Here is a 44,512-nt window from a genome sequence, read left to right on the forward strand (position 1 = left end):
CCTTCTGAGGCTCGACGTTGACCTTCTGAGGCTCAACTTTGACCTTCTGAGGCTCGACGTTGACCTTCTGAAGCTCGACGTTGACCTTCTGAGGCTCAACTTTAAAATTTACACCTCAAATCCAATGCCCCTAAGATATACCACCTAAATGAGAAACAGCTTAAAGCCTCTTAAATTTTTCTCGACGATACCAGCTACAAATTCGCTCAGGTGAAACGCCGAGCAAATAAGCAATAATTACTATTTGATTAAGCAGCGTAGTTTTCAATACTCCCTTTTGCAACCATCTACGCGCTGAGGTGACAACTGGTGTAGGAATAATTACAACACGTCCGATGCGTTTTAAACGACGCATGAGTTCAAAGTCTTCCATGATAGGCAATTCGGGAAAGCCGCCTATTTGCTGAAATATTTCCTTTGTTAAAAAAATTGCTTGGTCGCCATAAGGCATTTGGTAAAAATGCGATCGCACATTTACTCCCCACTCTACCCATCGTAAACTTAAAAGTGAGGCATCAATCCGCAACTTAAAAGCACCAGCTACAGTCCCCGATTGTTGTAGCGCTGTGCAAATCATCTCATCAAACCCTGTTGGCAAACGGGTATCTGCATGGAGAAATAGCAGAATCTCACCGCTAGCTGCTACAGCACCCGCGTTCATTTGCACAGCACGACCGGGAGATGATGAGATAACTTTGACATTTAAAGACTGAGCGATCGCTACAGTATCATCACTAGAGCCACCGTCTACAACAATGACTTCTATATTTAGATTGGCTTGAGTAGTAGCAATGGCTTTTTTAATATTCCCCGCTTCATTAATAGCCGGAATAATAATCGAAATTTTAGCTCCGTCAATACTCTCACTCATGATTGCTGAGTTTTCTTTTCCGGTTGGTCAGGAAATGAACACTCTACCGTTACCTTCAGATTGCTTTCAGCCGTGCCTTTCGTTACGTAAGGTATACCTGCTTCACCGCCAACTTTGATGCCAAATTCAAGAGTGACTTTATCAATATTGGCAACAGGGATTTTCTTAAAAGCATTAAGTGAATAAACAGTGTAAGCCCGAATTGTACCTTCAATTGCTTGGAAATTTTGGACTATCTGTTTTTGTGCAGCATCAGCATCCCATCCCTTATCAATTAGCGCTTCTTCTTCTCCCTCTGGAGAAACTTCGGTAATGACTGGTGGAGCATCTACATTATTTGTAGCCTCAATGTAAATAATCGTGCCATCTTCTAACTGAATAGGTGTGAGTTGAGTCATGGGGATAAATCTCGCCTAAAAGAATTGCGTCTAGGGTAGCCCAGCGGTGCTTATCTACAAAATTTTACGGAAAATGCGGTAAATTTCTTGTAGAAGCTGGAAATAATTCGGCACAACTATCATAGGGCTTTGCAGGATGAGTCGAGACGCTTTGGTGGTGGGAATTAATACGTATGACCGCTTAAAGAGTCTCAACGCACCAGCTACCGATGCTGAAGCGATCGCTCAAATTTTACAACAATATGGCGAATTTCAGGTAACGCGGCTCCCAGCAGTCAAAGACAAGGAAAATGAGACGATTCGCATTGGTAAGCAAACTAAAGTTAGTTTAACTCAGTTAGAAAGAGCGATCGTCCAATTGTTTAAGCCAGATGGGAAGCCACCAGACACAGCACTGCTGTATTTTTCCGGTCATGGATTGCGGAAAAATCTAGGGATTCAGGAAGGCTTTTTAGCGACAAGTGAAGTCAACCCTGATGAGAGTAAGTGGGGATTATCTTTGCAATGGCTGCGGCGACTGCTGCAAGAAAGTGAAGTAAGACAACAAATTGTAATTTTGGATTGCTGCCATAGCGGAGAAGTGCTAAATTTTGCAGAGGCAGATCCAGGCGATCGCGGTAAAGGCAGAGACAGGTGTCTTATTGCGGCTTCTCGTGATTTTGAAGTCGCTTTTGAAGAGATTAACAGCCAACACAGCGTTCTCACTGCTGCACTGCTGAAAGGTTTAGAACCAAAACAAGACCGTTGGGTGAGTAACTACACTTTAGTAGACTTGCTCAATCAAGAACATCACCCGTTTCCCCAGCGTCCCATATTTGCTAACTCTGGTGAAGCAATTAATCTCACCCGTAAATGGAATTCCTCTCCTGTTAACTCCACAGTACAGATATAAGCTATTTGTCCTTACAAAGGGTTGTCTTATTTTGATTGCACAGAAGCAGATGCCAACTTAAGATATGCCAACCTCAGCAGTGCCGACCTCAGCGGTGCCAACCTCAGCTATGCCAAAAACCTAACTCCTGAGCAAGTTAAATCTGCTGAAAATTGGGATAAGGCTAAATATGACAAAGATTTTCGAGCCAAGCTTGGTTTACCACCAGAACCAGCTAAATGAATACTTTGGGTTGCGTTTTTACTTCTACCCAATCCCGCAATGCAACTTTCCGCAAACTTTTTTTACATCATTAATTCGACTAAAAGTAGTTGTTTTGCGGTTTTGTTTGCGTCTCTGGGCAAAACAAAAAGATTTATTTGTCAGAGCGAGCAAAGCGATCAGGGACTGCTTCGCTGGCAATGAGTTTTCATAATCAAGCGATCGCACTAAACAAAGACGAACCCTGCATCTAGTCTGAAAAAATGGTGTTCAAGAGCGATCGCACTTTTCGGAGATTGCTTTGCAGGCAATGAGTTTTTATAATTAAGCGATCGCAGCAAATAAAAACCAACCCTGCATCTAGTCTGAAAAAATGGTGTTCAAGAGCGATCGCTCTTTTCAAAGATTGCTTTGCTCACAGTAAGTTTTTATAATTAAGCGATCGCAGAACCCTGAAGTCACTTCCGGGAATTCTGCATCTAGTCTGAAAAAATGGTGTTAACTGATAACTGTCAACCACCAAGTATTATGTATAATTACAATCCCTTAGATTGCCTACCTTCATCGGCGGAATTACCAGATTCTGATGATACCCCTGTGGATAACGAACTACAAATATTAATTCCTAATTTATTGTTAGCCATCTTAGCCTCGATTTGGCAAACCCGTGATGACTGGTTTTTCGGTATCAACATGGGAATTTACTATACACCATTACAACCAGCTATAGTCCCCGATGGGTTTTTGAGTTTAGGTGTTGAACGTTTTGTTGGAGAAAACGGACGTTCTAGTTACGTTTTCTGGGAAGAAGAAGGAATTACGCCCATTTTAGCTTTAGAAGTGGTTTCTCAAACCTACAATGGCGAATATGAACAAAAGAAAATAGATTATGCCCAATTAGGCATTTTATATTACGTCATTTATGCACCAACGCGGCTACGTCGTAAGCGTCAACGTTTAGAAGTTTATCGCTTAGTTGAAGGTAAATACACTCTACAACTCGGCGATCAAATTTGGATGCCAGAAATTGGTTTAGGGATTGGACGAGAACAGGGTACTTATCAAGGAAGAATACGAGAATGGCTGTTTTGGTATGACCAAGATGGTAACAGATACCAAACTCCAGAAGAGATAAACGCACAACAGCAACAACAGCTAGAACAAACTCAGCAGCAGCTTCAAGAACTTTTAGCCAGATTACAACAACAAGGAATTGACCCAAATTTACTATGAACTACCCCTAGCTCAAACTTTCGCACAGCCAGAGGTAGTTCATTATCTTAACTGCGGTTATCTATCTGAGCGCGTTGCAAACTTCCAGAGAAGTCAACATAAACACTTTTCCATTCTGTGAAAACATCCAAAGCAGTAGTTCCAGCTTCGCGGTGTCCGTTACCGGTTTGTTTCACACCACCAAAGGGCAAGTGTACCTCTGCGCCAATAGTGGGGCCGTTAATATAGGTGATACCTGCTTCGATGTCGCGCATGGCAGTAAAAGCCCGATTGATATCGCGGGTGTAAACTGAAGAAGAAAGACCATAATTGCTATTGTTGAGAATTGCGATCGCATCCTCAAAAGAACTAACCTCAATCAATACCACCACTGGCCCAAATATCTCTTCACGAGCAACGCGCATATCAGGAGTTACATCATCCAAAATAGTTGGTTGAAAGAAGTAACCCTTTTTCAGTGAGCCTTCAGTGGCAATTTCTCCACCAATTAAAACCTTCGCCCCTTCCTCACGAGCGATATCCAAATACTTCCTAACCTGCTGAAGTTGCTTTTCATTGACAATCGGGCCAATATCTGTATCAAAGTCACTGCCAGCACCCAAGCGTAATTTACTGGTACGCTCATAAAGCATCGCGGTAAATTTTTCCTTGATATCACGATGCAAAATCAGCCGACTAGTAGCCGTACAGCGTTGCCCAGTTGTTCCAAATGCTCCCCATACTGCACCATCAAGAGCAAGTTCTAAATCCGCATCTTCCATCACCACTTGAGCATTTTTACCACCCATTTCCAAACAGACACGCTTGTGAGTGCGGCCACAAGTAGCACCAACAAAAGCACCCGTTTCTGAAGAACCAGTAAAGGATACTAAATCAACATTGGGATGCTCAACTAAAGCTTTCCCCGCCTCCTCTCCCACACCATGCACCAAGTTAATTACTCCTGGTGGTAAACCTGCTTGTTGAAAAATCTCAATCAATTTAGTTGCACAGGCGGAAGTATCTTCGGCAGGTTTGAGGATGACTGTATTGCCACACACCAAGGCTGGCATAGCTTTCCAGCAAGGAATTGCCACCGGGAAATTCCAGGGAGTAATTAAGGCACAGACTCCGATGGGCATCCGCACAGTCATAGCGAATTTGTTGGACATTTCCGAGGGTGTGGTTTGCCCAAATAATCGCCTTCCTTCGCCAGCACTGTAAAAGGCGCAGTCAATACCTTCTTGGACATCTCCCCTAGCTTCTGTCAAGGGTTTACCCATTTCCCGGCTGATTAATTGAGCAAGTTGTTCTTTATGCTGGAGTAATATTTCTCCAACGCGAAAGATATATTCTGCCCTCGCTGGGGCTGGGACTTTGCGCCAACTGTGGTAGGCTTTACGGGCGGCGGCTACCGCTGTATCTACATCCTTAACTTGGGAACGGGGAAATGTGGCCACGACTTCGGTTTTGTCGGCAGGATTGCGGCGTTCCAGAGTTGCTTCACCGATAGCACTCAACCATTGACCGTCTATATAATTGCGGCAAAATAGCGGAGTTGTCATTTTGAAAATCTCCGATGATCCACTGAAACTTGTGTATTAAGTTTGCTTGCTTTCTAGGTTATCCTCAAGTTTAAGAAATTGGCGCAATAACCAAATATCGATATAAAAGTTAAGGCACTAACGCCAATACTCCTACAGGAGAACCAGAACCACCACGTAATCTTAGAGGTGCGATCGCTAGAGTAGTACCTTTCGGTGGCAGTTGATCCAAATTTGTTAGATTCTCCAACACAATGCGCGGTTTTTCCAATACCAAGCGGTTAATCGCAAAACTGTTATCTTGTCCTGGATCTACACCATGAGTATCGATTCCTACACCAATTATTTGCCGTTTATCAAGTAAAAATTGAGTGGCATCGCTGCCAAATCCTGGAAAGTGGGGAATCCCTTGAGCATCATGATTGAGGAATGCACTTTTATCAAACCACTTTTTCTGCCAACCAGTATTCAATATAACTACGCAGCCACTAGAAACTTCACCGTATTCTTCTTCCCAAGCCAAAACATCAGCAATAGTCAGGGCATAATCAGGATTAACTGCTGTGGCTTGGCAAATATTTATAACTACCGCAGGTACAACCAAAGACTGGGCTGGGTATTGGTCAATTCCCACAGCATAACTATGAAAACTGTTAGGGGCGTTGATATGGGTAGCGCTATGTTCCCCCAAGGAGAAACGCCGCAGGTAATAACCATCATTATTTAGTTCAGCCACAGTCTCAAATTCTACTGTGGGATCTCCAGACCATTGGGGAATATCTACGTCAATTACATGACTTAGGTGGATAACACGTGTGTAGGTGATACTATTTTGACTTTGGGGTTGTATCATCCCAGCCTTCTATATTATTTTTACTCAGGGATTTTTTTTATCAGGTACGTAGGTGCAGATAGTTGTATACATCATCTGGGTTGGACTACTCCTACGCAAACATAGTACTACCATTACAACGTTTTTCCAACCTAATTCCCTATACGAAAAGAGATAATCCCCCCAATTTCTGTAAATTTTAGGCTATTGAGGGGGTTCAAATGTTGCAGCAAAAAGTGAGTTAATCTTAAGTTAACAACTATTAGATTAAGTTTAAATTAAGCTTTGATTAAAACTGGTGGAATATATACACTCTCTATCAACCCTTGCTTGTAATCCAGAATACTTCCATCAGCATCAAGACGAAAGTATGAATCAGGAAGTACTTGCAAAATCGCTGCAAATTCTGATGTTTTTTGGCGTAACTGTGATTCAACTGCTTGGCGTTTGGTAATTTCAGCTTGCAGTTGATCTTCTGTAATTTTACGTATACGGCGAGAAAAATTTGTAGATAGCGAGCAGCTTTCTGTTATAGAAGGTTGACTTATCCCTATCGGTACTTCTGTTAGATCGACACAATAACCGATGTAACCGAGAAAGCTACCATCTGCTGCAAATCGTGGCGCGGCTGTATCTAAAATCCAGCGATATTCGCCATCAGATCCACGCAGGCGATATTGTCTCTGGAAGGAATTGTGCGTCGCAAATGCTCTCAGGTATATATCTTCGCATCGCTGTCTATCTTCTGGATGGACGCTGCCAGTCCAAATATTGCCTATTTCCTCTTCTCGCGCAGATGCAGACACGGCTGTTTTTAGATGTGTTCCAGTGAATTTCAGCCAATTAGAATTGAAGTAACAGTAAAGTGCATTGCATCCAGACATCCAAATCATTAGAGGAGCAATATCCGCCTGCTGGCAAAATACTTTTTCATGCTGTTGTATTTCTTCTTCTTCAACTATGATTTCTTTAACGTAGCTCTGCACCTTTTTAGAAAACACTTTTGCCTGCCTGCTCTGCCTAAATTATGGAGGTAATATGCTGAAAATATTAATTTTTAATACATGGATATAATCTTGTTTATGCCAACCTTCTAACTATCTTAATACTTTATTTATTTTTATATGCCCAGCAATTCCTCTTTTACTGTAAATAAATTGAAAAAACGCTGAAGTTATCATTAAGATTAACTTCAGCATTTTTTATGAAATTTAAATTATCTATATATTAGGGAGCTTGTTTGACTTTGTTTTTTTGAAGTCATTTATAAATTCATCTTAGCTATGTAATTGCATTGCTCAAAAACCTGATTTAGCTTTACGAAAACTATATGAGTTTCTGCAACACATTTACATCTTTATAAAAAATTCACAATAATCAAGAATTTTATCCAAAATAAATATTGATTTTTTATCAAGAAGAATTCAGCATGAATTAAAATCTGGCTGATGGATCTATCTTGCTTAAAATCAGTGGGTATAAAAGAGTTTGAGAACCACATCTGTATTAAGCAGTTATTATCTGATTTTTGGTATAAAAATCAACTTTATTTATTTTTAATTTTGGATAATGATGAATGTATTCTTTTTTATTGTTCCCAACAAAACTCAATTTTTCAAAATAGTCTTGACTAGTCAAAATGCCTTATATAGCAATCCTATATGAGTGATGAGAAATCTAAGTGATAACGAACCATCTCTCTACGAAATAGTACAATGTAGCTTGATTACTCGTAGAGTTACGCACAGTATCTTGTAGAGAAGTACGCCAAGAAAAAGAGAACAAATCTCACCAATGATTTAGGATTGCTATAGCAAAATCGCAAATTAAATGAGAGAAATGCTAAATGTGATATCAACTGGTTGCAACAATTGCTGGTAATCGCATTTTATATGTTATAAAGCTCACAGAAATTAATGTTAGGCGGAAACTACTTTATGGAACCAGATAAACTGGGCCGTTTTAAGGAGTACGGCGAATTCATCCTCCGAAAGATAGATTCTGTGCCCCAGTACCCTTCTAAACAAGAAGATTGGGTTCCAGCTAGTCTTGATGACTGTCTGCTACGTTTGCGATCGGCTGCCCAGAAAACTGTGGACCTGGCAACTTCGCCTGTCAAAATCGGTGTGATGGGAGAATTTAGTAGTGGAAAAACCTTACTTTTAGGCAGTCTAATTGGATATGCAGATGCTTTGCCGGTGAGTGAAAACCCCACAACAGGTAATGTTACCGCCATACATATTATTCCGCAAGATGATTTTGCAACGACGCAATTAAGTAACTTTACAGTAGAATATCTTTCTCATGAAGGCGTACATGAGTGTCTACGCTTCATGCTAGGGGAAGCCAATAAACGAACAACAGCAGCAGGGCTTCCTCCGATACCAGTATCGAAACTCAACTCTGGCAACGATATTATTAGCTGGTGTGAAGAAGCGTGGAATAGCAGTAACAATTTAGAGCTACGTTATTTACTCCGGGAGTTGGTATTATTCCTGCGGGCTTATCAAGCTTATGGGGAGGTTATGTGTGGTGGGCACTACCAAATTGATGCTACTACCGCCCGCGAGGGGCTACAGCTCGTTGAACAGCCAATGGCAATCCAAACTCTGAAATTTGAGGATCTACCCCCAGCACATATCCGATTACCGAGTCCACCCCAGAGGCTACCAACAAAGTTATTGCAAAATAGCTTCCCACTAATCCGCCGCGTAGATATCGATGTGAAAATCTCACGGGAAATTTGGGATTTTGCAGATGCAGCTAAATTTATTCTCATTGACTTTCCGGGATTGGGGGCTGCTAATTCGGGGGCTAGGGATACCTTTTTGTCACTGCGAGAATTGGCAGAAGTACAGACAATTTTGGTATTGCTCAATGGTAAATCTCCTGGGAGCGATCGCGCCAATAAAATCTTCACGATGATGCAGCAGCAGCGACCGGGCCAAGACCTGAAAGATTTAATTCTTGTCGGTGTGGGTCGCTTCGATCAACTACCCTTAGATAGCGAGGGTGGCGAAAGAGAACTTGACCATCTGATTGAAGATAGCCATTTAGAAGAGGAAACGGTTCTCCAAAAACTCAAAGTTCTGCAAACTACCATTGACGGTGCAGCAGCATTTACAACCCAAAAAGACCGCATCGTTTTACTGTCGCCACTGTTGGGACTGGCTGAATTAGCAAAACGTTCTACTACAGTCAAAGCAGGCTCACCAGAATTTTTAGCTAACCTAGACTATCCTGATTACCTAGATCGGTCTAAACGGCTACAACAGAAATGGGAGCTATTAAGTGAACGGCTGATAGAATCTAACACCCGTAGCTATTTAGGCAGACAGTTGGGTTACTTTAGTCAAGATGGCGGACTTAGTAAGCTGCGGGAATTGATTCAAACCCACGTAGCTACTCATGGTCTGAAGCAACTTCATGAAGATACTAAAAGAGCTGCTGATGTGGTAAGTCAGCAACAAGATCACTTGAAAGACATCATAGATGAAATTCACGAGCAAGGTATCCCCACAGGCGATAATCCCGCTTTTATCGAATTGCGCTTTGTGGTCGAAAGCTTAGATAAAATCTACAGAAATTTCCAAAAAGATATCGGCAAAGAACCACTCAAAGACCGGCGCGGTGTTGTCGTCAGCGATGTAGTAAAAGACGAACTCACCTTTAGAATCCTCAATTGGAACCAGTGGACTTTACTCTTTAACAAAGCTAATAATGGAGCGATCGCTCTGGCAGAATCTAAAGGTGCAGCCGGGAAATTATTCGATCGGGGAAACCGCGTAAATACTTCCCTTCCGACTAAGAGCGATGATTTTTATCCAGTATTTGAGAAAACCGTTAAAGAAGTAGAAGATTTTGCCCGCGATCGCATCCATCAAGCCGTGGTAGATTTGTTGAACCAATTATCAAATTATATAGCCCCAGAACGCGAACAATTGCAGGCATTTTTCCACCCAGAAATGGAACAAGAAATCGAAGAAAAATTTGGTTTTGAAGATGCCGATCTCTTTTACAAATTATTACTAGGATGCGACCCTAACGAATGGAAAGAAGCAATTATCGCTGAAATCAGTAGTAAAGACAAAACCGTTGCACCCGAAATTATCTTTCCCTTAGCACGTCAAGACGATAAACACAACGTCGGTCAAATATTTGATTGGGCACCAGAGAAAAGCCAAGGTTTACCTAGATCCAGCAATCACCAACTTTTAGTACTGCGACTGCGAGATGAAATTACTGCTAGCGCCAGCCTCCATCTTGTGCAGTATGTTAGTGAAGTTAATCAACAAATTAATTCTGAACTAGAAGGTATTTTGGATCAAATTATTCCTAGTCTGCAAAACCTTTCAAAAAAAGAAACTTTGCTAAGATATTTGGCAGATGGGGAATTGCCATCTGAGATCCAAATTCCTACTTGGTTGCAGATTATTTCTGAAATGGCGGCTGTTTCTCCCTCAGACGATTTGGATTTGACATGACGCGATCGCGTCGAGATATTGCAGTTTATAAATTCGCAAACTTAAGCCGTGAAAAGGTAGAAGCAATGTTAGGAGTTAAGTTAGAAGAAACTAGGGTTTATCAAGAAGCTAAACAAGAGGGACGAGAAGAACTAAAACTTGAACTTGTATCTCGGTTCTTAGCTCGTGGTATGTCGATGGAAGAGGTTGCCCAGTTACTTGATTTAACTATTGAACAAGTAAGACTTGCAACTGAGCAAGAGTCTTCAACATCAACTTAGTAACTACCGTAATTTTCATAGCAATACCTAGTTTGAGCTACACCTACGTCCTTTCATATAAAAGCGTAGGCGTAGATATCGTGTCAAATAAAAAAGCCAGTGCTAAAAAGAATCAGTGGTACAAGACCAAAAATTAAAAGTTTTTACCGCAATGATTCTCTAAATTTGTAATTTTATGATAGAACATTACAGTTTTTAGCCAGCTATAAAATAAACAACAGAAAGTGATACTATAATGAACCCTTTTCAACTCAACAAATATAGCGAGCAAGAAGCAAGCGAGAAACAACAAAAAAGATTTCCAGGATGGTTTGCTTTAGATTTTGGCACGTCGAATTCGACAGTGACACTTTTCGATCCAATTGAAGTACCGATCGCAGAAATTTTACCCAAAGAACAAGAGATGCGGTTGCGCGATCGCTTATCGCAATGGCTCAGTTCTCCCGCCTCAGTGGCTTTACCAGATGTCAGCGCTGATGATTGGGCAAAGTTTATCACAGAAATTAGCAAAAATTTAGAGATAGAACCCAGCCGATTGAGTGAAGTATTTGAAAGTGATAATAAAGAGCGATTTTTGGAAGCAATTCGCCAAATTGAACTTTCTTTAGGAAACAGCGAGAGATTCCGCCGGGCTGTCAGCAAAAAACTTTACCAAATTTATCATGAGGTGTTCCGCGTCCCTACCTTAGAGTCGCAAAATCTGATCCCAGTTGTGCTGGATATCGATCGCCGCGATACGGAAATTCCCAGCGAGTCGGAAATTTCGCACTTAGGGGATTTAAAACTGCGGATGGGTAGGGAAGCTAGAGATAACCGAAAAAAAGCGATCGCTCAAGGTACAAGCGGTTCTTTAAAGGAAATTATCAGCAGGTTTCACCATTCACCCAAACGCTATTTTGGTCAGGAGCGATCGTTTTCAGTTATTTTGGATGGCGAAGAAGAAACAATTACTGCTAACCAACTAATTCAATCTGCTTGGGCGCATTTAATCGAGTTAACTGAAGACTACCGCCAACACGCACGACGCAGATTTTCGGAAGGAGATTTTTTAACAGCAGTTGTCACCTACCCAACAGTCGCCCCACCAGTTGTTCGCAAGGAAGTTAGGGAATTAGTTGAGCAGTTGGGGATCGACGATGTACAAACTGCTTATGACGAAGCCGTTTCTGTGGCAATATTCTTTTTGTGGCGAGAATTTGGCGGTAATCTCAACATTGGGATCGAGTCATTTAAAACCCGTTGTCGCCAAGTAGGAAACAAATGGTCACAAAATGTTCTCGTCTTGGATATCGGCGGCGGAACTACAGACTTAGCTTTAATTGAATTGACTTTAGAAGATAAAACCCCAGCTTTTGCTGATTATGAAGACCGAGGTTTAGGAGGACGTTACTATAAACTTACTCCCAAACTATTAGGTTCATCTGGTCATTTACAGCTAGGTGGTGAGTTAATTACACTGCGAATTTTCAGATTATTAAAAGTTGCGATCACAGACTTTTTATTGGCAGCAGTAACAACAGGTGATATAGAAAACGAAAAGTTAGAAGACTTAATTAACTCCGAGTTAAACGAGCGCTTCTTAGAACAAGGCAAATTCAAAATTGGCAGTCTTTTAAAATGTCTGGATAGAGAAAATCCAGAAGGCGATATTGCTTACAAAGATGCTCTTGACACTGCCGAGAAAGTATTGCCCACCCGTTGGCAACAAGCACCCCAACGTCTGCAATCTTTTTATCTTCTCTGGGATTATGCAGAAGCAGCTAAACTTAAACTTGGGCAAAAGCCACCAGCAGAGAATTCTCTATTAACCTTCACACTTTCTGAGCAGCAAATTTCCGAATTGCTCACCCAAAGCGCCGTTAAATTGCAAGTCAAAGATCCAAATAACATCTGTATCACCTTAGATAACCAGCAATTTGAACGAGCCGCCGCATCTGGAATTAAAGAAGCGATCGGGATTGCCAAAGGATTAATGGAAAGTCGTTTGCGTCCCGACGATCTCACCAAAGATTCTTGGAATTCCCAAAAAGTTGATTGGTTAATTTTGTCTGGTAAAACTTGTAATTTAGACATAGTGCAGCGCCAGATTTACCAAGAATTTAGTAAGTCTCCATATTTTGTCTGGAATCCAGAACGGATTACTTTTGTGTTGGAATTTACCAAACTAGCCACCTCCGCCGGGGCTTGTTATGCCGAAAAGCTACGAAGATTGAGATTCGATCCAGAAGAGTCTAAAAGCTTGTTGCGTAAGGGAGCCAACCAGCTAGAAATTGATGTCAAAAACCTGTTTTATTATTTGCCCTGCAACTTCAAACGCAAAACCCAAAGCAACGATTTACTAACTATATTCAAAGCTGGACAAGAACTCTATCAACTCGCGCCTTGGGAAACTGTCGCCAAAGTTCGTACTCATTGGCAAGGCATACAATTAACTAACATTATCTACCGTCAAGATTACGAAGAGGGAGATTTACGACTATGGGGAAGCTTTGACGGCAAAAACCTCATGAATAAACTGGGGATGCAAGAAGCAGAGTTTCTGAAAAAAATCAAAGTTCAGTTTGAGATTGACCAAACTCTCGAATTTAACGTCTTGCTTTGTCAAGGAAATCCCCATTATTTAATTGACATTCCTGGTATTGATCTAGAATCAGTAGTTTCAGAAACTTCAGCGCTATTTGCTGATGGTAAATTAAACTGGAATATTGCTGTTGAACGCTTCAATAAAGACTTGAATGATGGTGATATTGCTGTCAATGTGATTGAGTCAGCAACCGTAGATCAACCAGATGCCTACCATCTTGTATTTGAAGTAGGAAATGATGGTAGTAAAACGTTTCACAAATTTCATTATTTGCGCGATGGGGTGACGCAACCAGGAATTGGGTTAATTAGTAATCCCTTACCTCCATTCCCACAAACTGGGCAACACACCTTCTATGTTTATCAAACAGATGCCCAAACCAACAGCAAAAAATGGATAAGAATTGGCGCACTCAGCAAACCAGATGTAAACACAGATTACCCTTGCCAATATCGTGTAACTCTCGACGATCAAGGTATTCTAAGGATGCACGCCGGTGAAGTGCCTTACTGGACATCACAAAATCAAGAATGCCTGAAAGACGAAGGATGTGTGTATCGTGCTGAATTAGAATTGCAACCTAATGAAGTTGATAAAGAACGCGATCCCTTTTGCGGCATACATTAAACCTCTGCGCTAACCTTCTCTACGAGACGCTTCTCTTTCAGAGACGCTAAAGCGAACGCGAATGCGTTCCTCTGCGTTGAAAAAATTAATGTTTTTAAACGCAAAGGGGCGCGGAGTAAACGCAAAGGGGCGCAGAGGTTTGCCAAGTTTTATTCGCTATGAAAATATTTGGAGGTGATATTTATGCAGCACTTGCATCAGCTATTAGAAATAAAAAACTCCGAGTTAGCCCGGTTACTGCGGTTTAGTCTGTATGGACTAGAGACTACTCTGAATCAGGCTCGCGCAGAATTTCCACTAGATCCAGGAGCCAAGGTATGCGATCAGGTGCTGCAAGAACTTCATAACCTGTTGGAACCTGCACCCCCACAGCAAAATACTGGTTGGGAAGATCCGCCAGATGAGTTAAAACTAAATCACCTTCGAGAAGCTTTTAATTCTGACTCAGAACTTAATTATTATCTGGGTAATTCCCAACTACAAAGCCAAACAGATTCAGATTTATGGAATGAGATTCAACGCAAACTGCTACGAGTCCCAGAGGATTTAGCTGCATCTTGGCAACAGCGTACCTTGGATATGGCTGAAAAAGTTGGTGCGATCGCAGATAATTCTAATCTCTTTCAGCTTCCCTTTATCCGCGACGAAATTATCTACCCCGGACTTAGTGGTACTGTTCAAACACAGGGATTGAGCTTGTATCAGCAAGCACTTTCAAATCCTCAAAATCCTCAAGGGAATGCATTCGATTTACCAGCAGCATTCCTATTTTTATATATGAATTTTATCGAAATAGACCCAGATTTACATCACGCTTTAAAGAGCGTTTTTAGCTTCGATGTCGTTTCCTTACACTCTAAACCAGAACAGCGCGATCAATATATTGATGCTTTAAGCGATCGCTTCCAACGCACCCAAAAAGCAGAGAAAAACACTGATCCCTTATCAATACTCCGTGCCTGGATTGATATGGACGAAGCTATACATTCCCTAGTATTCGTACCACCCGCCGAACGCTATTCTTGGTGGGGAAAGCTACAACATGAATCACGGCGCATCCTGAAGAAAGTCGCTGATGAAGCTATTAATGCAGGTAATGAAGTGCGAATTCGCCAATTATCGGGACTTTATGCAGATATCTGTGCTTTATCCAAGGGTGACTTACAGCTAGACTGTGGCGGTATTCCTAGCGAAGTCTTAACTTGTCTTCGAGTATATGCGCGAATTAATCAAGAAGAATCTCCAGGGCGTGTAATATTTCGCTCATCACGCTAGCTGCTGGCAAATTTTCTAATTCTTGAGATTATGAGGCAAGGCAGACAATTTTACTAATCCCCGCCTTGCCTCATAATCTAATGAAGCTAAAAACGTTTAAATCTAAAGGATGCCCCAGAAGTGTAAAATTCCTTGACCAGAAAACACTTCAAGTGCAACAGCAGATAAAAAGCCAATCATTGCAAAACGACCGTTCCAGTTTTCGCTCTGAGGAGTGAAGCCCCAGCGCAAAGCATTAGGATCTTCTGAAACCGAAGGCGTAGTCTTCTTAACGTCTGCCATAAATAATACTCCGAGCTTTTATGTTGTAACAGTTATAACTGCCTGTAAAGTAATGTAACAGACTTTTACGAAATTGCAACATAAACTCAATATAAAATTTATCTGAATATATTACGGGCACGTAATTTTATAGTAGTAGGTTTGCGATCGCCTACGAGGGAAAGCTATGCTCCAACAGCCAATTACTTCAGAAAATTGTACTTGGCGGAATTTACTATTTGACTCCTGATGAGATAATATTCGAGAACAATACGTATATTATACAAGAGTCAAAAAATACTTCAAAAGCATCCTTGCCAAAACTCTCTGATATTCAAGATGGTTTATTCAAGCTAATTTTATTTTCTAATTTAGATTCTTTAATATTGAACGATGAGCCAGTGTTATTTGTTACCAAATTAAAGCTTACTGGCAACAACATTGTTGGTTCTATTGTTTTTCCAGATGCATCTCTAGAAGACCTAGAATACTTTTTAGAAGTTAATATTAAAATTTTTAATACAAATCAAAAAGCAATTATAAAAAAATTGGCTTTAGAAGCTCAAAACAATCATAAACTTAAAATAGAAGTATCCAGTAATTTTTAAACATTATAATGTTGGTTATGATCAAAAGCCCTCTCCGTTATCCTGGTGGTAAGTCAAAAGCAATAAATCAGATAGCTGAATACTTACCAGAGAGCTTTTCAGAATTTCGAGAGCCTTTTGTAGGTGGTGGTTCTGTATTTATTTATTTAAGGCAAAAGTTTCCTGATATCAAGATTTGGATTAACGATTTAAACCGCGAACTCTTTTTATTCTGGAAATTTGCCCAATCTGATATAGCTCAGTTAGTTAAAGAAATTCGACATATTAAAATCAAATATACAGATGGCAAATTACTCTTTAGAGATTTAACTAGTGTAGATGTCAATAATTTATCTAATTTAGAAAGAGCAGTTCGCTTTTTCGTACTCAATAGAATTACTTTTTCAGGAACTGTAGAATCAGGCGGTTTTTCTGAACAAGCTTTCCATAAAAGATTTACTGATTCTTCAATAGAACGGCTAGAAAAGTTAGAAAATATCTTATCAAAAAACGTCAAAATTACTAATTTAGATTATAGCCATCTATTAAAATCAGAAGGAGAAGATGTATTTATATTTTTAGATCCACCGTATTTTAGTGCTACAAAATCAAAACTATATGGTAAAGACGGTGACTTGCACACTTCTTTTGAACATCAAAGATTTGCTGAACTTTTGCAAAAATGTCATCATCGTTGGTTAATTACCTACGACAACTCACAGCAAATTCGAGAAAATTTTCAATGGGCTAATATTTCCGAATGGGAATTACAGTATGGGATGAATAACTATAAGCAGAGTGGTGCGGCTAAAGGAAAAGAGTTATTCATTACTAATTACGAAGTTAAACTTTATTTGGAAAATAAAGCACCAAATCAAAACCTTGCTAATCCAGCTTTGCAATTAAGCCTTGAGATTTAAATCTAACTTTGATAGCTTCCAATTTTCCGGTAGTATAACTCCCATAGCTCTCAATATAGCTACAACACACAAACCTTAGCTATGACAACTTCCCCAATCCCTGCTCAAGAATTCTCTGCTAGCTGGTATATTCTGCTGCAACAATTAATAGATGGACAATCATTGTCTCGCACTCAATCTGCTGAATTGATGCAAGGTTGGCTCAGCGAAGCGGTTCCCCCAGAGTTATCAGGGGCTATATTAACAGCACTGAACTTTAGAGGCATTTCTGCCGACGAGTTGACTGGTATGGCTGAAGTATTACAATCTCAATGTTCGCCACTCAGCATTCAGAAATCAACACTTAGCACTGTAATAGATACCTGTGGCACTGGTGGAGATGGGTCATCAACCTTTAATATTTCTACAGCGGTTGCTTTTGTTGCCGCTGCATCTGGCGTACCCGTTGCTAAACACGGCAATCGTTCAGCATCAAGTCTCACAGGAAGTGCAGATGTATTGGAAGCCTTGGGTGTAAACTTGAGTGCCTCTAGTGAAAAAGTACAAGCAGCACTACAAGAAGTCGGGATCACTTTTTTGTTTGCTCCTGGTTGGCATCCAGCGCTCAAGGCGGTTGCGTCATTACGGCGGACTTTGAAAGTGCGAACAATTTTTAATTTGCTCGGGCCGTTAGTAAATCCCTTGCGTCCAACTGGGCAGGTAGTGGGCTTATTTACTCCTAAGCTTTTGGCAACTGTTGCCGAAGCTTTACAGAATTTGGGCAAGGAAAAGGCGATTGTGCTGCACGGGCGAGAAAAACTTGATGAGGCTGGGTTAGGAGATGAAACTGACTTGGCGGTTTTATCAGACGGAGAAGTACAGTTAACTACTATTAATCCCCTAGATTTAGATTTAACGCCTGCTTCCATAGGTATGCTTCGGGGTGGAGATGTTCAAGAGAATGCGGAGATTCTCAAGGCTGTACTCCAAGGTAAGGGAACTCAGGCGCAACAGGATGCTGTAGCGTTGAATGCGTCGTTGGCGCTGCAAGTAGCGGGTACGATCGCATTCCTCGATCACGCCGAGGGGATTAAAATCGCTAAGGATATCCTACAAAGTGGGGCTGCTTGGACGAAGTTGGAGCAGTTAGTTGAGTTTCTGGGGAATTGATTTGCGATCGCAATTGCGGGCGAAACTCTACGACATTACGCTTAATGGTGACATCGTAGTTGCCAAAAAAGTCATGTCCTAAAAGTCCAGTTTCTAGTTCCGCACCTGCGATCGCTACTGGTATTTTATTCACTATTACCCCGCCAACTGCCATCGAATTCACATAGCCCACAGGAAATTCTACCGCTCTGGAACTCGCGGTGTTTGCCTTAGCTTTTCCCACTGTGACGATTCCCAAAGCATTAGCCATCTCTTGGGTGATGACAGTGCCACTTGCTCCCGTATCGACAATCATCTCAAATTGTTGCTGGCCATTGAAAGTGACTTCCACAATTGGCGTGCCACCAATTCGCCTTTTTATCGGCGCTGTAAATACTGCTTCATCGGGAATCACCACTGCTGATGACGGCAAACCTGGCTTTGGTGATAACGGTTTTGTTTTTTCTATAGGAGGTAAAGTGAACTTTGGTGTGGTTTCTCTCTGGGGAACAACAACTACTATTTTCTGAGGTTCTCTAACTCCAACAGGACGAGGATTAGCTTGCTGTTGGGCATATTTAACTTGGCGGCGATATTCCGTGATTTTGGTTTGAGCGATCGCAAATTCTGGGCTTTTTCGCCGTATTTGTTGCATTAGCGCGATCGCATCCTGATACTGACTCGCCACCAATTTCCAATCACCTGGAGATTGAGCCGATTGGCTGATACTCCAAGCGCCAACAGCTTTGTCTCGTCCCATCTCAAAAAGACTTGGTTCACTTTCAAACGGATCTAGCGGCTGCGCTTCTGGGCTAGCTGCTGGTCTTACTGGTTCAACGCTAGGCTGGACTGGTGCTAGATCCCCAATTGGCGTAGGTTGTTCATCGCCACCAGTAGCGGTGTTCTGTTTGTCTTCACTACAGGCAACGCACAAAACCGCTAGAGTGCTTGATACAAAAATTAGGGTTGCACGGGATAAAAAAGACTGAAGCATAATTAATTTTAACTGCCCAAGCTTTGCCAAATCCACTCCCGCTACTTTAATTCCCTTTTAATTTTAATTAACTATCTTAAAAACTCCCAATTGCTCAACTCATGGGATAATTAACAATCGCAGTATTAAGGAATAGGGAGCAGGGAACAGGGAGAAGAGTTTTCCCCTCTGCCCCCCGCCCCTCTGCCTCTTTTCAATGCCCCATGCCCAATCCCCAATCCTATCACCTATGCCCCTGACTGACTCCATACCAGCTTTACTTGTCCTAGCAGATGGAACCACTTATCGCGGTTGGTCTTTCGGTGCGACAGGAACCGCGATCGGAGAAGTGGTGTTCAACACTGGCATGACCGGCTATCAAGAAGTCCTGACCGATCCTAGTTACCGCGGTCAGATTGTGATTTTTACCTATCCTGAATTGGGGAATACTGGCGTTAATCTTGAAGATGAAGAATCAGATGGGCCCCAAGTGCGGGGTGCGATCGCCCGCAATATTTGTCACCGTCCAAGTAACTGGCGATCGACACAATCTTTACCTGACTACCTCAAACAAAACCAAGTACCAGGGATTTACGGCATCGACACCCGCGCCCTCACCCGCAAAATTCGGATGTTCGGAGCGATGAACGGTGGTATTTCCACAGCCATTCTCGATGAAGCGGAATTGTTAGAGCAGGTACAGGCAGCCCCCAACATGGCAGGATTGAATCTGGTTCGTGAAGTCACCACCTCAACGGCTTATGAATGGTCCGATCCCACAATTCCAGCTTGGGAATTTAACTCTGAGGCTGGGGAAAATCTTGGGGAAGCCTTTACCGTTGTTGCCCTTGACTTTGGCATTAAACGTAATATTTTACGTCGCTTAGTCAGTTATGGTTGCCGGGTAATTGTTGTACCTGCTGATACACCACCAGAGGAAATCCTCAACTACAATCCAGATGGTGTGTTTCTTTCTAATGGGCCTGGTGACCCAGCTGCCGTCACTGAAGGGATTGCAACTGCCAAAGCACTCCTGTTAAGTGAAAAACCCATCTTTGGTATTTGTATGGGACACCAAATTTTAGGTCATGCGCTAGGAGCAGAAACCTATAAACTCAAATTTGGTCATCGTGGTTTGAATCAGCCTGCCGGTTTACAACAACGGGTAGAAATTACTAGCCAAAACCATAGTTTTGCTATTGACCCAGATTCTTTACCTACAGCAGTTGTGGAAATTAGCCACCTAAACTTAAATGATCGCACCATTGCCGGGGTACGGCACAAATCTCTACCTGTGTTCTCCGTACAGTATCACCCAGAAGCTAGTCCTGGCCCACACGATGCGGATTACTTGTTTGAGCAATTTGTTCAAGCTATGCGAACAGCACGTCAAGCCGTGGCAGAGGTGAGGTAAAAATGGAGAATGGGGAAGAAGCAGGGGAGCAGGGAGCAGGGAGCAGAGAGCAGGGAGAAAATTCCTCCCCTCTGCACCCTTCCCCCTGCCCTTCTGCCTCTTGTGCCCAATCCCCTATTCCAGCAGATTGTAGACAACTTGCTCAAAAACCATCTATACTTGAGCGTTCACTTTAACTCATGAGGAGGGAATTATTGCTGAGCCACTGAATCTAACCGTTAGCCTGAGGGGCACTCGTGAAGTCCGGGATAACTGTCAGCTATTCCGCCTCACAGGTTTGTTAGATGCTTTTTCTGAGCCGACATTTCGCAAGACACTTGGCAGCAAGATAGACGAGGGTCCTAAGCACATTATTTTGGATCTCTCACAAATTGATTTTGTTGATAGCTCTGGCTTGGGTGCTCTGGTGCAGCTAGCCAAGCAGGCTCAAACTTCCGATGGCACTTTGCAAATTGTTACAAATGCCCGCGTAACTCAAACGGTCAAGCTTGTTCGCCTAGAGAAGTTTCTCTCCCTGCAAAAATCAGTTGAAGACGCTCTAGAAAACGTCAAGTAGTCTTGATTGCTCGATCTGAGAGTTAAATTTTGCTATCCAGATTCAATATCGGATAGCTTAATTTTTAAAAATTCTGGCAGAAAACCTCTCTCCTTGTGGGAGAGGGATCAAGCCAGTTGAGCTATTATGTTTAAAGTTGAGTAATAACTTAAAGATATAGACACCCAATTTTTGGGTATGTAATCGTTGGCTAGAATATTGGATAAATAATCAAGTCTGAGATATTTGTAAGAAATACAAAGCCAGCAGATTTGTTTATAGATAGACTTGACTCGATGCTGTATAGTTAAAAGTTGTCGTTTACTCAGTAAGTATGGCAATGCTACCAAGTACAAGGGTGAATTTGATGTCAAAATATTACCCTATCTTAGGCGCAGACCACAAGAAGTAGACGAAATTTGGTTTATAGATGTTGACATCAGGGTGATTTAAAATGCCAACTCTCAATCAAAAAGATGAAATTAGGAAGTAACTTTGATAGTATTGATTATGCTAAGTATACTATCATGACATACTTCAGAAAAATCAGTCTTTGCGAAGAATGCCTGCCCAATGTAGCCCGTCAAGGAATGATTTATTTGTGAAGTCACAGGAGGAAGAGCTATTAGATGGACAAGATGAAACTCCCAAACAGAGCTTGTCTTGGACTGAAGCACTCTTGGCAACCACAGGGCCATTCCAACAGATTTCCCTCTCACAAGTGCAACAAATTTCTCCTAGTGCTTTAGCATATTTAGGGGATGCAATTTATGAGTTGTATGTTAGAATGTTCTATCTGCTGCCATTGCAGCGGTCAGGAATTTACCATCGTCTGGTAGTGGAGCAGGTAAGAGCAGAAACACAAGCGCTACATTTGCGATCGCTAATTCCTCATCTCAGGGATACCGAATTAGAAATTGTCCGACGGGGTAGAAACGCCGCAACAGGACGCCCTAAGCGACTTAATCCCGAAATTTATCAACAGGCAACTAGTCTAGAAACTTTAATAGGCTACTTATATATCACCGATTACCAACGTCTAACCGAACTGTTGCAAATACTTCATCTATAAAAAGAGTGAAAACTCAATTTCGCAGTAGCCACAACACTAGATTAGGTTCAAAAAATTGAGGTAATCGGAACAATCAACCATACGCTATATCGATAACTCAAATGCAGGATAAACCCAAAAAAGTCAAGACTTCTAACGAACCCAATCGGAGACAACCCGTAAAAATTAAAGGTAAGCGTGTTGTAACTAATCCGACTCGCAATCCCAGAAAAGTAGATAGCAACCCCATCTCTGTTGCAAATCCGACTCGCAATCCCAGAAAAATAGATAGCAACCCCATCTCTGTTGCAAATCCGACTCGCAATCCCAGGAAAGTAGATAGCAACCCCATCTCTGTTGAGAATCCAACTCGCAATCCCAGAAAAGTAGATGGCAACACTATCTCTGTTGTTAATCCGAATCGCAATCCCAGGAAAATAGATAGCAACCCCAGTTATAGCAACTCTCGACAACGAAATAGCAGTTTCTCCCAACCGTCTGTATCTACACAACCGACAGAAGAAGATAACGATCTCATCTACGGTCGTCATCCAGTATTGAGTGCATTGCAAAATCAGCGCAATCTCAACCGTCTCTGGATTACTACCCGTCTGCGATACGATCCCAGCTTTCACCATTTCCTCTTGCAAGCAAAGGAAAATGGCACAGTTATTGATGAGGTTGAACCCAAGCGTTTAGACTATCTCACCAACGGCGCTAATCACCAAGGTGTGGCAGCACAAATTGCTCCCTACGCTTACATCGAATTGCCCGATCTAATTGAGCAGTGCAAATCTGTAACCGATGCTGTCATTGTCGTGGCTGACGGAATTACCGATCCCCACAACTTGGGAGCAATTATTCGCACTGCCGAAGCAATAGGCGCTCAAGGATTGGTGATTCCTCAAAGAAGGGCATCTGGGATCACTTCCACCGTTATGAAAGTGGCAGCAGGTGCTTTAGAAAATTTTGCTGTAGCTAGAGTTGTCAACCTTAGCCGTTCCTTAGAAGAATTAAAAGAAGCTGGCTTTTGGATTTACGGTACTGCTGCAAGTGGCAGCGAACCTTTGCATACAGTCAATTTCACTGGCCCAATCGTTTTGGTAATCGGCTCAGAAGGTGAAGGTCTGGGTATGTTAACTCAACGCTCTTGTGATTTTTTAGTATCGATTCCTCTACAGGGTAAGACTCCCAGCCTGAATGCTTCTGTAGCAGCGGGTATGGCGCTTTATGAGATTTATCGTCAGCGATCGCTAAATACTCTGCACTTAGATAAATTGCAAAAATTCTCTTTGAAAAAATAACAGTAACAGAGTATAAAGAAATGTAAAAGATAATAAAGCAGCATATCGTTTAACACCCTGTAGACGTTTAGAAATCGGCTAAAACCATGAAAACCATTTGGCATAACCTCAAGGAAGTGTTAATTAACACATTCGACTACATCGGCTTGGCTTGGTGGGTAGAGATTGTGACGCAGAATCCCCGTTGCACGTATTACTTCGGGCCATTTCTAAGTTCTTCTGATGCAACATTAGCAAGCAAAGGATACATAGAAGATTTGGAGATCGAAGGAGCGCAGGGAATTATTGTGAATGTCAAGCGCTGCAAACCTAGTAACTTAACAATTGCTGACGACTTGGGGGAAAGATTTGACCGCAAAGTACAGCCTGCCTTTGGCGGTCAAATTTAAGTTAGGCCAGAGAAGAAAAAGGAAGGCTCTGATGCAAAGACGTAAAGACACAGAAAATCCTTTTACGGGGGGTTATTGCGTCTTTTTCACTCATCGCGTCACCACATCTTCCCTCTCCTTTTCTTCTTCGTCAATAGTCTAAATATTTAATATTTATAAAAAAATATTAAATATTTAGACTATTGACTACCAATTACCTGCGGATGTTCTTCCAGCCAATGGTCAATATCATTTAGCACCTGCTGGGGAACTTCCCACGGAAAAAGATGGGCGGTGTTGGGATAGCACTGCCACTGAGAATTGTTGAGGTGTTGAGCAGTTTGTAAGCTGGAATCAGATGTGATGTGGCGGTCTTGTTCACCAGCAAGTACTAAACTGGGACATTGTATTTGTTGCAAATCTAAAACTCGATTGTATCCTGATTGAATTGCACTATAGAGAGCGCGAGTAGCAGCAGGAGAAGTTTGTAAATAAGCTGGTACTGCTTCCTTGGCGATGTAATTGTAAGCAATAGATGTATGTTGTTGGATTAAATAGCGGAAAAGTGATCGCTTACCAAAAGTTTCAATATTCCATTGCCAACTCGGTTTTATATAGTTCAATAGGGCAGCAACGCCAGTATATAAATTATCCTGCCAAGCGATGGTCGGATGACTGCCACGGGGTTTTGCAGCTGTGGCCACCAAAATTAGCCCAGTAACGCGCTCTGGCAAACGTAATGCCATCTCCATTGCCAAAATGCCTCCAAGTGACCACCCCAATACTAGGCACTTTTCAATCTGAAAACGGTCTAGCAAAGCTTCTAAATCAGTCAAATGGTCATTCATGTCAAAATTGCTGTTGTAGCGACTTTTGCCGTATCCGCGTAAATCAGGGGCAAAAGTTTTGTAGCGTTTTGATAAATGATTGGTAAAGACAGAAAGACTACGACCAGTACCAGGATGACCATGTAAGCCCAAAATGGGAAATCCTTGACCTTGGATGTAGACATTGAGACGTGCAGCAGTTATGGTGTGGCGATCGCTCATTACTAGCCGTTCTCCTCTCTACAGAACAAATGTTCTAAAATAAGTTGATTTTTAGTTCTCAACCATCTAATTTCCAATCTGATTTCTCTGAGTTTAGTGACAATCGCTTCAAAGTTACATAGCTGCAACAAGGAATTTACGGTTGAGCGTAGTTGGGCAATCGCGTATGTATCCGCTTCTATAGTGCCCATATTCGCTTTAGCCATTTGTGCTGTCCGTTCTAGGATTGCTTCAATCCGGTTTAGCCTTTTTGTCATAGTAGTTTCATTTTATTCTTCTAATTGTGTCATACGGCTGACGGCGAAGTGTTCTAATGTTCAGTTATAGTCAAGCTTCTGTAGATAATCCACTGAAGTTAGCACTTGGCAATTCGCTACTATAAGATTTACAAACATTAGAGACTCAATATGGGCGATCGCTTTTAAGCAGTTGTCATATTGCTCTCAATATAAGGATCTTGCTAGCGACCCGTTCTTTGGCTTCAACCGTCCAGGCGCAAAAGTCTTGCAAGGTCTAATCAACTCTTTCTGGTTACAGGGGCTGCAATCAGGACACAAGAATGCACTCGACTGTATAAAAGTGTTCTGTGAATTCTGAAAATAGGATGTGATAAATCGCACAATATAGGTGCTGTTATATACCATTCTTGACAGACTAAGGTCATAAACAATGTGTCAATCAGTAATAGCTGGCAAGAATACACCTTGTTGTGCATTGATAATGTAGGTAGATGTAGAGCCGATTTCTTTGTTAAAGATGACTTTTCTCAGCACTGACACAATTCACACCTTGACAGTACAGCTTGAAATAGACTCTGCAAGAATTGCTATTTGCTGGGTAAATTGGGATATAGATGCGGAAAATTTTTCTGTGTAAACTTGACCAGCAAATGGTAATGAAAAACTATTATCAAGATTTTTTAATTCGTGATTGGGTGAAAAGCGATCGCACAAGAGCCGCTGAAGTCATCAGTTATGTATTATCAGAATACGGTCTGGCTTGGGAACCCAAGGGTGCTGACCAAGATGTGCTGCGAGTAGAGGAATGTTATTTAGCTACTGGGGGAGAGTTTTGGGTAATTGAACACCAAAGCCAGTTAGTAGGTACTGGAGCATACTACCCCATACACCGAGGTGAAAAAGCTGTAGAAATCCGCAAAATGTATCTTTTGCCCAGCATCAGGGGTTTAGGATTAGGGAAATATTTGTTACAACAGCTAGAAGCAGCGATCGCAAAGCGTGGTTTTCAACAAATTTGGATTGAAACCGCCAGTGTTTTGGTGGAAGCAGTCAAGCTGTATGAAAGCAATGGCTACACTCCAGCAACGGGAGTAGAAACCACAAGGTGCGATCGCGTGTATGTTAAGTCATTGGTCAATGGTTATTAGTCATTGGTCAAAGACTAATGAGTGATGACTAATGACAAAGGACAATTCTAAATGCACACTTGGATTAAAAATCTCACAGGCTTACTCAATCTTTTTCTCCAATCCCATTGTCCCCTATGTCAACGCGCAACTTCCCAAGAATTCTGTCAGAATTGCACCAGACAACTGCAAAAATGTCAACGTAAAGACCCGATTTCTCTATGGCAACAGCCTATACCAGTGTTTGGCTGGGGGGAATATGGTGGCCCGGTGAAACGAGCGATCGCAGCAATGAAATACGAAAATCAACCCCAAATAGCTCGTCCTTTGGGTCAATGGTTAGGAGAAGCATGGTTGTTAAATTCACCGATGCGAGATAGGCAGCCTGTAGTAGTTCCTATCCCACTTCACGCTAGCAAACAAAAGCAACGTAAATACAATCAAGCCGCACTGATAGCACAAAGCTTCTGCGAAATAACTGGATTGAAATTGAAACGAAACGGTTTAGCAAGAGTGCGAGAAACTGAAGCGCAGTTTGGTTTGTCGGTATCTAAACGAGAAAAAAACTTGAACCAAGCTTTTGCTATTGGGCAAGAATTTCGCCATCGTCCTCCAAATGCCCCAGTGCTGTTAGTGGACGATATTTATACTACTGGTGCTACTGCCAGGTCTGCTGTGCAAACACTTCGTCAGTATGGAATTGTGGTCTTAGGATTAGTTGCTGTAGCCACTGCCGTCAAAGACGGATAAATTAAGAAGTAATGGGCAAGCTTTGACAGATAAGTGCATAAATTGACAGAATTACCCTATTTTTGTAGAAAAATTGCTTGAAATGTATGAATAAAGTTTTTGCGGCAGGTTTAAAACAACTCATCATCATTCCTGCCACATTGCTGGCAATAGGCATTAGTACCAGTGTAGCTTTTGCTCAAAATAAATTGTATAGTCCAATACCTTTATCTAACAGCACTGAACTTTCTGATAGCCTGTCAGACAAAGACATTCCCACAGGTCAAGGTGGGTTTGCCCGTGATTACACAGTGAAGTTGCAGAAGGGCGATAATTTAGCAGTTGACCTGTCATCGGAAAACTTTGACAGTATCATCACACTGCTGGCACCTGATGGTTCGACTCTGGCAGAAAATGATGATGGCCCTGATGGTAGTAGCAATTCCTTACTATTTACTCGCATCGTAGAGACAGGGAATTATGTTATTCGTGTCCGGTCTTTTGGGGAAACTGGGGTTGGGGCTTTTAAACTCAAAGTGACAAAGTTGCAACCGATTAAATGAAGTAGTCATTTGTCATTTGTCATTTGTCATTGGGGATAGGAAGAGGCAAAGATGCAGACGGGAAAGACTTACTGCTCCCCTGCTCCCCATTTCTTAAAAAATGGTCAATACGCAGAGAAATAAGGCTTCAGTCCACTCAACGACTGCGCCGTAAGTATCTCCTGTGTGTCCACCTAGTTTGTGGTTGAACCATGCACCAGTTAAAGTGGCGATCGCACTTCCAACAACTATCATTGTCAGTGCGAGAAATAGCTGCTGTTTATCTATTAGCCAAAGTAAACCACTCAAACTAAACAACAACAACAATCCCGGTAATAAATCTTTGTAAGAACGAATGGCTTGTTTGTGAAATGCGCCTTTACCAGTTACTTTCAGATAAGGATATCGCGCGATCGCTAGTTGTTGTCCCCAACGTCCCCAGCCACAAGCAGCCATCAGCAATAAACAACGGTTTTCTGGCATATCCGTCAAAGCTGTTATTTTGAGTATCACCAAGGCGATCGCAGCCATTGCTCCAAAGGCACCTGTGGCACTATCAGCCATCACCTCCAGTCGCCGATCTGGGTCCCCTACTGCCAAACCATCGGCAGTATCCATTGCCCCATCTAAGTGTAATCCTCCAGTTATACCAATCCAAACACTTACTACCAAAGCACTACGAGTTAACACGGGCATCCCCAGATAATCCATCCCCGTATCTAGAAACCCTAAAATTCCCCCGATTATCATTCCTACAAGCGAAGCAAGATGTGCTACCCCCCGAAAGTCCAATCCATTTAAATACGGCAGTGGAATACTACTGTAAAATATGATACTAGCTGCCAGCTTTAACAGCAGCTTTTTCCACCACTGTTGCTGTTTCCTCATCTGAATTACATTAATTTTTGGTAAATTGCTGGACAATAGTCATAATTTCGGTACAACCGCCATCAGTAGACTTTAAAACTTTAAATAAGATTTACTTCTATTAAACATTCTCGTTGAAAATTTTGTTATGCTGGTCTAAGTGGTAAATAAATAATTTTGAGTAGTTTTTTATACAAAAAACGAGTAAATTAGGAAGCCAAAATTCCATCAGGGAGCAAAATTTGTGTTTTATATTCGTTAACTAAAAACTTACTCCAAATTATTAGACGATTGCCCCACAAAATTGATATTTTTTTAAATGTAGGGAGTAAACAAGCTATTCAATTATGACAGTTTAGCTATGTTATTGCTCTCCTTAGCTCAATCGCTATTTTCCTATGAGTCACCATCTACCCGACACCAGGATACCAGCTCCGTGCATTATTAACACGGGCATCATTGTGAATAAGCTCGACATCCGGCGATTGCTGGCAGATTTAGGTCGAGTCCACTACATCTACACCCAAGAAGATAAGGTACTGAGCGAGGGTGAAGGGGATGTGATGGAAGTTTTTGCCAATCCGCAAAGGTCTACCTTAGTGGCTAACCGCGCGCTATATCTGAATGTTTGTAGTTTTGATTACTTGGAACTAAAACAGTCGTCGCAACAAGAAACCTACTTCGATTTGATGCAAGAAGGAGTGTGTCTGCGGTTAATTCCCCGTTCGACACCTTTACAAGAGCGACGAGAGCGAAGTTTCAATGTCAGCGCCATAGAAGCGATGATGGAACAAGTACTCTCAGCTAGGTGGGATGCAGAAATTGACGATGACTGTTCTGATTCTTTCTAAATAACAATTATTTAGAGTATATACTCGTAAAGTTGGTAACTAAGTTAGTAATGAATGCTTAAGTGTTCACTAAAACTCAATTACCAGTTTTTATGTTTGTCCATAATTTAGCCAAATAATATTAATTTTGCCCTAATACCATTTGGTTTTATGGCTACTAGTACCGCAAGGCAAAAGTCAAAAAGCTTTCATTTTGGGCTTTCTGGCTGTTTTGAATGATAGGTTTATTTTTGCCGCGTGGTACTAGTTATGGATTTCTGAAACTCTTTACCTATTAGTGTTTCACAATCCAAAATCTAAAATCTAAAATCCAAAATGGCATGAGTGCGAATTTTTCTTTTCAATGTCTTGCTTGCTGTAGCCAAACCAAAGCTAGAGCAGGAGTGTTTTTCACCCCTCACGGTCTTGTAGAAACTCCTAGATTTATGCCAGTAGGAACACTGGCTAATGTCAAAACTATTACCCCAGCGCAGCTACGAGAGACTGGGGCGCAAATGATATTATCCAATACTTATCATCTTCACCTACAACCAGGCGAAGCGATCGTGGCTGGGGGTGGTGGGTTGCATAAATTTATGGGTTGGAACGGCCCAATGCTGACAGATTCGGGTGGGTTTCAGGTCTTTAGCTTAAGCGAGATGCGAAAAATTACTGAAGAAGGCGTAACTTTTCGCTCGCCCCATGATGGACGAATTATTAACTTAACACCAGAGCTATCCATTGAGATTCAAAATACTTTGGGGGCCGATGTGATTATGGCCTTTGATGAGTGTCCGCCCTACCCAGCTACTCGCCAAGAGGTAGAAACTGCAACTGAGCGCACTTACCGGTGGTTAGAACGCTGTATAACAGCTCATCAACGCAGCGATCAGGCGTTGTTTGGGATTGTGCAAGGGGGCGTGTATTTGGATTTGCGTTGCCGTGCAGCGGAAGCTTTGGCTAAGTTGGATTTGCCCGGATATGCCATTGGTGGCGTGAGTGTGGGAGAACCGCCAGAATTAATGGCTGAGATTGTAAAAGTGACAGCACCGCTTTTACCCCCCGAAAAGCCGCGTTACTTAATGGGTGTGGGTACTTACCGGGAAATGGCGATCGCGATCGCATCTGGTATAGATTTATTTGATTGCGTCATTCCCACCCGTTGGGCAAGACATGGTACAGCGATAGTCCAAGGCGGACGCTGGAATTTAAAAAATGCTAAGTTTCGTGAAGATTTTACGCCATTAGATGAAACTTGCCCGTGCTACACTTGTCAAAATTTTAGCCGTGCTTACATATCTCATTTGGTGCGATCGCAGGAAATTTTAGCTTATACCTTGTTGAGCATTCACAACATTACCGAACTAATTCGCTTTACGCAAAAAATTAGAGAAGCAATATTGAGCGATCGCTTTGTTGCAGAATTTGGTCACTGGCTCAACTCATCTGAATCAGCATCAGATGAGGGTGAAATTACAAATGACTATTGACCAATGATTGAGACTCAAATCATGTTAAGATATCTCTCAATTATGAAAGCTGTGTTGGATAGGTGGATTTAAACAAACATGGAAGCAGCACTTTTATTAGCAAAACTGCCAGAAGCTTACCAAATTTTCGATCCTTTGGTAGACGTTCTCCCAGTCATCCCGGTATTCTTCTTGTTGCTTGCTTTCGTTTGGCAAGCAGCCGTGGGATTTAGATAAGTTAATCTATTGTTCAATTTATAGGACAGGTAGAGCACCTGTCCTATTTTTTTGTAGCATCGTATTTGATAAAGTTAATATTTATTAATATTTTGCAATGAATTATTATAATAAATAAGATGTTAATACAAGCTATGTCAATATGAAGCCTTGAAAGCCAAGCTTACAGTCAAGGAGCAATCAGTTATGGGTAATATCAAATTCGTTAAAGAAAATAAAGAGGTAGTGGCGGCAGATGGTGCTAATCTTCGACTCAAGGCGATACAAAATGGTATTGACATATATACGTTGATTGGCAAAATGACCAATTGCGGTGGTAATGGTCAGTGTGGTACTTGTGTTGTGGAGATAGTCGAAGGACTAGAAAATCTTTCCCCCCGCACAGATGTAGAAAACCGGAAATTCAAAAAAAAGCCGGACAATTACCGTCTTGCCTGTCAAACTTTAGTGAATGGCTCAGTCAGCGTAGTCACGAAGCCTTAAGTTCTCAAATCTACCATTGCTTCAATTTGTATCCAGTCAGTAGTCAAAATACTTACCAAAATTAAGTTTCCTCTCTACGAGATGCTATGCGGACATTTTAAATTTTGAATTTTGAATTTTGAATTGGTATAACTGTGTCATAGATGATGCTATCCTAATGTTGTTGACTGGAAATTAAAGAGAGGCTTTCTTGCCATGCAAGTTAATGACCTGGGGTTCATAGCGAGCATTTTGTTCGTACTAGTCCCCGCCGTGTTTTTACTAATTCTTTACATCCAAACTGCTAGCCGCGAAGGTGGAAAAGATAGTTAAGAGTTTGTGCATAAATAAATAACCCCTGCACCAATAGTGTAGGGGTTTTTATTTATCAACCAGCAACTTAGCGCTGAATAGTAAAGACAACACAAGTCTTACTTTACTATTCGATGACAACAATTATTATACTCAGCACTGTTTACTTTAAGCGATTGTCCGCGCCAATAATACCGGACAAGTGGCATTGACTCGAACATAGTCAGACAAGGAAGATCCGATGAGCCGATCTATATCAACAAAACTCTTAGCGATCGATGGACGACGATCTGGAGAACCGAGTAATAATAAGTCTATATTCAACTCTTCTGCCAATCGACAAATTTCTTCACCAGGTTTGCCACTGCTGATATAAGAACGAGATTGAATCCCTAGTTTTTCAGCTTCTGCAACAGCAGCTGCTAGAACTGGATTTTTGTCTGAGTTAACCTTGGTTATTTCCGATTTTTTACCGCCTAAATCTGTACTAATATTTGCCAATATTAACTCACCACCCGGAATATCCCGGAGTAAAAACAGTGCCAATTTCAAGCAATTTTTTGCTGAGTCAGAGTTATCTATTGCCACCATAACTCGCTTAATTCTTTTAACATAAATGTCATCTTTTACCAGTAGCATGGGGCGAGAAGATAGCTGAAAAACATACTGACTGACTGAGTTCGATAAAATCGATTGCAGTCGCTTCAGTCCGCGTGAACCCATAATAATCAAGTCAGCGTCGATTTCATCAGCTACTTGGCAAACCACATCTTTGGGATCGCCTTCACGCAAAATTGAAGAAACTTGGCTAGGATCTAAGTTCAAAGTTTGAATAGCATTCGCCAGAATTTTACCCCCATTTTCCCATTTAGTTGTCATGGTAGTAGCAGCATTTTGTGCTTGAACAACATGCAAAATCGTAACTTTTGCAGATTGAATTGAAGGGATTTCTTTCAGGGTTTTGAGCATTTCTTCTGCGTGTCCCAATCCCGATACAGCCAGCAAAATTCTTCTTATCATCTTACGTAATTTTTGTGAAGTTTACTTTTGTTTTCGCTGTTGGTACTTGGCTTTGGTCGGATTTTCACCACCTTGTTTGACAGCCTAGTTAGTAAGTTGGCACAAATAAACTTTATTTTTTAGTATTTAACACTCAAACAAATGGCAAAGGATAAAAAACTAAACAAATGTTTAAGTTTGTTTGCACTTAGTCACTTAAACTTTCAACTAGACTTCAACTATTCAGCATACTCTCAATTTAGTCTGATGAACTTAATAAATTATGATGTTAGTTATTATTTTTAATCTATGTTTACTTTTGTTAATTAGAAGTTAGTTAAGTATTGCAAATAAATGCCAAAATAACTCTAAAGGAAAATTGATTCAGTATAACCTTTAATAGGCGATCGCTTCTCGACTTGGATAGTCTACATTATTCCTGATTTTCCCATATTCTCTGCTTTTTTAAGTGTTTTGCAGTTTTGGTAAATCAGATAGGATTGCTATATCCGAACACTTGCAAAATGCGGGATAACAACATCCAAATTCGGATATTCTAATAGTCGAAATCATATTTAAGACTATATTGAAACCCTCCAGATTATATTTGGAGGGTTTGTTTGATGACTTGTGAGATTTGCTTAATTTAGATGTGCCCCTGGTTGTCCGTTTTGGACTACAAAGGAAGCTAGGGTTTTTACTGAGGCATTCAAGTCAACGATGCTTGATACAACGCGGTAGTCACTTTGCCAGCGTTTTGGAGTCAGGTTGCAGCGGACGTATCCTCGGTAAGCACCGTCAAAGAACTTAGTATGGGGATTATTAATTAGGGCTGCTTGAGATGGAGCGATGAATGAGGTGGGAAAGTTAGAGGTAATTGAAGTTCCTACGAACTCAGTACCTACCGTCGGTGAGTTTGGATTATTAAAGTCAAGCTTTAGGTCGTGTACCCAACTAGAATGGATGTCTCCAGTAATTACCACTGGATTAGAGGGTTGGCGCTGATTTAGAAAACTCAAAAGTCGATTACGTGCAGCCACGTAACCGTCCCACTGATCCACATTGAAGACACCGACACCTGGACTACTATTGAAATTGTACTCGGCTAACATGGTCTGTTGAGCAATCACATTCCAGCGCGATCGCGATTGGTCTAACCCTTTTCGTAGCCACTGTTCTTGCTCTGAGCCTGTCATCGTAGCATTTGTATCAAAAGCTTGGGGACAGCTAGGCTTAAGTCCATCATCACAAGGTTGGTTAGTGCGATACTGCCTCGTGTCTAGCACATTGAACTCAGCTAAATTACCGAAAGTCAACCGCCGATAAAGCAGCGCGTCTGGGCCCTTGGGCAATGAAGACTGACGTAGAGGCATGTGTTCGTAGTAAGCTTGGTAAGCATTGGCTCGCCGTTTTCTAAAAGCCTCTTGGGTTTGGTTATCTTCCGGGATTAAGTTGGCGTAGTTGTTGTCAACTTCATGATCGTCCCAAGTGACAATCCAGGGAAAAGCCGCATGAGCAGCTTGAAGATTTGGGTCAGTTTTGTATAGGGCGTGGCGATCGCGGTAGTCTTTAAGAGTGATAATTTCTGGACTATTATGCTGGCGCGGCCCACCAGATTGTGGCCCGTATTCGTAGATGTAATCACCCAGATGAATCACAAGGTCGAGATTTTCCTCAGCTAAATGCCGATAAGCCGTATAGTAGCCATTTTGCCAGTCTTGACAGGAGACAAAAGCAAAGTTCAGTTGTTGGGTATAGCTATAAAATGCTGGTGCTGTACGAGTCCGTCCAATGGGGCTAACTTCCTTACCTGCTTGAAATTGATACCAATACCAACGGTCAGGGTTTAGCCCACGGACATCAACGTGGACTGAGTGTGCTAACTCTGGTGTCGCTAGTACTGTTCCTCGCCGCACAACCTGTTTCATGTTTTCATCAAGGGCAACTTGCCACCGCACTGGAACATTTACCAGTGGCATTCCACCTCCAGAGAGTGGATTGGGAGCCAGTCGTGTCCAGATAACAACACCATCCGGCAAAGGATCGCCAGAGGCAACACCAAGACTGAACGGATAGCTAGAAAACCTTGAGTTAGCCAATACCGGATGCCATTGGCTAGCGATTGTTAACCCTGTTAAGAATCCTGCACCCAACAAAAAATTCCGCCGTTTGCACCGATTTGCTAGCAGGCGTGTACCATCCATAAGTTCCATATTCACCCCTTCCCAGATGTAAATACAGTTGGCATTCAGGAGGATCAATTGCCAAAAGCACAAATAATGGCTTGATTTGACTTGTTTCCTAATTTCTGCTCAACCAAACACAAGGAACCTAGCAACCCAGGATCAAGTAGAAATTAAGATTTTGTTAAGTTTAAAATTGAATTAGGGGATTATTGAAACTAGGAGAAATTTGTGGAAGATTTAGACCCAACACCAAAATAGTAAAGAATTTATGACAGTTAACAATACAGTTTTGGGAGGGATTGAAAGAGTTAAGCAATTGCTGGCGTATGGAAAGGTTGAACAAAAAATTGATGCCCTTCTAGATGCTTTTGAGTATGGGGAAGCTGGCTTAGACTTGATTATTGAAGCTTTAAAAAACTCAGAATTTTATCTATTCAAATTCGCAAGTTTTAGTAACTCAAGAAAAAGACTTTGACCAAAAATATAAAATATTGTATTGGCAAACACAACAAGTAATTTACACCTTAAGTCTTTCAGGCTATATGCCTGTAATTACTGTCAGTTGCGATCAATACTTTTTACTTAGTTGTAGTCGAGAAAATGGAACCATTAAAGTGTGGAACATTCGGACAGGACATGAACTTTGTAGTCTCACAAGTCATTCATCGTCAATTACTCGTCTTGCAATTAGCTCAGATGGACAGAGACTATTTATTTGGAGTGGAGACAGCACCGTTGAGGTGTGGGGAATTTAATTTTTCACGGTGATTTAAGATAGTTTTACTTTAAAATTCAGAATTCTACTGGATAAATTACGAATTATTTAAAACCTACCATTTCCCTGAACAATGTGCTTAACGGTGGTCAATGTTTCCAGGCTGATAAATCCCCGGCGATGACCTTTTTGATTAGACATACCGAGAAATACTGAATCTCCCCGCGAAGGGTTGCGGGAAAAACGCGGGGAAGTGTTGATGTAGGTAGAGGCACTGTTAACTCCTAAAGCAAACTGCCGACTTTCCTGGTAGGATTCAGTCACGATGGAGTCAGCATGACCACTGCTGTATTCATTAATCCAGGCGATCGCAGCCTCTAAGCTATCCACCAGTTTAAAAGCTACTGTCCTCGTTAAATAAGGGTTTCCCCATTCGCTTTCTTTTACCAGCTGCAACTGAGGAAAGGCTTGGACTAGTTCTGCATCTCCTTTAATTTCAAAGCCTTTTTCCATCAAGCTGTTCCACAAGACAGCTAAAGATGATGGCAAGGCTTGACGATGAATTAGTACTTTTTCAATGGCGTTGACTTGATCGGGTTCACTTTGATGGCTATTAAGAATCATCAAGCGCACCATTTCTAAGCTACTATTCAGCGACCAGTAGAGGTAACAGTTACCCATCGCCGACTTTAATACTGGGCAAGTTGACTGTCGGACTACCTGCTGCACTAAGCTAGAACGTCCGTAGGGAATCACTAAATTCACGTACTGGTCTTGGGTGACTAGATCCCGAACTGAAGCCCCATGTTCTGCTGTGATCAGTTCTAGACAGCCCGGAGCTAGTCCAACTTCTGCGATCGCATTTTGCAGTGCTTCAGCGATGGCGGCGTTGGAATGGCTAGCTTCGGTACTGCCTTTGAGAATTATACAATTGCCAGTTTTGATACAAAAACCCGCTGCGATCGCCCCTAAATCGGGAAACGCCTCATAAATAAATCCAATCACTCCCAAGGGCATTAACTGCGTATAACTCTGGGAATCTTCCAGTTGATAATCAGCGGTTCTAACGCGCCGCAGCGGATCTGATAATTCTCCCAACCGTTTTAAAATGTCTACTGTCATCTCTAGCCTGGTGGGAGTCAGCTTCAGCCAGTCCAATATCAACTCAGGCACTGCCATTTCCCGACTGGCTTCTAAATCCAAGGTATTGGCTTCTAGAATGTCGTCAAATGAGCGCTCAATCGCCTTTGCCATTGCCAATACTGCACGACTTCGGTCTACTCCCTTTGTGAGCGCCAACTTTAGGGAAGCTTGATAGGCTCGTTGGGCACTAGTAATCGGTTCGGGGTGGTCATCCAATTCAACAGTCATTGAGTTAACGTCTGTAGGTAAGCCAGACCATTAGTGCTGGTAAGATAGCCAATAGCACCGCCACCATTGCCCAAGCAATAATGCTGGAACCATTTGCCAATCGCAGTGCTAATGGCAGCCATATAATCACTAGCACGAAAATAATGCCCAGCGCTATAGGCAGATAGCTTTCTCCCAAGCGGGGATGGACAACATGCCAACTATTTCCCATCCAACGCCAAGCCCGTTTGTAGGGATAGGTGGTGGAAAGCTGTTCTAGGACATGACCATTATCTTCTACAACAAAGATTTGCTGACAGCGATCGCAACCAAATGCTTCTGTTAGCGTAATCGGAATTAGCTGACCCCGTCGACGACAGGGACAGGGGTATTCGGTATTGAAATCGATTTTTTCGGGTTTTTGAGATTGCACAAGCGTTCTAATAACTTGAGCGTGTTTTACACGAACTACGAGAATATAATGCCTTGGTAAACACCTTAAAGGCTTCTGTCTTTATATACATAAAAAGGTGATGCAAACATTGCCCTGATTATTAACAGTAGATGCAGCTAACTTTAAATATTCTACTAATTGCCAAATCAGTACGGAGTTATCTATTTGTAATTTTTCCCCGTAGCTGGCGATCTTGTTTAAAAATTTCCTTCTCTTCATCTGTCGCTTTCAAGGTAATGTGGTTGCGTTTTTGGGGATTTATTATGCTGACACACCTGGTACAATTTTAAGCATAGGTGGCAACCACTCCTAAAGCAAATCCTTTGGGAAGGCTACGCGCTCGTAAACAACATACATCTACAAACCCGCTAATTTCTCTTTGGGTCACTGTCACTATATATTACTATCAGTTCTCAAGGTTAGATCGGCATTATGTCCAATATCTATTCCTTGGAGTTCACAAGTGTTTACAGAGCAGGAATTACTAAAATATCTATTGTAGTGTGTAACTCTTTGTCCATATATTATAGACTGTGGCTAGTTTTTACTCACCTGTCCACATCTGGGCAGTTTACAAGAGCGCAGAGCTAATATACGAACACTTCAACGCACCCTAAAAACACTAAACCTCTTGGAATTGTTAAATTCAAGAGGTTTTAGTTGGAAGCGGGTAACGCGATTCGAACGCGCGACATTCACCTTGGCAAGGTGACGCTCTACCACTGAGCTATACCCGCAATCATCACCCAAATATAAATATCGCAGATTTATCTGTAATTGTCAACCCCTTAATATAGTCATTAGTCATTCGTCATTGGTCATTAGTGAATAACAAAGGACAAAGGACAAATGACTAATGACAGACTAGCCGAGTTCTTCTGACTCCAAAGTTAAATTGCCAACGCTGGCACTTGGAAAAGCGGCTGGCAAAGACTGGCTATTACGAGAATATGGCTCTGCCAGGTTAGAACGCAGTTGCCGCATCAGGCTTGCCATTTCTAGGGCATTCAGGGCGTAATCCCACCCATGATTACCTTTTATGCCTGCCCGTTCTAAGGCTTGCTGCATAGTATCTACTGTCAAAATGCCAAAAATTACTGGCACCCCAGTTTGAAAGCTAGCGGCGGCAATGCCTTTAGAAACTTCTGAGGATACGTAATCAAAATGGGGTGTTTGTCCTCGAATGACTGCGCCAAGACAAATTACAGCATCATAACGATGGGAAAGTGCTAATTGGCGAGCTACTAAAGGTACCTCAAAACTTCCCGGAACCCAAACATAGTCCACCTGATTACCTTGGGGATTAGGGTCTACACCGTGGCGTTTTAAACAATCTTGACATCCCTCTAGCAGCTTTCCGGTAACAAGGTCATTGAATCGACCAATCACCACTGCAAACCGCAAAGGCTCCGTTTGGGTAAAAGTTCCCTCGAAAACTGCCATGACTGCCTCTTTATCAACTATACTTCTGGCCAATATACATTTCTTATTTAAATGTAGAGGAGCAGGAAAGCGTGGTCAAAATTAAGTTAGTAGGAAAAAGAAAAAATCCCTTGTTTCCCTTAACCTTTGACCTTGGCTTTTCTGCCCCTCTAGTTCTTATATTATGTGCCTGCGCCAGAGCGAAGCCGTCGCCTACACGACAAAAAAGTTTAACAAACCAACTAAAAACACCAAACCAATCCAGACCCCAGAACCAACCCAGAGCAGTTTTTTAGATTCACCCCAATTTTGGGGAGTAGCGTAAGCAACCGGAACGCCAACAACTAGGACAAAAGACAACAAGACTAGACCTATCAAGGCAAATTGGAATATTATGGTCATTTTTGATTCTCCCAATACAGCGAAATACTAAGGATAGAATATCCTAAAGGGCGACACTGACACTTTCTTATTATTTTTAAGCTAGCAGAAATTGCAACATTTTAGTCATTTGTCCTTTCGTCTAAGTACTAATGACTAATGACTCTTAACTATGGATTTAATTCTTTGCCACACAACAGCTGATTTTGACGCATTAGGAGCAGCAGTAGGGTTAACGCGCTTACTACCGGGAAGTAAGATTGTGCTGACTGGCGGTTCTCATCCTCCTGTGCGGGATTTTTTAGCATTGCATCGAGATGAATATCCGCTGATTGAACGCCGTTCGGTGAATCCAGAAAAAATTCGCTCTCTGACTGTGGTGGATACGCAACTGCGCGATCGCTTGGGTAAAGCTGCTGAGTGGTTAGATTTACCCAATCTGAAAGAAATTATAGTTTATGACCATCACTTAGGACAAGAATCAGATATTCCGGCGACGCGATCGCATATTTCTTCAGTAGGAGCCGCCACAACTTTAATTGTGGAGCAATTGCAACAACAAGAAATTTCCTTGACTTCTGCTGAAGCGACTGTGATGGCTTTGGGTATCCACGTTGACACTGGCTCCTTGACCTTTGACCAGTCTACCCCAAGGGATGCCTTAGCTTTGGCTTGGTTGATGCAACAAGGTGCAAGTTTATCGGTAATTTCTACCTACCGTGACCCTGGCTTGTCTTTGCAATTGCAACAGTTATTAACTGAATCTCTAGAAAGTTTAGAATATCTTTGTCTACGTGGATATACTGTTGCTTGGGTAATTCTGAAAACAAATGCTTTTGTGCCAGGGCTATCGAGTTTGGCTTCAGAACTTGTAGAATTAACCGAAATTGATGCCCTACTGTTGGCTAATGAGTATACTTTCGGTGAAAACGATTTACGCTTAACTATAATTGGGCGATCGCAAATTCCCAAAACAAATCTTAATCTATTATTCCAACCATTGGGGGGCGGCGGTCATTCGCAAGCCGCATCGCTAAACCTACGCAAAGTAGATTCGCAGGCAATATTAAAACAACTCCTTGACGGGGTAAAAGCACAAATTCCCCATCCCCTTACTGCTAGGGATTTGATGTCTTCTCCTGTGCGCACAATTCTGCCTGAAACCACAATTGCCGAAGCCCAGCGCATTTTATTACGCTATAGACACTCTGGTTTATCTGTAGTCGATACTCAAGGGCAACTAGTAGGCATTATTTCGCGGCGAGATATTGATATCGCCTTACACCACGGCTTTAGTCATGCGCCAGTCAGGGGCTACATGACAAGAAATCTTAAAACAATTACACCAGATACAACACTGCCACAAATTGAGTCGCTAATGGTGACTTATGATATCGGACGCTTGCCAGTATTAGAGAATGAGCGGTTAGTTGGTCTTGTCACTCGTACTGATGTCTTGCGGGAATTACATCAAGAAAGGGATGAAAACGAAGAGGGACAAAAATTCAAAATTCAAAATGACGCTCTCGGACTCGCTAACGCTGCGCTAACAAAATTCAAAATTCCTCTTAGCACTGAGTTGCAAAATCGCCTTGCTCCTCAATTATGGCAGCTACTCACCACAGCATCGCTAGAGGCAGAAAAACGGGGTTGGCATCTTTATCTTGTCGGGGGTGCGGTGCGGGATTTGCTATTAGCGGAAGCAACATCGGACACTTTGATGATTAAAGATATTGACTTAGTAGTTGATGGCTTTCACAAATCAGCAGATGTTGGTGCTGGTGTAGAACTAGCAAAGGCACTCCAACAACTTTACCCTGCGGCTCGTTTAGAAATCCACGGGGCTTTTCAAACTGCGGCTTTGCTGTGGCACAAAGACCCAGAATTAGATTCTCTTTGGGTAGATATTGCCACGGCTAGAACAGAGTTTTATCCTTACCCAGCAGCGAATCCAGAAGTTGAGGCGAGTTCCATTCGTCAAGACTTGTATCGTCGAGATTTTACCATCAACGCCCTCGCCTTGCGCCTGACTTCCCCTCGTGCTGGTGAGTTACTTGATTTCTTTGGTGGTTTACTAGATTTACAATCTAGGCAAATTCGGGTTTTGCACGCTAATAGCTTTATCGAAGACCCTACCCGCATTTTTCGTGGCGTGCGCTTTGCCGTGCGCTTCGGATTTGAAATTGAACCACAGACTGAAGAGTTTATTCACTATGCCATCAACAGTGGTGTTTACGATCGCACTGCTCAAGAGAATAGCAGAACTCCAGCCCTGCAAACGCGACTGAAAACAGAATTAAAACACATCTTAGAAGCCCCCTACTGGAAATCGGCTTTGCAGTTGCTAGATAACTTAGGGGCATTGCAATGCATCCATCCTAGCCTGAAGCTAAATCTGGAAATTCTACGACAATTACGTTTGCTAGAAAGTTGTTTGCAGCGATTTGACCCGCAACCGACACTCATCCATTGGGAAATGCGTTTAGAAGCGTTAATCGCCCATCTAAAACCACAATATCGGGCAAAAGTTGCCAAGAATCTACAGCTGCAAGAAGATAGCATTAAACGCTTGCAAAACTTGGCTTCTGCCCAAACTGAGGTAATGGAATCTTTGCTTGAGTGTGAAAGTCCTAGTCAAGTAGTACAGTTGTTGCGACAGTATGATTTACCAATGCTGATTTTAATTGCTGTGCAAAGTCCGCGATCGCTTAGACATCAGATTTGGGAATATTTAACTGTTTGGACTAATGTGCAGCCACTATTGAATGGTAATGATTTAAAGAAACTTGGTTACAAACCAGGGCCTCAATATCGGCAGATATTAGATGATATGCTTGCTGCTACCTTGGATGAAATAATTAAAGATAAGACTGAAGCTGAGGAATTTTTAGCGCAACACTATCCTAAATGAAATAGCTCTGGTCTAAAGTGTATCTAGATCGATATTTAACTCCCGCAGTTTTGCTGCTAAACGTTCAGCTTTTTGTTCGGCTTGTTCAGCTTTTTGTTCGGCTTGTTCTGCCTTTTGTTCGGCTTGTTCTGCCGTTTCTTCTGGTGTTGGTACTAGTTGCCCATCTCGTGTAAAAAATCGCAATAAACCTTCATAAACTCCCAAATATAACCCTAGCTGATGACTCCACAAATATCCTTGTTCACTTGCTTGTAGAGGTTGATATTCTCCATCTACTAAATGAAATCCCGCAAATTCTTGTGTGTAAGGGTCAAACCAAAAATAATCGGGTGTGCGGAAGGTGTCTTGATAAATTGTTTTCTTTAAACCTTTGTCAGTATTAGCTGTTGAGTTAGACAAAATTTCTAAAATTACATTCGGATATTTGCCATCTTCTTCCCAGACTACCCAACTTTTACGGGTTTTACGTTCAGTTCCCAGCACAACAAAAAAGTCTGGTCCTCGGAAGTATTCTGATTTGCGTTGGCGCGGACTGTAGTAGATAGTCAGATTTCCCGCCGCATAGAAATCATTTCTATCTCGCCACAACCATTCCAGACACGTTAAAAGTAGGATTATTTGTCGTAAATGCAGTTCGCTTTCCAAGGGAGGTTCGTCACTATATAAATCACCAGGGGGAAATATAACATCTTGGCAGATGCCTTCTTGAGAATCTAATTCTTGAGCAATGGTCATAGAATGGATATGGCATCAAGTAGTTATAAATTTACTTTAGCAGTTTTGTAGTTAGCGATCGCATTCTACCGCAGAGGCATAGAAGGCACAGAGAAGAAAAAAACGTAGACGCTTTGCGGCTTGTCGTCAGACATCACATCCTCGCTTTCCGAAATTCCTTAGTGTTACACTGTAGTCAATATGAAACCTCATTACAACTCCAGCGAGATAGCTCAAATGAAGTAGTACCAAACACCTGTTGCGCCAAAGCAACAAATGTCAACGAAGAATAAATCAACTAGTTTGACAGGGTTACTTCACATAGTCATGCACTAAAAATATTGTCATCACTCCTATCCACATAGAACCGCTTGACAACTGTCTACGGCTGAGTTTTTTTTGCGTCTAATCTACCCGCAATTGTTATGAACATGCTGGTGGAGGTTTGCGAATTGAGGTTTGAAAATAATGCCGAAAAAATCAATATTACTAGCTGAGGATTTAGGATATAAACTCAGTGTGGATAACACTTTGTTTCAAGGAGTTCATGTGAGTATTGAGGCAGGCGATCGCATTGCTTTAGTCGGTCGCAACGGAATAGGAAAATCAACCCTATTCAAGATACTTGCAAGTCAACTCAGCCCCAAGACAGGCTCGATTTTACGTAATGGTATTATCTATTATTTGCCACAAATCAGTATTATCAGACAAGAAATTACAGCAGAGACAGTGCTTAATTTTTTGATTTATATCTCTGATGAATGGTGGAAGATTGAGGAGATTTTACAAACACAGTTTCACACAAACCTTGACCTGTCACTACCAATTACTAACTTGAGCGGTGGAGAACTTACTAAACTATTTCTGGCAATCGGTTTAGCTCAAAAACCAAACCTACTGTTACTTGATGAGCCAACAAATCACATGGATTTGCAAGCATTAGAAAGCTTAAAGCAGTTTTTTCAAGATTTTACAGGTGCTTTTGTAATTGTCTCGCATAAGCCTTTTTTCTTAGATCAAGTGACAGATGTCACCTGGGAACTTACACCTGCTGGCGTGAAAGTATATGGCGGTAATTTCTCACACTATCGAGAACAGAAAGAAATAGAGTTAGAGGTAGCATTGCGATCGCACGAAGCCGCCAGAAAGGAACTCAAACGTACCCAAGCCACAGCTATGCAAGAACAGCAACGCGCAGCCCAATCTAGCCGTAACGGTCGCGCCAAGTTTCTTAATGGCAGTATTGATAGAATGGCAGCAGGGCTGATTAAAACTAAAGCTGAGGTGTCTACCGGAACTGCGAAAAAGAAACATGAAGCAGCAGTAGCAAAGGCTAATCAAAAGGTTGCAGAGACAAAGGTCAAAACTACTAAATTAACGAGTATTCAGCTAGAAGAAAAAAATCCAAAGCGCCGAAATCTAATTAATATTCAGGGTGCAAATCTTAGGATATCAGAACGTCTCTTGATTCAAAATATTCAACTGCATATATCATCTGGCGATCGCATTGCCATGATCGGCGCAAACGGTTCTGGTAAATCGAGTCTGGTAAAAGCAATTTTGGGGATGGAAAACCAAACAGCAGTTTTGGAATCAGGTGAGGTTTTGCTCACACCAACCATGAAAGCTGTATATCTCGATCAAACCTACGAATTGGTAAATCGCCAATACACACTTTTGGAAAATATGCAAGCTGCCAATACTAATCTCAGCTATCAGCTTTTGCGTCAACAACTGGGACATGGTTGAGTCGATGGGGGATATTATTCCCCGCACCTCTCAGTTAGATCCGTGCG

Annotated in this window: 44 protein-coding genes and 1 tRNA gene; 27 read left to right on the plus strand and 18 right to left on the minus strand. The window is 41.8% G+C overall.

Annotation, left to right across the window (positions count from 1 at the left end; translation table 11 throughout):
- Positions 1–160: 160 nt before the first annotated feature.
- Both HWQ43_RS10040 and HWQ43_RS10045 read right to left on the minus strand, forming a co-directional pair.
- A complete protein-coding gene (locus tag HWQ43_RS10040) occupies positions 161–871 on the minus strand; it encodes a TIGR04283 family arsenosugar biosynthesis glycosyltransferase (protein WP_292732577.1) in 711 nt (236 codons plus the stop codon).
- A complete protein-coding gene (locus HWQ43_RS10045; RefSeq protein ID WP_292732579.1) occupies positions 868–1,269 on the minus strand; it encodes a CU044_2847 family protein in 402 nt (133 codons plus the stop codon). Before HWQ43_RS10045 ends, HWQ43_RS10040 begins: the two co-directional genes overlap by 4 nt.
- Positions 1,270–1,405: 136 nt before the next feature.
- Between HWQ43_RS10045 and HWQ43_RS10050 the strand changes: the two genes are divergently transcribed.
- The 3 genes from HWQ43_RS10050 (at position 1,406) to HWQ43_RS10060 (ending at position 3,595) form a co-directional block, all read left to right on the plus strand.
- A complete protein-coding gene (locus HWQ43_RS10050) occupies positions 1,406–2,161 on the plus strand; it encodes a caspase family protein (protein WP_292732581.1) in 756 nt (251 codons plus the stop codon).
- Between the two features lie 21 nt (positions 2,162–2,182).
- Positions 2,183–2,383: a pentapeptide repeat-containing protein gene (locus HWQ43_RS10055; protein ID WP_292732583.1), complete on the plus strand. Its 201-nt coding sequence runs from the start codon at positions 2,183–2,185 to the stop codon at positions 2,381–2,383.
- Positions 2,384–2,890: 507 nt separating this feature from the next.
- A complete protein-coding gene (locus tag HWQ43_RS10060) occupies positions 2,891–3,595 on the plus strand; it encodes a Uma2 family endonuclease (RefSeq protein ID WP_292732646.1) in 705 nt (234 codons plus the stop codon).
- A gap of 47 nt (positions 3,596–3,642) precedes the next feature.
- Here HWQ43_RS10060 and HWQ43_RS10065 read toward each other — a convergent pair whose 3' ends face one another.
- The 3 genes from HWQ43_RS10065 to HWQ43_RS10075 form a co-directional block, all read right to left on the minus strand.
- On the minus strand, positions 3,643–5,139 hold the full coding sequence (locus tag HWQ43_RS10065; protein WP_292732585.1) for an aldehyde dehydrogenase family protein: 1,497 nt from the start codon (positions 5,137–5,139) through the stop codon (positions 3,643–3,645).
- A gap of 109 nt (positions 5,140–5,248) precedes the next feature.
- Complete coding sequence (locus HWQ43_RS10070; protein ID WP_292732587.1) at positions 5,249–5,971, minus strand: cyclase family protein; 723 nt, start codon at positions 5,969–5,971, stop codon at positions 5,249–5,251.
- Positions 5,972–6,228: 257 nt separating this feature from the next.
- Positions 6,229–6,951 carry a PAS domain-containing protein gene (locus HWQ43_RS10075; protein WP_292732589.1) on the minus strand — a complete coding sequence of 241 codons (723 nt, stop codon included), beginning with the start codon at positions 6,949–6,951 and terminating at the stop codon, positions 6,229–6,231.
- 936 nt (positions 6,952–7,887) lie between these two features.
- Here HWQ43_RS10075 and HWQ43_RS10080 point away from each other — a divergent pair.
- The 4 genes from HWQ43_RS10080 (at position 7,888) to HWQ43_RS10095 (ending at position 15,180) form a co-directional block, all read left to right on the plus strand.
- Positions 7,888–10,434, plus strand: a complete 2,547-nt coding sequence (locus tag HWQ43_RS10080; RefSeq protein WP_292732591.1) for a proteasome protein — start codon at positions 7,888–7,890, stop codon at positions 10,432–10,434.
- Positions 10,431–10,694 (plus strand): hypothetical protein, encoded by a 264-nt coding sequence (locus HWQ43_RS10085; protein ID WP_292732594.1) that lies wholly within the window; start codon positions 10,431–10,433, stop codon positions 10,692–10,694. Before HWQ43_RS10080 ends, HWQ43_RS10085 begins: the two co-directional genes overlap by 4 nt.
- A 235-nt stretch (positions 10,695–10,929) precedes the next feature.
- Complete coding sequence (locus tag HWQ43_RS10090) at positions 10,930–13,905, plus strand: molecular chaperone (protein WP_292732596.1); 2,976 nt, start codon at positions 10,930–10,932, stop codon at positions 13,903–13,905.
- Positions 13,906–14,088: 183 nt separating this feature from the next.
- Positions 14,089–15,180 carry a hypothetical protein gene (locus HWQ43_RS10095; RefSeq protein WP_292732598.1) on the plus strand — a complete coding sequence of 364 codons (1,092 nt, stop codon included), beginning with the start codon at positions 14,089–14,091 and terminating at the stop codon, positions 15,178–15,180.
- A 102-nt stretch (positions 15,181–15,282) separates the two neighbouring features.
- Here the strand turns inward: HWQ43_RS10095 and HWQ43_RS10100 are convergent, their stop codons facing one another.
- Positions 15,283–15,462 (minus strand): high light inducible protein, encoded by a 180-nt coding sequence (locus HWQ43_RS10100; protein WP_069071239.1) that lies wholly within the window; start codon positions 15,460–15,462, stop codon positions 15,283–15,285.
- Positions 15,463–15,680: 218 nt separating this feature from the next.
- Between HWQ43_RS10100 and HWQ43_RS10105 the strand changes: the two genes are divergently transcribed.
- The 3 genes from HWQ43_RS10105 to trpD all read left to right on the plus strand — a co-directional run bounded on the left by HWQ43_RS10105 (position 15,681) and on the right by trpD (position 18,097).
- Positions 15,681–16,049 carry a hypothetical protein gene (locus HWQ43_RS10105; protein ID WP_292732600.1) on the plus strand — a complete coding sequence of 123 codons (369 nt, stop codon included), beginning with the start codon at positions 15,681–15,683 and terminating at the stop codon, positions 16,047–16,049.
- A gap of 17 nt (positions 16,050–16,066) precedes the next feature.
- On the plus strand, positions 16,067–16,948 hold the full coding sequence (locus HWQ43_RS10110) for a DNA adenine methylase (protein WP_292732648.1): 882 nt from the start codon (positions 16,067–16,069) through the stop codon (positions 16,946–16,948).
- 81 nt (positions 16,949–17,029) lie between these two features.
- On the plus strand, positions 17,030–18,097 hold the full coding sequence (gene trpD / locus HWQ43_RS10115) for an anthranilate phosphoribosyltransferase (RefSeq protein WP_292732602.1): 1,068 nt from the start codon (positions 17,030–17,032) through the stop codon (positions 18,095–18,097).
- On the opposite strand, the gene HWQ43_RS10120 is transcribed toward trpD, so the two are convergent.
- Positions 18,027–19,070 (minus strand): retropepsin-like aspartic protease, encoded by a 1,044-nt coding sequence (locus HWQ43_RS10120; protein ID WP_292732604.1) that lies wholly within the window; start codon positions 19,068–19,070, stop codon positions 18,027–18,029. The genes trpD and HWQ43_RS10120 overlap by 71 nt on opposite strands.
- Positions 19,071–19,299: 229 nt before the next feature.
- On the opposite strand from HWQ43_RS10120, the gene carA reads away from it, so the two are divergent.
- From carA to HWQ43_RS10145, 5 genes are all read left to right on the plus strand, one after another.
- Positions 19,300–20,463 carry a glutamine-hydrolyzing carbamoyl-phosphate synthase small subunit gene (carA, locus tag HWQ43_RS10125; RefSeq protein WP_292732650.1) on the plus strand — a complete coding sequence of 388 codons (1,164 nt, stop codon included), beginning with the start codon at positions 19,300–19,302 and terminating at the stop codon, positions 20,461–20,463.
- Between the two features lie 190 nt (positions 20,464–20,653).
- Positions 20,654–21,019 carry an STAS domain-containing protein gene (locus tag HWQ43_RS10130; protein WP_292732652.1) on the plus strand — a complete coding sequence of 122 codons (366 nt, stop codon included), beginning with the start codon at positions 20,654–20,656 and terminating at the stop codon, positions 21,017–21,019.
- Positions 21,020–21,599: 580 nt separating this feature from the next.
- Positions 21,600–22,070, plus strand: coding sequence for a ribonuclease III domain-containing protein (locus HWQ43_RS10135; RefSeq protein WP_292732606.1), 471 nt, complete (start codon positions 21,600–21,602; stop codon positions 22,068–22,070).
- A 101-nt stretch (positions 22,071–22,171) separates the two neighbouring features.
- Positions 22,172–23,353 (plus strand): 23S rRNA (guanosine(2251)-2'-O)-methyltransferase RlmB, encoded by a 1,182-nt coding sequence (gene rlmB, locus HWQ43_RS10140; protein WP_292732608.1) that lies wholly within the window; start codon positions 22,172–22,174, stop codon positions 23,351–23,353.
- Between the two features lie 86 nt (positions 23,354–23,439).
- On the plus strand, positions 23,440–23,742 hold the full coding sequence (locus HWQ43_RS10145; RefSeq protein ID WP_194044900.1) for a DUF1816 domain-containing protein: 303 nt from the start codon (positions 23,440–23,442) through the stop codon (positions 23,740–23,742).
- A gap of 179 nt (positions 23,743–23,921) precedes the next feature.
- Here HWQ43_RS10145 and HWQ43_RS10150 read toward each other — a convergent pair whose 3' ends face one another.
- Entirely contained in the window at positions 23,922–24,770 is an 849-nt protein-coding gene (locus HWQ43_RS10150; protein ID WP_292732612.1) for an alpha/beta hydrolase, read from the minus strand.
- A gap of 2 nt (positions 24,771–24,772) precedes the next feature.
- Complete coding sequence (locus tag HWQ43_RS10155) at positions 24,773–25,027, minus strand: hypothetical protein (protein ID WP_292732614.1); 255 nt, start codon at positions 25,025–25,027, stop codon at positions 24,773–24,775.
- Between the two features lie 638 nt (positions 25,028–25,665).
- Here HWQ43_RS10155 and HWQ43_RS10160 point away from each other — a divergent pair.
- The 3 genes from HWQ43_RS10160 to HWQ43_RS10170 all read left to right on the plus strand — a co-directional run bounded on the left by HWQ43_RS10160 (position 25,666) and on the right by HWQ43_RS10170 (position 27,428).
- Entirely contained in the window at positions 25,666–26,157 is a 492-nt protein-coding gene (locus HWQ43_RS10160; RefSeq protein ID WP_292732616.1) for a GNAT family N-acetyltransferase, read from the plus strand.
- A 51-nt stretch (positions 26,158–26,208) separates the two neighbouring features.
- Positions 26,209–26,886, plus strand: a complete 678-nt coding sequence (locus HWQ43_RS10165) for a ComF family protein (protein WP_292732618.1) — start codon at positions 26,209–26,211, stop codon at positions 26,884–26,886.
- 86 nt (positions 26,887–26,972) lie between these two features.
- Entirely contained in the window at positions 26,973–27,428 is a 456-nt protein-coding gene (locus HWQ43_RS10170) for a PPC domain-containing protein (protein WP_292732620.1), read from the plus strand.
- A 93-nt stretch (positions 27,429–27,521) separates the two neighbouring features.
- Here HWQ43_RS10170 and cobS read toward each other — a convergent pair whose 3' ends face one another.
- Entirely contained in the window at positions 27,522–28,295 is a 774-nt protein-coding gene (cobS, locus tag HWQ43_RS10175) for an adenosylcobinamide-GDP ribazoletransferase (RefSeq protein ID WP_292732622.1), read from the minus strand.
- 377 nt (positions 28,296–28,672) lie between these two features.
- Here cobS and HWQ43_RS10180 point away from each other — a divergent pair, with 377 nt between their 5' ends.
- The 5 genes from HWQ43_RS10180 to psbM all read left to right on the plus strand — a co-directional run bounded on the left by HWQ43_RS10180 (position 28,673) and on the right by psbM (position 31,605).
- Complete coding sequence (locus HWQ43_RS10180; protein ID WP_094347994.1) at positions 28,673–29,125, plus strand: hypothetical protein; 453 nt, start codon at positions 28,673–28,675, stop codon at positions 29,123–29,125.
- A 320-nt stretch (positions 29,126–29,445) separates the two neighbouring features.
- Complete coding sequence (gene tgt / locus HWQ43_RS10185; protein WP_292732625.1) at positions 29,446–30,594, plus strand: tRNA guanosine(34) transglycosylase Tgt; 1,149 nt, start codon at positions 29,446–29,448, stop codon at positions 30,592–30,594.
- Positions 30,595–30,672: 78 nt separating this feature from the next.
- Entirely contained in the window at positions 30,673–30,810 is a 138-nt protein-coding gene (locus HWQ43_RS10190; RefSeq protein ID WP_006195022.1) for a photosystem II reaction center protein K, read from the plus strand.
- A 186-nt stretch (positions 30,811–30,996) separates the two neighbouring features.
- Complete coding sequence (locus HWQ43_RS10195; RefSeq protein WP_292732627.1) at positions 30,997–31,293, plus strand: 2Fe-2S iron-sulfur cluster-binding protein; 297 nt, start codon at positions 30,997–30,999, stop codon at positions 31,291–31,293.
- A gap of 195 nt (positions 31,294–31,488) precedes the next feature.
- Positions 31,489–31,605 carry a photosystem II reaction center protein PsbM gene (psbM, locus tag HWQ43_RS10200; protein WP_084227279.1) on the plus strand — a complete coding sequence of 39 codons (117 nt, stop codon included), beginning with the start codon at positions 31,489–31,491 and terminating at the stop codon, positions 31,603–31,605.
- Between the two features lie 147 nt (positions 31,606–31,752).
- Here psbM and HWQ43_RS10205 read toward each other — a convergent pair whose 3' ends face one another.
- Both HWQ43_RS10205 and HWQ43_RS10210 read right to left on the minus strand, forming a co-directional pair.
- Positions 31,753–32,604, minus strand: a complete 852-nt coding sequence (locus HWQ43_RS10205) for a universal stress protein (protein WP_099102675.1) — start codon at positions 32,602–32,604, stop codon at positions 31,753–31,755.
- A 620-nt stretch (positions 32,605–33,224) separates the two neighbouring features.
- Positions 33,225–34,796 carry an alkaline phosphatase gene (locus HWQ43_RS10210; RefSeq protein WP_292732631.1) on the minus strand — a complete coding sequence of 524 codons (1,572 nt, stop codon included), beginning with the start codon at positions 34,794–34,796 and terminating at the stop codon, positions 33,225–33,227.
- A 241-nt stretch (positions 34,797–35,037) separates the two neighbouring features.
- On the opposite strand from HWQ43_RS10210, the gene HWQ43_RS10215 reads away from it, so the two are divergent.
- A complete protein-coding gene (locus HWQ43_RS10215) occupies positions 35,038–35,244 on the plus strand; it encodes a hypothetical protein (RefSeq protein ID WP_292732633.1) in 207 nt (68 codons plus the stop codon).
- A gap of 16 nt (positions 35,245–35,260) precedes the next feature.
- Complete coding sequence (locus HWQ43_RS10220; protein WP_292732635.1) at positions 35,261–35,524, plus strand: hypothetical protein; 264 nt, start codon at positions 35,261–35,263, stop codon at positions 35,522–35,524.
- 68 nt (positions 35,525–35,592) lie between these two features.
- On the opposite strand, the gene HWQ43_RS10225 is transcribed toward HWQ43_RS10220, so the two are convergent.
- The 5 genes from HWQ43_RS10225 to psbZ all read right to left on the minus strand — a co-directional run bounded on the left by HWQ43_RS10225 (position 35,593) and on the right by psbZ (position 39,112).
- On the minus strand, positions 35,593–36,855 hold the full coding sequence (locus HWQ43_RS10225) for a glutamate-5-semialdehyde dehydrogenase (RefSeq protein ID WP_292732637.1): 1,263 nt from the start codon (positions 36,853–36,855) through the stop codon (positions 35,593–35,595).
- 4 nt (positions 36,856–36,859) lie between these two features.
- Positions 36,860–37,267: a hypothetical protein gene (locus tag HWQ43_RS10230; RefSeq protein WP_094348002.1), complete on the minus strand. Its 408-nt coding sequence runs from the start codon at positions 37,265–37,267 to the stop codon at positions 36,860–36,862.
- 686 nt (positions 37,268–37,953) lie between these two features.
- A tRNA-Gly gene (locus HWQ43_RS10235) sits at positions 37,954–38,025 on the minus strand.
- 127 nt (positions 38,026–38,152) lie between these two features.
- Positions 38,153–38,731, minus strand: a complete 579-nt coding sequence (ribH, locus tag HWQ43_RS10240) for a 6,7-dimethyl-8-ribityllumazine synthase (RefSeq protein WP_289799467.1) — start codon at positions 38,729–38,731, stop codon at positions 38,153–38,155.
- Positions 38,732–38,923: 192 nt separating this feature from the next.
- Positions 38,924–39,112: a photosystem II reaction center protein PsbZ gene (gene psbZ / locus HWQ43_RS10245; RefSeq protein WP_179068007.1), complete on the minus strand. Its 189-nt coding sequence runs from the start codon at positions 39,110–39,112 to the stop codon at positions 38,924–38,926.
- A 151-nt stretch (positions 39,113–39,263) separates the two neighbouring features.
- Between psbZ and HWQ43_RS10250 the strand changes: the two genes are divergently transcribed.
- The gene (locus HWQ43_RS10250; RefSeq protein ID WP_292732640.1) at positions 39,264–42,002 is read left to right on the plus strand and encodes a CBS domain-containing protein; all 2,739 of its coding nucleotides are present in this window, start codon (positions 39,264–39,266) and stop codon (positions 42,000–42,002) included.
- A 12-nt stretch (positions 42,003–42,014) separates the two neighbouring features.
- On the opposite strand, the gene HWQ43_RS10255 is transcribed toward HWQ43_RS10250, so the two are convergent.
- Positions 42,015–42,737: a Uma2 family endonuclease gene (locus HWQ43_RS10255; protein WP_292732642.1), complete on the minus strand. Its 723-nt coding sequence runs from the start codon at positions 42,735–42,737 to the stop codon at positions 42,015–42,017.
- 447 nt (positions 42,738–43,184) lie between these two features.
- Between HWQ43_RS10255 and HWQ43_RS10260 the strand changes: the two genes are divergently transcribed.
- Positions 43,185–44,465, plus strand: a complete 1,281-nt coding sequence (locus HWQ43_RS10260; RefSeq protein ID WP_292732644.1) for an ATP-binding cassette domain-containing protein — start codon at positions 43,185–43,187, stop codon at positions 44,463–44,465.
- Positions 44,466–44,512 lie beyond the last annotated feature (47 nt).

This window comes from Nostoc sp. JL31 (genome assembly GCF_017114965.1).
Taxonomy (GTDB): domain Bacteria; phylum Cyanobacteriota; class Cyanobacteriia; order Cyanobacteriales; family Nostocaceae; genus Nostoc; species Nostoc punctiforme_A.

Excerpts from the sequence above, each read along its gene's own strand:
- HWQ43_RS10180 (WP_094347994.1), top strand. The coding sequence starts at position 28,673 with ATGAGTCACCATCTACCCGACACCAGGATACCAGCTCCGTGCATTATT.
- HWQ43_RS10190 (WP_006195022.1), top strand. The coding sequence starts at position 30,673 with ATGGAAGCAGCACTTTTATTAGCAAAACTGCCAGAAGCTTACCAAATT.
- carA (WP_292732650.1), top strand. The coding sequence starts at position 19,300 with ATGCCCCTGACTGACTCCATACCAGCTTTACTTGTCCTAGCAGATGGA.
- HWQ43_RS10260 (WP_292732644.1), top strand. The coding sequence starts at position 43,185 with ATGCCGAAAAAATCAATATTACTAGCTGAGGATTTAGGATATAAACTC.
- HWQ43_RS10120 (WP_292732604.1), bottom strand. The coding sequence starts at position 19,070 with ATGCTTCAGTCTTTTTTATCCCGTGCAACCCTAATTTTTGTATCAAGC.
- HWQ43_RS10215 (WP_292732633.1), top strand. The coding sequence starts at position 35,038 with ATGACAGTTAACAATACAGTTTTGGGAGGGATTGAAAGAGTTAAGCAA.
- HWQ43_RS10060 (WP_292732646.1), top strand. The coding sequence starts at position 2,891 with ATGTATAATTACAATCCCTTAGATTGCCTACCTTCATCGGCGGAATTA.
- HWQ43_RS10250 (WP_292732640.1), top strand. The coding sequence starts at position 39,264 with ATGGATTTAATTCTTTGCCACACAACAGCTGATTTTGACGCATTAGGA.
- HWQ43_RS10155 (WP_292732614.1), bottom strand. The coding sequence starts at position 25,027 with ATGACAAAAAGGCTAAACCGGATTGAAGCAATCCTAGAACGGACAGCA.
- psbM (WP_084227279.1), top strand. The coding sequence starts at position 31,489 with ATGCAAGTTAATGACCTGGGGTTCATAGCGAGCATTTTGTTCGTACTA.
- HWQ43_RS10210 (WP_292732631.1), bottom strand. The coding sequence starts at position 34,796 with ATGGAACTTATGGATGGTACACGCCTGCTAGCAAATCGGTGCAAACGG.
- HWQ43_RS10205 (WP_099102675.1), bottom strand. The coding sequence starts at position 32,604 with ATGATAAGAAGAATTTTGCTGGCTGTATCGGGATTGGGACACGCAGAA.
- HWQ43_RS10050 (WP_292732581.1), top strand. The coding sequence starts at position 1,406 with ATGAGTCGAGACGCTTTGGTGGTGGGAATTAATACGTATGACCGCTTA.
- HWQ43_RS10170 (WP_292732620.1), top strand. The coding sequence starts at position 26,973 with ATGAATAAAGTTTTTGCGGCAGGTTTAAAACAACTCATCATCATTCCT.
- HWQ43_RS10095 (WP_292732598.1), top strand. The coding sequence starts at position 14,089 with ATGCAGCACTTGCATCAGCTATTAGAAATAAAAAACTCCGAGTTAGCC.
- HWQ43_RS10145 (WP_194044900.1), top strand. The coding sequence starts at position 23,440 with ATGAAAACCATTTGGCATAACCTCAAGGAAGTGTTAATTAACACATTC.
- HWQ43_RS10085 (WP_292732594.1), top strand. The coding sequence starts at position 10,431 with ATGACGCGATCGCGTCGAGATATTGCAGTTTATAAATTCGCAAACTTA.
- psbZ (WP_179068007.1), bottom strand. The coding sequence starts at position 39,112 with ATGACCATAATATTCCAATTTGCCTTGATAGGTCTAGTCTTGTTGTCT.
- HWQ43_RS10080 (WP_292732591.1), top strand. The coding sequence starts at position 7,888 with ATGGAACCAGATAAACTGGGCCGTTTTAAGGAGTACGGCGAATTCATC.
- HWQ43_RS10195 (WP_292732627.1), top strand. The coding sequence starts at position 30,997 with ATGGGTAATATCAAATTCGTTAAAGAAAATAAAGAGGTAGTGGCGGCA.
- tgt (WP_292732625.1), top strand. The coding sequence starts at position 29,446 with ATGAGTGCGAATTTTTCTTTTCAATGTCTTGCTTGCTGTAGCCAAACC.
- HWQ43_RS10255 (WP_292732642.1), bottom strand. The coding sequence starts at position 42,737 with ATGACCATTGCTCAAGAATTAGATTCTCAAGAAGGCATCTGCCAAGAT.
- trpD (WP_292732602.1), top strand. The coding sequence starts at position 17,030 with ATGACAACTTCCCCAATCCCTGCTCAAGAATTCTCTGCTAGCTGGTAT.
- cobS (WP_292732622.1), bottom strand. The coding sequence starts at position 28,295 with ATGAGGAAACAGCAACAGTGGTGGAAAAAGCTGCTGTTAAAGCTGGCA.
- HWQ43_RS10070 (WP_292732587.1), bottom strand. The coding sequence starts at position 5,971 with ATGATACAACCCCAAAGTCAAAATAGTATCACCTACACACGTGTTATC.
- ribH (WP_289799467.1), bottom strand. The coding sequence starts at position 38,731 with ATGGCAGTTTTCGAGGGAACTTTTACCCAAACGGAGCCTTTGCGGTTT.
- HWQ43_RS10165 (WP_292732618.1), top strand. The coding sequence starts at position 26,209 with ATGCACACTTGGATTAAAAATCTCACAGGCTTACTCAATCTTTTTCTC.
- rlmB (WP_292732608.1), top strand. The coding sequence starts at position 22,172 with ATGCAGGATAAACCCAAAAAAGTCAAGACTTCTAACGAACCCAATCGG.
- HWQ43_RS10110 (WP_292732648.1), top strand. The coding sequence starts at position 16,067 with ATGATCAAAAGCCCTCTCCGTTATCCTGGTGGTAAGTCAAAAGCAATA.
- HWQ43_RS10150 (WP_292732612.1), bottom strand. The coding sequence starts at position 24,770 with ATGAGCGATCGCCACACCATAACTGCTGCACGTCTCAATGTCTACATC.
- HWQ43_RS10045 (WP_292732579.1), bottom strand. The coding sequence starts at position 1,269 with ATGACTCAACTCACACCTATTCAGTTAGAAGATGGCACGATTATTTAC.
- HWQ43_RS10160 (WP_292732616.1), top strand. The coding sequence starts at position 25,666 with ATGAAAAACTATTATCAAGATTTTTTAATTCGTGATTGGGTGAAAAGC.
- HWQ43_RS10100 (WP_069071239.1), bottom strand. The coding sequence starts at position 15,462 with ATGGCAGACGTTAAGAAGACTACGCCTTCGGTTTCAGAAGATCCTAAT.
- HWQ43_RS10040 (WP_292732577.1), bottom strand. The coding sequence starts at position 871 with ATGAGTGAGAGTATTGACGGAGCTAAAATTTCGATTATTATTCCGGCT.
- HWQ43_RS10090 (WP_292732596.1), top strand. The coding sequence starts at position 10,930 with ATGAACCCTTTTCAACTCAACAAATATAGCGAGCAAGAAGCAAGCGAG.
- HWQ43_RS10225 (WP_292732637.1), bottom strand. The coding sequence starts at position 36,855 with ATGACTGTTGAATTGGATGACCACCCCGAACCGATTACTAGTGCCCAA.
- HWQ43_RS10065 (WP_292732585.1), bottom strand. The coding sequence starts at position 5,139 with ATGACAACTCCGCTATTTTGCCGCAATTATATAGACGGTCAATGGTTG.